The following is a 56,335-nucleotide window of genomic DNA, read 5'->3' as shown; positions in this document are numbered from 1 at the left end:
GGCGGTGCGCACACGGTCGGCGATCTGGGCAAGGGCGAGGTCCATGCCTTGCATCGTAGCTCCAGCGATGTCCGGCGCCACGCGGAGAGCGCGTGAATTTTTTGAACAGCGCGCGTGCAAATGGCTCGGGACCGCCGGGAGGGATGTCTGCGGACGTGTGCTCTGGGCGTGCGTGCCAGAACAGAATGCAGACAAGCAAGTCCCCCGCCCGGTACGAAAAAAACCCGCCGTTGCCGGCGGGTTCAACAACCAAAGGAGCGACTCGCTTGTTCTTGTTGCGACGCCACGGTGCCACCAGACACCGCGGCGCGTCGGGCGCACCGGCCTGCTTCAGCGGTTGTACGCTGTTTCGCCGTGCGAGGTGATGTCCAGGCCTTCGCGTTCGTCTTCTTCCGAGACACGCAGGCCCACCGTCAGGTCGACGATCTTGTAGGCCACGAAGGAAACCACGCCCGACCACACGATGGTCAGCAGCACGGCCTTGGTCTGGGTCCACACCTGGGCGGCGATGGAGTAGTCGGCGGAGGTCACCATGGTGGCGGTCACCCAGTCGGCCACGTAGCCGGGGCCACCCAGGCCAGGCGCATTGAACACGCCGGTCAGCAGGGCACCCACGATGCCGCCGATGCCGTGCACGCCGAACACGTCGAGCGAGTCGTCCGCGCCCAGCAGCTTCTTGAGGCCGTTCACACCCCACAGGCAGGCAAAGCCGCCCACGAGGCCGATCACCAGCGCACCGCCGATGCCGACGTTGCCGGCAGCGGGCGTGATGGCCACGAGGCCGGCCACGGCACCCGACGCGGCACCCAGCATCGACGCCTTGCCGCGCATCAGCGCTTCACCGATGGACCATGCCAGCACGGCGGCGGCGGTGGCCACCAGCGTGTTGATGAAGGCCAGGGCGGCAAAGCCGTTGGCTTCCAGGGCGGAGCCGGCGTTGAAGCCGAACCAGCCCACCCACAGCAGCGAGGCACCGACCATGGTCAGCGTCAGGCTGTGGGGCGCCATGGCTTCCTTGCCGTAGCCGATGCGCTTGCCCACCATGAACGCGCCCACCAGGCCCGCCACGGCGGCGTTGATGTGCACCACGGTACCGCCGGCGAAGTCCAGCGCGCCCCACTGCCAGATCTGGCCGGCCTTGCCGGTCATGGCGTCGGCCACTTCCTTGGAGGCGTATGCGTCAGGGCCCATCCAGAACCACACCATGTGGGCGATCGGCAGGTAGCTGAAGGTGAACCACAGCACCATGAACATCATGACGGCGCTGAACTTGATGCGCTCTGCGAACGCACCGACGATCAGGGCGCAGGTGATGCCGGCGAACGTGGCCTGGAAGGCGGCGAACACCACTTCCGGAATCACGACACCCTTGCTGAAGGTGGCGGCGTTGGCGAACGTGCCGGCGGCGTTGTCCCAGATGCCCTTCATGAACAGCCGGTCGAAGCCGCCGATGAAGGCGCCGCCCTCGGTGAAGGCCAGGCTGTAGCCGTAGATGAACCACAGCACCACGATCAGCGAGAACGTGACCATCACCTGCATCAGCACGGACAGCATGTTCTTGCTGCGCACCAGGCCGCCGTAGAACAGCGCCAGGCCGGGCAGGACCATCAGGATCACGAGGATGGTGGAGGTCATCATCCAGGCGGTGTCGCCCTTGTTGGGGACCGGAGCGGGGGCTTCGGCGGCGGCGGCCGGTGCAGCGGCGGCCGCGGGAGCAGGGGCAGCCGCAGGGGCTTCAGCGGCGGGAGCGGCCGCCGCAGCGGGCGCGGCGGCGGCCGGCTCGGAGGCGGCGGGCGCCTGGGCCAGGGACAGGTTGCCCATGGTCAGCAGGCCCAGCCCCAGAATGAAGGAAGCAAGCAGTTTTTTCATGGCGTTTCTCTTCTTGGGTGTGATGCGGCCGGGCCCTTACAGGGCTTCCTTGCCGGTTTCGCCAGTGCGGATGCGCACCACCTGCTCCAGGTGGGTCACGAAGATCTTGCCGTCGCCGATCTTGCCGGTGCGCGCGGCGCTTTCGATGGACTCGATCACGCGGTCCACCAGGTCATCCGCCACGGCGGCCTCGATCTTGACCTTGGGCAGGAAGTCGACCACGTACTCCGCGCCGCGGTACAGCTCGGTGTGGCCCTTCTGGCGGCCGAAGCCCTTGACCTCGGTCACCGTGATGCCTTGCACGCCGATGTCCGAGAGTGCTTCACGCACCTCGTCGAGCTTGAAGGGCTTGATGATGGCTGTCACCATTTTCATTTTGGTTCCTCCGACGATGGGCGCACCCGGCGCCCATCGAGACTTGCTTACAGGGTTTTGGTGAGCGTGACGATCACGCGCGACTTGTTGACGTGGCCGAAGAAGGCCTTCTTGTTGGCGCCCACCACGGCGGCGCCCAGCGACAGGCCGCTGCCGAAGTCATACGCGCCGCCCACGCTGTAGTCCATGTAGTTGGGCACGCCCAGGTCCTTGATGTCGCTGGCGAAGCGGGTGAAGCCCACCGAGGCCTTCAGGGTGACGCTGGGAGCCACTTCCTGGGCGAACGCCAGGTTCAGGTAGCCGGTGTTGCGGCCCTTCAGGCCCGAGCCGGACTTGGCGCCGGCCCAGCCGAAGTAGTCCTTGGAGATGGTGTGCGAATACTTGGCGGTGAAGGGGCCCATGGTGGCCGCGCCATACAGCTCGGTGGTGTTGCCGTTGGCATTGCCGGGGTAGATGTAGGTCAGCGCGCCCAGGTCCAGGTCGGCGCCGCCGGCCTTGAACTTGTAGCCGCCGTACAGGTCGGCTTCGAGCGAGTTGTTGGCCAGCCAGTCCACGCTGGAATTCCAGTTGCCCACGTACCAGCCGGATTCGCCGAAGGCATAGTCAAAACCGCCTTGCAGCGCGGGCTTGAGGGCCTTGGCCTTGGAGGCGTCCTGGTCCTGGCCACGGAACTTGTAGTTGGTGGTCAGGCTGACGTTGCCGGTGAGCTGGGCGCTGGCCAGCAGGGGAAGGGATGCTGCAAGGGCAACGCCCAGGGTCTTGATGATGGCGCGGGTCATGTTTCCTCCGGTTGGACAAAGTAGGGACGAGCGCTTTAAGCACGGACCGTGCCACGCGGCGCAATACATCCGCGCGCGCCGTTGCTTCGCGTTACAACGATCCCCGGTACAGTGGGCATCAGCACCGTGCCACGGCCATACGCACGCTATTGGTGCATGGCGCCAAGGGCCCGCGCGGGAACGCCATAAAACGCACCCATCTGGGGAGGAATCGCTTCATGAGTCTTGCTTTGGTGCAAAGCCGCGCCCTTCTGGGGCTGCAGGCGCCGTCCGTCACTGTCGAAGTGCACCTGGCCAACGGCCTGCCCAGCTTCACCCTGGTGGGCCTTGCCGAAGTGGAAGTGAAGGAAGCGCGCGAGCGCGTGCGGTCGGCACTGCAGAACGCGGGGCTGGAGTTCCCCCACAACAAGCGGATCACCGTCAACCTCGCCCCCGCCGACCTGCCCAAGGATTCCGGCCGGTTCGACCTGCCGATCGCGCTGGGCATCCTGGCGGCCAGCGGGCAGCTGGACGGCGCCCGCCTGCCGGGGCACGAATTCGCGGGCGAGCTGTCGCTGTCGGGCGAACTGCGGCCGGTGCGCGGCGCGCTGGCCACGAGCCTCGCGCTGCAGACGCAGCAGATCAGCGCCGTGCTGGTGCTGCCGCCCGGCAGCGCCGAAGAGGCCGCCCTCGTGCCCGCCGCGCAGGTGGTGCGCGCCCGGCACCTGCTGGACGTGGTGCGCGCCTTCCTGCCACCGGGCAGCGCCGCGGCGGGCGATGCCTCCGTGGACAACGATGGCTGGACCCGCCTGCAAGCCACGCCGATGGCGGCCGCAGCCGCCTCCCTGGACATGGCCGACGTGAAAGGCCAGGCCACGGCCAAGCGCGCGCTGGAGATCGCGGCCGCCGGAGCCCACAGTGTCCTGATGGCCGGCCCGCCGGGCTCGGGCAAGTCCATGCTGGCCCTGCGCTTTGCCGGGCTGCTGCCGGCCATGACGGTGGACGAGGCGCTGGAGAGCGCAGCGATCGCCAGCCTGGCCGGGCGGTTCCGCCCCGAACTGTGGGGGCAACGGCCCACGGGCACGCCCCACCATACGGCCAGCGCGGTGGCCCTTGTCGGAGGTGGATCGCCGCCCCGGCCGGGCGAAATCTCGCTGGCCCACCACGGCGTCCTCTTCCTCGACGAGCTGCCGGAATTTCCCCGCGCCGCCCTCGAGGCGCTGCGCGAGCCGCTGGAGACGGGCCACATCACCATCTCGCGGGCCGCGCAGCGCGCGGACTTCCCCGCGCGCTTTCAGATGATCGCGGCGATGAACCCCTGCCCGTGCGGCTTTCTCGGGTCCACGCAACGCGCGTGCCGCTGCACGCCCGACCAGATCAACCGCTACCAGGGCAAGCTCAGCGGCCCGCTGCTGGACCGCATCGACCTGCATGTGGAGGTGCCCGCCCTCCCCGCCGAGCAACTGGTGCAGGCCCCCGCGGGCGAGCCCACCGCCGCCATCCGCGGGCGGGTGGAACATGCCCGCGCCCTGGCGCTGGCGCGGCAGGGCAAGGCCAACCAGGCGTTGCAGGGCCAGGAGATCGACACGCACCTGCGGCTGGACGATGCGGCCGCCAGATTCCTGAACACCGCCGCCGCGCGGCTGGGATGGTCGGCCCGCAGCACGCACCGTGCGCTGAAGGTGGCGCGCACCATCGCCGACCTGGCGGGCTCGCCCACCACCGAGGTCATCCATGTGGCCGAGGCCGTGCAATACCGCCGCGTGCTGCGCAGCCCCGCTTGAGGCGGGTGGAGCCGCGTTTTTCGATTTCGCGATATAGCTATATTTTTAGTAGCAAAAGATGTATATAAAATAAGCAGCAGCGGCGAAAGGGAGTCAGAAAGTGGTCTTGCCCGATGCGTCGCCAAACCCGACCTTGCTCCGGCACCCATCGCCCCATGTCCAGCGCCCGCCCCTTCAGAAACCCACCGCCCCCCGCCACCGCGCTCTCCACGCCGGAGGCCGTGGACACCAGCTTCCTGCGCACGCTGGTGGGCTACAACGCGCGCCGTGCGTCGCTGGCGGTCATCGAGGTGTTCATGGAGCGCATGGCGGTGTACCGCCTGAAGGTGGTGGAGTTTTCCGTGCTGTCGCTGGTGGCCCACAACCCGGGCATCACCTCGCGCCAGCTGTGCGCCACGCTCAATGTACTGCCGCCCAACCTGGTGGGACTGATCGCCGCGCTGGAGCGGCGCGGGCTGATCGAGCGCCGCCCGCACCCCAGCGACGGGCGCGCCATGGGCGTGCACCTCACGCCCGCGGGGGTGGAGCTGACCGCGCAGGCCGAGGAGACCGCCGCCCAGCTGGAAGTGGACGCCACGGCGGGCCTGACCGCCGCCGAGCGCAAGACGCTGATCCGGTTGCTGCAGAAGGTCTATTCGCCGGACCCCGCCTCCTGAGAGCCCGCGCAGGGTTGCTCCGTTCCGTATCAGGCAGCGGACCTGGCCTTGGCGGCCATTGCCTGCGCCAGCCCGCCCCACTGGGCACGGAACAGGCCCGGGTCCATCATCTTCACATCGCGCATCAGGGGCTTGAACCCCATGTGCGCCAGCACGTCGCGTTCCAGGTCGATGCCGGGCGCGATCTCGGTCAGCTCCAGGCCTTCGGTGGTCAGACGGAACACGGCGCGCTCGGTGACGAACAGCACGTTCTGCTCGCGCTGCGCGGCGTCCAGCCCGTTGAAGGTGATCTGCTCGACCTTCTCGATGAACTTGCGCGAGCGGCCTTCCTTGACGATGGTGAGCTGGCCGTCGGCCACCTGCACCTCCAGCCCGCCCGCGGTGAAGGTGCCGCAGAACACCAGGTGCTTGGTGGACCGCGTGATGTTCACGAAGCCGCCGCAGCCCACGGGCCGGCCGTTGAACTTGCTCACGTTCACGTTGCCGTGGTTGTCGGCCTGCGCCAGGCCCAGGAAGCTCGCGTCCAGCCCGCCGCCGTCATAGAAGTCGAACTGCAGCGACTGCTCGATGATCGCGTCGGCGTTGTAGGCCGTGCCGAAGTCCCCGAGCTGCGCCGGGATGCCGCCGGTGATGCCGCTTTCCACGCTCAGCGTGAACTGGTCGGACACGCCCTCTTCCGCCGCCACCGACGGCACGCCGGCCGGGATGCCGATACCCAGGTTGGTGATGGCGCCGGGCGTGAGCTCCAGCGCCGTGCGGCGCGCGATCACCTTGCGCTCGTCCAGCGGCATGGGCGCCAGCGAGTTGAGCGGCACGCGCACATCGCCGCACAGCGCGGGGTTGAACTGCGTGGTGATGGTCTGCATGTGGTTCTCGGGCTGGCTGACCACCACGTAGTCCACCGACACGCCCGGCACCTTGACCGACTTGGGGTGCAGGCTGCCGGCCTTGACGATGCGCTCCACCTGCGCGATCACGATGCCGCCGCTGGCCTTGGCCGCGTGGGCGATATTGATCTGCTCGAGCAGCACGCCTTCCTTGTCCAGCGTGATGTTGCCGTTCTCATCGGCCAAGGTGCCGCGGATGATGGCCACATCGACCTTGGGCGCGGGGTAGAACAGCCATTCCTCGCCGTTGAATTCGACGAGCTTGACCAGGTCTTCGGTGGACTTGCTGTTGAGCTTGCCGCCTTCGATGCGGGGGTCCACGAACGTGCCCAGGCCCACCTTGGTCAGCAGCCCGGGGCTGCGGCTGGCGATGTGGCGCGTGAGGTGCGACAGGCTGCCCTGCGGGAAGTTGTACGCCTCCACCTCGCCGTCGAAGACCATCTTCATCATCTCGGCGCCGGTCTGGCCGAAGTGGCCCGCCACGGTGCGCTTGATCATGCCCGGGTGGGCAAAGTGCACCATGCCCGCGTCCTTGCTGTTGCCGATGGCGCCGCAGGCCCAGGTGGTCACGTTCTTCGGGTGTCCGGTGTCGAGAAAATTCTTCTCCACGCCCTTGAGCACTTCCTCGGGCAGGCTGGAGACGGCCAGGCCGCCCAGAAAGATGGTGGCGTTGTCTGGGATCAGGGCCCCGGCCTGGGCTGCGGTGATGATTTTCATGGTGACCTTCAATTGAACACTATTACTTCGATAGCTGCTCGCGCTTATCCCATAAGCGCTTGAGCCCTGCTTCTCTTAAATTTCAAGCATCCGGGTTCTCGATGAGCAAGGCAATGCCTTGCCCGCCGCCCACGCACGCGCCGGAGATACCGTAGCGCAGCCCGCGGCGGCGCAGCTCGCGCGCCAGCGTCACCGTCAGGCGCACGCCGGTGGCGGCCAGCGGGTGGCCCAGGGCGATGGCGCCGCCGTTCACGTTGAGCTTGTTCAGATCCAGGCCCAGTTCACGCCCCACGGCCAAGGTCTGCGCGCCTTGCGCTTCGTTGATTTCAAAAAGGCCGATGTCCGCGAGCGTGAGCCCCGTGCGCGCCAGCAGCGCACGGATGGCCGGCGCCGGGCCGATGCCCATGGTTTCAGGTGCCACGCCCACGGCCGCGGCACCCCGCAGGCGCGCCAGCGGCTTGAGACCACGCCGCTGCACATAGGCGTCGCTCGCCACGACGGCGCCCGCGGCGCCATCGACCAGGGCCGAGCTGTTGCCCGCCGTCTGCACGCCACCGGGGTACACAGTGCGCAGCCCCGCCAGGGCCTCGATGGGCGAGGGGCGCGGGTGCGTGTCGCGGTCGAGCTGCGCCACCTTGCGCGGCAGCGTGATGCCGCGCGTGGCGTAGCCTGCCAGCTCGAACTTCTCGCTCGTCACCGGCACGATCTCGCCGGCCAGAAAGCCGTCGGCCTGGGCTTGCAGCGCCCGCTCGAACGAGCGTGCCGCGTATGCGTCCACGTCTTCGCGGGTGATGCCGTATTTTTTGGCCAGGTTCTCGGCGGTCTCGATCATCGTCACCGGGCCAGCGGTGTCGATCAGCGCCTCCATCAGGAAGTCCTTGAACTCCACCGGCGCACCGAGCTTGAAGCCCGTGCGGTGCGTGTACGCGGCGATCGGGTTCCGCGTCATGGACTCGGTGCCCACCACCAGCGCCACGTCGGCATAGCCCAGCGCGATCTGGTCCGCGGCCTGGCGGAACAGCTCGAAGCCCGTGCCGCAGATGCGCTGCACCAGGATGGCCGGCACGCTCTGCGGAACGCCCGCATACAGGCCGATGTGGCGCGGCAGCACGAAGGCGTCGAAGTCGGCCTGCGCCATCGAGCCGGTGATGACCGAGTTCACGTCGGCGGCGGGCACGCCGCTTTTGTCGAGCACGGCGCGGGCGACCTTGATGCCCATGTCGGTGGGCGACACATGGCCGAGCGGGCCGCAGTAGTCGACCATGGGCGTGCGCACGCCGTCGACCAGCCAGGCGTTCAGCGGGGCGGAAAAGGAATGTTCGTTGCTGGTTGTCGTCGCAGTGGTCGTCATGGTCAGGCCTTGGGGGTGGTGCTGGTTCTGCTGTCGGTCACGCGCAGCACGGTGGCGTAGCCGGTGTCGCCCGCGGCGCAGCCGGTGAACAGGCCCACGCCGCCGCCGCGCAGCACCAGCTCTTCGATGAGTTCGATGATGGCGCGCAGGCCGGTGGGCGCCTGTGGGTGGCCCCAGATGATGGAGCTGCCGTAGTTGTTCATGCGCTCCCACGCAAAGCCGGTGTCGCGCGCCAGCGCGATGTCGTTCACCGCAAACGGGTTGTGCGTCTTGATGGCGTGCACGTCGGCGATGGACAGTCCTGCGTGCTTCAAGGCGTTGAACGCCGCTGGCGACGGCGCCATGGGCATGAAGCCCGCCTCCACGCGCGACATGCCAAAGCCCAGGATCTCGACCTCGATGCCAGGGTCGCTAGCCACGGCACGCGCCCGTTCGCGCGTGGTGACGATGACACCCGCATTGCCGTCAGCCGGGTGCGTCTGGCCGCCAAAGGTCACGGTGCCGCCTTCTTTCACCGGCTTCAGTTTGGCCAGGCCCTCGGCCGTGGTCGGGAAGATGCCTTCGTCGGTGCTCAGCGTGCCGGTCTGCTTGCGGAATTTCGAATCGGTGACGGGCACGTCGGCCATGTAGCGCTTTTGAAAGGCGCGGTCGTCGGCCAGCGCCGCCTGGTACTGCGTGTAGCGGTGCAGCTTGAGCGCGTGCTGCTCTTCGGTCGTGATGCCGTAGCGCGCCGCCACGTTCTCGCCGGTCTGCAGCATGGGGTTCTTGGCGTAGGGGTCGTGGCCCATGTTGTCGGGCACCCAGTGCTCGGTGATGCCGTAGCCGCCGGTGCCGCTCGAATCGGGGTAGTACACCACCGGGCCGTTGGACTGGCGGTCGGCCATCACCAGCAGCGCACTGGTGGCGGTGCCGCACGCCACCTCTTGCGCAGCCATCTGCAGCGCGCGCACACTGGTGGCGCAGGCCTGCTGCACCGTGGGGCCGGCCACGCGATCGATGCCCATGAGCCCCGTGACCCAGGGCAGGCCGTAGAAGCTGCCCTTTTGCGGGTTGGTGATGCCGAGGATCGCCAGGTCCACCGCCGCCAGGTCGTACCCGCGCGCGGCCAGCGCCTGCTTGCCCACCGTGGCCGCCAGCGGCAGCGCGTTGAGGTTGGCCAGCGAGCCCTGCCACTTGGCGAACGGGGACGACCAGTAAATGCCGTAGGGGATGAAGGCGTTCATGACGGTTCCTTGCTGTGAATCGGTGCCATTTTAGTTATTTATCATAATCATATGAGCACCCAGAAAAGCTAGGGAAAGCACCTAGCAAAGACCGCTTCCATGGCCTTGTTTTAGTTATTTTTGATAACCATAATTTCTCCAACTCACCTCGATGACCATGACCAAGCACTCCGACATCTCCCTCGAAATCCGCGGCGAACGCGAGGACATCGCGGTCATCCGCCTCGCCCGCCCCGCCAAGCGCAATGCCCTGAACGACGGCCTGATCCTGGCGCTGCGGGACGTGATGGACAACCTGCCCGCCACCGTGGGCGCGGCCGTGATCGATGGCGAAGGCGAGCACTTCTGCTCGGGCCTGGACCTGTCCGAATTGAAGGAGCGCGATGCGGGCCAGGGCCTGCACCACTCGCGCATGTGGCATGCGGCGCTGGACCGCGTGCAGTTCGGCCCCGTGCCCGTGGTGGCCGCGCTGCACGGCGCGGTGGTGGGCGGCGGCCTGGAGCTGGCCAGCGCCTGCCACATCCGCGTGGCCGACGAGTCCACCTTCTACGCGCTGCCCGAGGGCTCGCGCGGCATCTTCGTGGGCGGCGGCGGCGCGGTGCGCATCCCGCGCCTGATCGGCACGGCGCGCATGACCGACATGATGATGACCGGCCGCGTCTACAACGCGGTGGACGGCGAGCGCGTGGGCTTTGCGCAGTACCTCGTGCCCACAGGCACCGCGTTCGACAAGGCCTTCGAGCTGGCCCAGCGCATTGCGCAGAATGCGCCGCTGACCAACTACGCGCTGATGCACGCGCTGCCGCGCATCGCCGAGCAGCCGTCGGACCAGGGGCTGATGACCGAAGCCATGATGGCCGCCATCGCCCAGAGCGCCCCCGAGGCCAAGGCGCGCGTGCGCGCCTTCCTCGACGGCAAGGCCGCCAAGGTCCAGAAGGGCTGACCGCAGCGCCCCGGACAGGACAGATAGCACAGACAGCACGCGCCCGCGCAAGCCCACCGACACGCACCCATGACGAGCAACCCTTCCCCCCGCTACCGTCCGCTGCGCTTTGGCGTGACCGAGGTCAGCACGCGCCAGGCAGACAACGGCGTGGTCTACGTGCGGGCCACGCAAGACCTGCAGGCCTACCCGCTGCGCCTGACCGACCGGCTCGCGCACTGGGCCCAGACCGTGCCCGACCACACCTGGATGGCCCAGCGCGTGAAGAACGCCGACGGCAGCCTGGGCGAGTGGCTCCACATCACCTACGGCCAGGCCTGGCAGGCCGCGCGCAGCATTGCCCAGGCCCTGCTCGACATGCACCTGAGCGCCGAGCGCCCCGTGGCCATCCTGAGCGAAAACGACCTGGACCACGCGCTGCTGTCGCTGGGCTGCCTGGTGGCCGGCGTGCCGCAGTGCACCGTCTCCACCGCGTACTCCACCATCAGCCAGGACTTCGACAAGCTGCGCCATGTGCTGGACACGCTGACCCCCGGCCTGGTGTTCGCCAGCGACGCCGCGCGCTTTGCGCGCGCCATCGAGGCCACCGTGGCCGCCGACGTCAAGGTGGTGCTGGGCACCGGCAGCATCCCGGGCCGCAGCACCGTGGCCTTCAGCGACCTGCTGGCCACCCCTGCCACGCCGGCCGTGGATGCGGCGCACGGCGCCATCACGGCCGACAGCATCGCCAAGTTCATGTTCACCTCGGGCTCCACCAAGCTGCCCAAGGCCGTGATCGTGACGCACGGCATGTGGGCCGCCAACCTGCAGCAGATGAACCAGTCCATGCCCGTGCTGGCCGAGGAGCCCCTGGTGCTGGTGGACTGGCTGCCGTGGAACCACACCTTCGGCGGCAACCACAACTTCGGCATCGTCATCTACAACGGCGGAACGCTCTACCTGGACGAAGGCAAGCCCACGCCCAAGGGCATGGCCGAGACCATCCGCAACCTGCGCGAGATCGCGCCCACGGTGTACTTCAACGTGCCCACGGGTTTCGAGGTGATCGCGCAGACCATGAAGACCGACGCGCAGCTGCGCAAGAACCTGCTCAGCCGCGTGAAGATGTTCTTCTTTGCCGCCGCCGCGCTGTCACAGCCCATCTGGGACTCGCTGTTCGAGAGCGCCGAGCGCGAGGTGGGCGAGCGCATCGTGATGAACACGGGCCTGGGCATGACCGAGGGCTGCCCCTTCTGCGTGGCGGTGAACAGCCCCGACGTGCAGGCCGGCGACATCGGCGTGCCCACGCCGGGGCTCGAACTCAAGCTCGTGCCGGTGGACGGCAAGGTCGAGGTGCGCTACCGCGGCCCCAACATCACGCCCGGCTACTGGCGCAATGCCGAAGCCACGCGCGACGCCTTCGATGAAGAGGGCTTCTACTGCTCGGGCGATGCCGTGAAATGGATCGACGAGACCGACCCGAACAAGGGCCTGAAGTTCGACGGCCGCATTGCCGAGGACTTCAAGCTCAGTACCGGCACCTTCGTGAGCGTGGGCCCCATGCGCGCCAAGATCATCGCGGCCTGCGCGCCCTACGTGCAGGACGCGGTCATCACCGGCATCAACCTCAAGGAGATCGGCGCGCTGCTCGTGCCCACCCCCACCATCCGCACGCTCAGCGGCCTGCCAGAGAGCGCCAGCCTGCACGAGGTGCTGCACAGCGCCCCGGTGCAGCAGCACTTCCAGCAGGTGCTGGACAAGCTTGCGGCCGAGTCCACCGGCAGCGCCACCCGCGTGGCCCGCGCGCACCTGATGGCCGAACCGCCCTCGCTCGACAAGGGCGAGATCACCGACAAGGGCTCCATCAACCAGCGCGCCGTGCTGCAACACCGCGCGCATGTGGTGGACGCACTGCACGGCGGCACGCTGCCCGGCACGCTGGTGCCGCGCCGCTGAACGCCAAAGACACACCCACCATTTTTCTCAAGGACACACAGCATGGACATCCAAGGACAAGCCGCCATCGTGACCGGCGGCGCATCGGGCCTCGGTGAAGCCACCGCCCGCGAACTCGCCCGCCTGGGCGCCAAGGTCGCCGTGCTCGACCGCAATGCCGAGCTTGCCGAGAAAGTGGCTGCCGATATCGGCGGAGTGGCCTGCGCCTGCGACATCACCGACCCCGCCAGCGTCACCGCCGCGCTGGAGAAGGCCGCTGCGGCCCACGGCCCCGCGCGCATCCTGATGAACGTGGCCGGCATCGGCAGCGCCAAGCGCATCGTGCAGCGCGACGGAAGCGCCGCGCCGCTGGAGGACTTCACGCGCGTGGTCACCATCAACCTGATCGGCAGCTACAACGTGAGCCGCCTGTTCGCCGCCGCCTGCGCCAAGCTGGAGCCCCTGCCCAACGGCGAGCGCGGCGTGATGATGTTCACCGCCTCGGCCGCCGCGTTCGACGGCCAGGTGGGCCAGCAGGCCTACAGCGCCTCCAAGGGCGGCCTGGTGGGCATGACGCTGCCCATGGCGCGTGACCTGGCGCAGCACGGCATCCGCGTGTGCACCGTGGCGCCCGGCCTGTTCGCCACGCCGCTGATGAAGGAGTTGCCCGAGGCCGTGCAGCAATCGCTGGCCGCGAGCATCCCCTTCCCGCCGCGCCTGGGCAAGCCCGAGGAATTTGCCGAGCTGGCGTGCCATATCGTGACCAACGGGCACCTGAACGGCGAGGTGATCCGCCTCGATGGTGCCCTGCGCATGGCACCACGGTAATGCCCCCCTCGAGTCGCTTCGCGCCTTCCCCCTCTCCTGCGGGAGGGGGACGGCACCGGTGGCCTGGCAAAGCCAGTTCCACGGTGGCGCTGGCTTGGGCAGCGCCAGTTTCTTGCGCCCCGGGAGGCGCCGCACCGCTGATAACGAGAGGGTGTGCGAACACCCCGGTTGATTTTTGAGATGTCCGTCAGATACACACCAGGAGACAAACCATGACCACCACACGCCGTCAATTCGTTCAGGCCCTTGGCGCCAGCGCCGCATTGGGCGCCCTGCACCCCTTCGCCGCCCATGCGCAGGTGGACCAGGTCAAGGTGTATTTCGGCTTTCCGGCCGGCAGCTCGGGCGACACCGTGGCGCGGCGCGTGGCCGAAAAATGGGGTGGCTCGGCCTTCAGCAAGAACGCCGGCGTGGTGGAAAACAAGCCCGGCGCGGGCGGGCGCATTGCGCTGGAGACCCTGAAGTCGGCCCCGGCCGATGGCTCGGTGCTGGCGGTGGCGCAGGTGTCGGCCCTGGCCAACTACCCCCACATCTACAGCAAGATGAACTACACCGACAAGGACTTCGCGCCCGTGTCGATCGCGGCCATCATGCACCACGGCCTGGCCGTGGGCCCCATGGTGCCCGCCAGCGTCAAGACGGTGAAGGACTTCCTGGCCTGGGCCAAGGCCAACCCGAAGGACGCGAGCTACGGCTCGCCCGGCGCGGGCTCCACGCCCCACTTCCTGGGCGCGCTCTTGGGCATCAACAGCGGCGTGGACCTGCGCCACGTGCCCTACCGTGGCTCCATCCCCGGCGTGACGGACGTGGTGGGCGGCCAGGTGGCGGCCATGGTCACGCCACACGGCGACTTCATCGCCAACTACAAGGCGGGCAAGCTGCGCATCCTGGCCACCTCGGGCCCCAAGCGCTCGCAGTACGTTCCTGATGTGCCCACGTTTGCCGAGCAGGGCTTCCCCGAGCTGACGACCGAGGAATGGTTTGGCTTCTACGCCCCCGCCGCCACGCCCAAGCCGGTGATCGCCGCCGCCAACGCCGCCATCAACGCAGCCCTGAAGGAAAAGTCGGTCATCGACAGCCTGGCCATCGTGGGCCTGATGCCCCACGGCTCCACGCCCGAGGAGCAGGCGCGCTGGCAGAAGGCCGAGTACGACACCTGGGGTCCGCTGATCAAGAAGATCGGCTTCACCGCGGATTCCTGAGCTCCCCCTGAGCGGCTTCGCCGCTTCCCTCTGAGGGGGACGCCACCCGTGGCCTGGCAAAGCCAGCTCCACGGTGGCGCTGGCCGGGGCCGCGCCGGCATCACGGGCAGTGCGCAACGCGGCGGGAGGGCGCGCAGCCATTCCCCACCCGTTCAGGCTGAGCCTGTCGAAGCCTGGGCATGCCACCCGCGCAGCCCGTTCGACCGGATCAGGGTGAACGGGCTGCCGCTGGCTGACCAGGATTCCAAGCAAAAACAGCCGCTACCGCGCGTCCATCAAGCGCCAATAGCTATCAGAACAAGAGCAAACCATGCAAGCACGCCAGGCCCTTGCCGACATCCAGCATCTGCTGACCCATGTGCTGCAGGCGCCCAGCCGCTGGCAGGCGCTGCCCCCGTTTGCGGACACCGATGGCGAGCTGGCCGCGCAGGTGCTCGACGAAGCCGCCAAGTTTGTGGACAGCGCCATCGCCCCGCTGCAGCGCGGCGGCGACGAAGAAGGCTGCCGCTTCGACGCAGGCCAGGTGCGCACGCCCGCAGGCTTCCGCGACGCCTACCAGGCCTTCTGGCAGGCGGGCTGGCCGTCGCTGTCATGCGCGCCCGAGGACGGCGGCCAGGGCCTGCCTGCGGTGCTCGAATGTGTGCTGTTCGAATGGCTGGCCGGCGCCAACCACGGCTGGACCATGGCCCCCGGCCTGCTGCACGGCGCGTACGAATGCATCAAACACCACGCCAGCGACGAACTCAAGGCGCAATACCTGGAGAAAGTCGCCACCGGCGAATGGCTGGCCACCATGTGCCTGACCGAAGCCCACGCGGGCAGCGACCTGGGCCTGGTGCGCACACGTGGGGTGCCGCAGCCCGATGGCAGCGCGCGGGTGAACGGCAGCAAGATCTTTATCTCCGGCGGCGAGCACGACCTGACCGACAACATCGTGCACCTGGTGCTGGCGCGCCTGCCCGATGCGCCTGCGGGGCCCAAGGGCCTGTCGCTGTTCCTGGTGCCCAAGATTCTTCAAGATGGAAGCCGCAACGCCGTGGTGTGCGAGCGCATCGAAGAAAAGATGGGCCTGCACGGCAGCCCCACCTGCGTGATGCGCTTTGACGACGCCACCGGCTGGCTGGTGGGCGAGCCGAACAAGGGCCTCAACGCCATGTTCGTGATGATGAACGCGGCGCGCCTGCACGTGGGCCTGCAGGGCATCGGCCTGCTAGAGGCCGCATGGCAAAAGGCGAGTGCCTACGCGGCCGAGCGCCGCCAGATGCGCGGCCCCGGCGCCAAGGACACCAGCCTCATCCAGGACCACCCCGCCATCCGCCGCATCCTGCACACGCAGCGCGCCTGGATCGACGGCGGCCGTGTGCTGGCCTACCACACGGCCCTGCAGCTCGACGTGGCCAAGCACAGCACCGACGCTGCCGCGCGCGCCGCCGCCCAGCGCTGGTGCGCGCTGGTCACGCCCGTGCTCAAGGCCGCGCTCACCGACCAGGGCTTTCACGGCGCCAGCGCCTGCCTGCAGGTGTTTGGCGGCCACGGCTATGTGCGTGAATGGGGCATCGAGCAGATCGTGCGCGACGCGCGCGTGGCCATGATCTACGAGGGCACCAACGAGATCCAGGCCATCGACCTGCTGGTGCGCAAGGTGCTGGCCGATGGCGGCCAGGGCCTGGGCGCCCTGCTGGGCAGTCTGCCCGGCGCGGCCCCCAGCACTGCCGCCAGCGCGCGCCGCCATGCGCTGGTCGAGATCACGCAGACCCTGGCGGCCGCCGCCCAGTCCGACCCCGAGCTGCCCTACTGGGTGGCCGACGACTACCTGCGCGCCGTGGCGCTGGTGCTGCTGGAATGGGCCTGGGGCCAGATCGGCGCCGCCAGCCCCCGCGAACGCGGGAGCGAACCCACCAGCGCCACGGACCGCTGGACCGCCCCCGCCCAGGCCTTTGCCCTGTGGGTGCTGCCCGAATTCGACCTGCGCACCGGCATCCTGCGCCAGCGCATCGCGCACGCCTTGGAATTCAGGCCCCAGGAGGCCACAGGCGCTGGATCCATATGCGCCAGCAGCTCCTGATTCAGTAGCAATCCGCCTTCCGCCGATCTCCCGCCCACAGCGTGTTGAGGCCACGCTGCGGGTTTCCTTGCGCCTCAGAAAAACAGGAGACACACCATGAGCTTGAAAAAAAGAAGGACCAGAATGCACGCCCATCCCATCGCTTTGTCGGCCGTGACCACGGCCCTGCTCATGGGCTGCGGCGGCTCGTCCGATGCCGCCCTGCCCCAGCTCTCCGCCGCCACACCGGCCCCCCTGCAGTCGTGCGCCACGCTCGCCACCAGTCTGGCCCTGCCCGACACGCGCATCACCTCCGCCGAGCAGGTGCCCGAGGGGCCCCTGGCCCTGCAGGGCGTGACCACCCAGGCGCCCGCGCACTGCCTCGTCAAGGGCAAGATGAAGGAGCGCACCGGCCCCGTGGATGGCGCCAGCTACGCCATCGGTTTCGAGATGCGCCTGCCCGTGGCGTGGAACGGCCGCTTTCTGCACCAGGCCAACGGCGGACTGGACGGCAGCGTGGTCACCGCGCTGGGCTCGGTGAGCGGCGCCGCGCCGGTGGCCCCCGGCCTGGTGCAGGGCTTTGCGGTGCTCAGCTCCGACGCAGGCCATGGCGCGCCCACCCCCTTCTTCGGCGTGGACCCGCAGGCCCGGCTGGACTACGGCTACCAGGCCGTGGGCACCCTCACCCCCATGGCCAAGAACCTCATCAAGAGCGCCTACGGCAAGGCGCCCGACCGCTCGTACCTGGCCGGCTGCTCCAACGGCGGCCGCCACGCCATGGTGGGCGCATCGCGCTATGCCGACCAGTACGACGGCATCCTGGCGGGCAACCCCGGCTTTCACCTGCCCAAGGCCGCCACCACGCAGCTGTGGAAGGCCCAGCAATACGCCAAGGTATCCACCAAGGACGCCACCACCGGCCTGCCCGACCTGAACACGGCCGTGAGCCCCGCCGAGTTCAAGCTCATCGGCAGCAAGATCGTCGCCAAGTGCGACGCGCTGGACGGCGTGGCTGACGGCCAGGTCAACGACGTGGCCGCCTGCCAGGCCGCCTTCAACCTGCAGACCGACGTGCCCACCTGCACCGGCGCACGCGACGGCAGCTGCATCACCAGCGAGCAAAAGGGCGTGCTGGCCAGCATCTTTGCAGGCCCCAAGAACAGCAAGGGCGAGGCGCTGTACACCGGCACCTGGTTCGACCCCGGCATTGCAGGCGCCAACTTTGCGTCGTGGCACTTTGGCTCGCCCGCCACGCGTGACGCAGGTGCAGTGGCCTTCATCTTCACCTCGCCCCCATCCAGCGTGGCAGCGTTCACCGCCATCCCCGGCATGCAGTACGCGCTGAACTTCAGCATGGAGACGGACTACCCCAAGATGTTCGCCACCAACATCACGTACACCGAGTCGCCCTGGTCGTACATGACCCCGCCCAACGAAGCTGACCTGGGCACCCTGAAGAACCGGGGCGCCAAGATGATCGTCTTCCACGGCGTGGCCGACGGCGTGTTCTCGCCCATGGACACCGCCAACTGGATGGACCGCCTGCAGGCCAACCACAGCGGCAAGGCCGATGCCTTTGCCCGCCTGTTCCTGGTGCCCGGCATGAACCACTGCTCCGGCGGCCCCGCCACCGATCAGTTCGACATGCTGGCCCCGCTGGTCGCCTGGGTGGAACAGGGCAAGGCCCCCGACAGCGTGACCGCCAAGGCACGCGGCGCGGGGGCCAATGTGGTGAATGCCGAGCTGCCTGCCAGTTGGTCTGCCAACCGCACGCGGCCGCTGTGTGTGTACCCCAAGGTGGCGCGCTACAACGGGACGGGGGATGTGGAGAGTGCGAGCAGTTTTAGCTGCAAGTGAGGGGGGTTGAAAGTGGGAAGCCCGGCTTGTGCCGGGCTTTTTCATCGGGCGAAGGGGTGACTAGAAGCGCTGCTTCGTGCAGCCCCGGAAGTTCCAGACTTTTGGGCCCGGGGTACACACTAGTGAGAAGCGATTTGCGCAGGTTCATTGGCAGCTTTGCAGCGGTTGCTGCCGTTCGCATCTCGGTCACGAATGGGTACTATCGGCCACAAGCGGACATTGGAGTCACAAATGCCACTCGAATGGAAACACTCCACCGAGGGAGTTGATTGGGAAGAGCTTTCTGCCCTCTATCGGGCCGCCCCACTAGGCGAGAAGCCGCCGCTTCATCTGCAGAAAGTCTTCTCCAACAGCATGTTCACGTGTTTCGTCTATGAGAATGCGAAGCTTGTGGCGGTGGGGCGCGCGCTCGCTGATGGCGGAGATTGCTCGTACATATGCGACGTTGCGGTATTGCCCAGCCATCAAGGCACAGGCCTCGGCAAACAGGTTGTCAGTGACTTGGTGGAAATGTCATCCGGTCACAAGAAAATCATCTTGTATGCGGTCCCTGGCAAAGAGCCTTTCTACAGGAAATTCGGCTTCATGCGAATGAAGACGGCTATGGCCATCTTTAAGAATCAGCAGCAGCAGGTGGAGGGGGGCTACCTTAGTGAAACCTAATCCTTCAATCAGGATGATGTACACCGGCATGTCTGTTCACGGACGTCTACTACCGGGGAAACCAAAGGTCTGCAACGGGCCCAAAGGCGACGCTGACACGCCGCCAGGGGCGGGGCAGATCTTGCTACAGCTTTGCGAGGCAGCTTCTAGCGCATCGATTGGCTATCGACGAATCTGATCACCGAGTGCCGGGGCGTACGCGGTATCAAAACCCAGTCGTTCAGATAGGTAACCACCGCAGGGCAGACCGTCATCGCTCCGTAGGTTCGTCTCGCGTTCTCAGGGTCGGTGAAGTGCACGTCAATTCGTTTTCCGCGTCGGACTACAAATTTGATATTTAGGCTCGTACACCCATGGCTCTGCTTTCCGCGTGAAACGCCAACGAGAGTGAATTGACTGAAGTCGACCTTCGGTGCGCCTATGCTCTCAGCATCCCGCGGATTGGGTTCTAGTTTGCCCATCGCCCAGATCTCATCCCACTGTTGCTGGGTTCGAACTACGTACTCGGCATTTGGCCATTCGCGTGGCGACAACTTGTCAGTTTGCAGCCGTAAAAATTCAACGTGCTCAAGTATCTCCTGTGCCAATGCGAACGCCCCCGATGCCGCAAGCAGCACTCCAAAAACGACACCTCTCTGCACAAAGCTCCTGAAGGCTATAGGCAACACAACAACTCCCGATTACGCCATCGTAGCGCTGACGTGAGGGACGCTAACGGGCCCTGAGCAGGCGACCCTCAAGACACACGATGCACGGTAAAAGCGCCAATCCAAAGCGCTGCGCTACATAGGGAAACAATCAGCCCAATCTTGCAAAGTCGTTTTCCTTCTAGCTCGTAGCGGTCTGTATCTAAGCACCACAAAAGCGTCCATCCCGCGACCCTATCGATTTCATCGGCCTTCCGCAGATGTCGGACTGCGGACAACCCAAGAAACGAGTAGTAGAGGCCCAGCAGGGTTGCTAGAGCGCCAAATGCGATGGAGACAGTCTGCATAGCCATGATCTTCAGTGTCCGCTTGTGGCCGATAGTACTCATTCACGAAAGTGGAGCGTACGTCCGCAACCGGCCTGAAGCGGTCGCCCGTCTATTACTGTACTTTCGCACTGGCTCAATTCGCAAGCTCGATTGCCAGCCGGTTGACAGTGCCGAAGTCACGCCAAGCAACGACATTGGCAGGGCTGGATACAGGGTGGAGTAGGCGCACGGAGTTGGGTTGACGCAGCTATGACCATCGACAGCAATTAGCTATTGCTCCGACGCGCCCGGTGTGCGTTCAGTCGGCAATGGCGATCTGCTGGCTTCGCTCTTCGCCTTCTTCCCTTGGTCGTAATGCCACTTGATGGCGAAGAACATGCCGGTGCCGAACACGGCCACCTTGAACACAATGAAGACTATCGGGACCCAATCCATCTTTGAGATTTTCCTGGCTGTTGATTGGCAGTCACTACCGTGAAGTGCACTGACTTAAAACGCTGCGTCAGCAGCTTCATCGTGTTCAAGCCATCGTCGAACCTCACATCGACAGCACTGGGCAAATGATCTGAAAACTTGGTGCGATGCTATCGAGCCTGCTGTGCGGGCGTAAGCATCAGTTCTGCCTAAATTTTGCGTAGCAGATGAAGATCGCCGTGCAGGGCAACTGCCTGGAAAGCGGCTTTGTCATTGGGGCTGTGTGTGGCCGCGATGCGCGGGCCGTGGTGCGCGCCGAGAGTGAGCCGACGGATCGTCGGTTGCAATCAACGCCGATGCGGGCACACAAAAAAGGCCTGCATGAGGGAACCCCATGCAAGCCTTTGATTGGGGTGACAGTGCGAATGCCGGATGCTCAGAACGGCAACCCCACATAGTTCTCCGCCAGCGACCCCAGCGCCTTTTCCGATGAGAACAGATACGCTAGGTCCGTGTCCTGCAGCTTCTGGTCGTAGGCCAGCGAGTCGGGGAAGGTGTGCAGCATGGTCGTCATCCACCATGAGAAGCGCTGGGCCTTCCACACGCGGGCCAGGGCCTTTTCGGAGTATTTGTCCAGGCCGGTGCTGTCGCCATCCTTGTAGTGCGCCACCATGGCGTGGTACAGGTAGTAGATGTCCGACGCGGCGCTGTTCAGGCCCCGCGCGCCGGTGGGCGGCACGATGTGGGCGGCGTCGCCCGCCAGGAACAGGTTGCCGTAGCGCATGGGCTCGGCCACAAAGGAGCGCAGGGGGGCGATGGACTTTTCGATGGAGGGGCCGGTGATGAGCTTGGCGGCCACCTCGGCGGGCAGGCGGCGCTTGAGTTCGTCCCAAAAGGCTTCGTCGGACCAGTCTTCCACGGTGTCGGTCAGCGGCACCTGGATGTAGTAGCGGCTCAGCACCTGCGAGCGCAGCGAGCACAGCGCGAAGCCGCGCTCGTGCTTGGCGTAGATCAGCTCGGGCGAGACGGGTTGGGTGCGCGAGAGCACGCCCAGCCAGCCGAAGGGGTAGACCTTTTCATACTCCTTGAGCACGTCGCGCGGGATGGACTTGCGGCTCACGCCGTGGAAGCCGTCGGCGCCGATGACGAAGTCGCAGTCGATGCGCACCACCTCGTCGCCTTGGCGGTAAGTCACATACGGGTTGGCGCTTTTGAGGTCGTGGGGCTGCACGTCTTCGGCGTTGTGGATGACGACGCCCTTCATGCGGTCGCGCGCTTCATACAGGTCGCGCGTCAGCTCGGTCTGGCCGTACACCACCACCGAGCTACCACCGCTGTACTTGTGCAAATCGACCCGTTCCATCTTGCCGTCGTGGGCGATGATGAAGCCGTCGTGGATCTCGCCTTCGCGGTCCATGCGCTCGCCGCACTGGGCCTCGCGCATGAGTGCGGCAAAGCCGTGCTCCAGCACGCCGGCGCGGATGCGGCCCAGGACGTATTCGCGGCTTTGGCGCTCCAGCACGATGGTGGCTATGCCCTTGAGGTGCAAGAGCTGGGAGAGCATGAGGCCCGAGGGGCCTCCGCCGATGATGCAGACCTGGGTTTTCATGGTGTCTCCTGTAGTGGTTGGTGCGTTCATGACATGGGTCAAACGGACCACCCAAAGATACGTGGCACAGTCGCCGCGTTGAATGGACGGATGGAGCCAGAACATGCACTTTTCGAACATCGGAACCATCCACTCGTACAGCCTGTTCGGCGAGTCGCAACACCTGCCCGATGTATTGCACTGCGAGACGATTGCCGAGCGCTCGGTGCTGCACGACTGGGAGCTGGCGCCGCACCGGCACACGCGGCTGCACCAGGTGCTGCTGATCACCTCGGGCGGGGGCGTGGCGCACTTGGATGGCGAGCGGATTGCGCTGTTTGCGGGTGCGCTCATCAACGTGCCGCAGGGGCACGTGCATGCGTTTCGCTTCACGCAGCACACGCAGGGCTGGGTGGCCACGCTGGCCGATGAACTGATGGACGAGATTTTTGTGCGCGTGGGCGATGTGCGGCGCGACCTGGCGCGGCCCGCCGTGGCGCCTGCGCCGCCTGAACTGCACCAGGCCATGGGCCAGATCTGGCAGGAGTTCTCGGGCCGCGCCAAGGCGCGTGCGCTGGTGCTGCGGGGCCTGAGCGCCACGCTGCTGGGCTGGGTGGCCCGCGCCATGGAAGAGCACAGCCCGGGCGACACCGCGGCGCCAGAGTCCAGCCTGGTGCAGCGGCTGGAGGCGCTGATCGAGGCGCATTTTCTGGAGCACTGGCAGGTGGCGGACTATGCGCGCGCGCTGGCCGTATCGCCCACGCACCTGAGCCGGGTGGCCCGCGCCACCACCGGGGTATCGGCCCAGCGCCTCATTGAGGCGCGCCTGATGCGCGAGGCGCGGCGCAACCTGGCCTACACCCATCTGGGCGTGGCCACCATCGCCTACACGTTGGGCTATGCGGACCCGGCGTACTTCACGCGTGCCTTCACGCGCGATGCGGGCCTGTCACCCCGCGCGTTTCGTGCGCAGGTGGCTGCGTCGGCGCCCACCCCGGCGATGTGATGCCGCGTGACAGGCTGCTGACACGCCGCTGTCAGCAGCCCCCGATCACCATCAGGGCTTCTTTCTTTCACACACAAGGAGCCCCCATGAAAAACGCCGTCGCCTGGTTCGAGATCCCCACCACCCAGCTGGACCGCGCCCAGGCCTTTTATGAAGCCGTGCTGGGCCAGCCCATGCGCCGCGAGAACATGGGCCCGAGCGAAGGCGCCGTGTTTGCCTACGACGGCGCTGCTGACGGCGTGGGCGGCGCGCTGATGATGGGCCCCACGGCGCCGCAGGTTTCTGGCGGTGGCACACTGGTGTACCTCGATGCATCGCCCTCGCTCGACGCCGCGCTGGAGCGCGCGGTGGCCCAGGGCGGCCGCGTGGCCCTGCCGCGCCAGGCACTGCCGCCGGGCATGGGGTTCTTCGCGCACATCCATGACCTGGATGGCAACCGCGTGGGTCTTCACGCACTGTCTTGAAGAAAGGACAACCGCATGGAAACACAGGAACTGCACAGGGGCCGCCTCATCGACCACATCCAGCTGGTCGTGCGCGACCTGCCGGCCAGCCAGGCCTTCTACACCGCCGTGTTCAAGGCGCTCCAGGTGCCAATGGGCGGCACGGGCGAAGGGTACTTCTGGGCGGATGAGCTGTTTGTCTCCACCGCCGACAGCGCCGCTGCCCAGGGCCATCTCACGGGCCGGCACCACCTGGCCTTCCAGGCCCGGGACCGCGCCATGGTGGAGGCATTCCACCAGGCCGCCCTTGCCCATGGCGGTACGGACAATGGCGCCCCGGGCGAGCGGCCGTACCACCCCGGCTACTACGCCGCCTTTGTGCTGGACCCGGACGGCAACAACATCGAGGCGGTGTTCCACGGCGAGGCGCAGCGCAGCGCGCCGTCGGTCAAGGTGACGTTCTGATGGCCTGACGCCCCGGGCCCCGCCACTGGATCAACAACCCACCTCGGGGCGGGCCAGGCCGCGCAGCGGTATCGGCGTGGAGAACACGATGGAAGTGCGTGTTTCTCCATAGCCGTTGATGTCGCCCAGGAAACGCTCCAGATCCGGCAGGTCGCGCGCCACCACCTGCAGCACATACGAATCGTTGCCGCTGACATGGTGGCATTCCAGCACCCGCGCGGATTGGCGCAGCTTGTCGATCAGCGCCTTCTTGCCGGGCTGCGGCACGTTGATGCCCACCACCGCCCGTACGCCGTAGCCGACCTGGGCGGGGTCGATGTCGGCATGCACGCCACGCACCACCCCGGCCTCCTGCAGGCGCCGCAGGCGCTCCAGCGTGGCGGGCACCGACAGCCCGACCGTGTGCGCCAGGTCCTTGAGGGATGCACGCCCGTCGGCCTGCAGCGCGGTGATGAGCCGCCAGGCCTTGTCATCGACTTCCATGGAACGCCCTTTTGAGTAAATGCAGAAAAATAGGAAACCAGAATTGAGAAATGCCTAATTTTCAGCATTCTCCTTCGCAAGGCGCCCCCCTAGCATCGGTGCATGGACTTCGCATCACTCACCCTCTTTCTTCAAGCCGCCCTCATTGGCGTCCTCATCGCGGCCCCCGTGGGGCCCATCGGCCTGCTGACGATGCAGCGCACCCTGGAGCGGGGCCTGGCGGCCGGGCTGGCCACCGGCCTGGGCGCCGCTGCCGCGGACGCGGTGTACGGCGCCATCGGCGCCTTCAGCGTGCGCTGGCTGATCGACCTGCTGGCCAGCGCCAAGACACCGCTCGCGCTGGGCGGCGGCGCGCTGCTGCTGGTGCTCGCCTGGCGCACCTGGCATGCGCCGGTAGCCCACACCGCCGCCCCGGCGCGCGATGCGCGCGGCCTGCTGGGCCTGGCGGCGGGCACCTTTGCGCTCACGCTGGCCAACCCGACCACCATCGTGTCGTTCATCGCGGTGTTTGGGTCGCTGGGCGGCGGCCGGCAGGCCATGCCGTCACCGTTGTGGATGGTGGCGGGCGTGCTGGCTGGGTCGGCAGCGTGGTGGCTGCTGCTGACCGGCGCCATCGCGTACCAGCGGCGGCGCTTCACGCCGGCCTGGCGCCAGCGCATCAACCAGGCATCGGCGCTGCTGCTGGGCGGGTTCGCGCTGTGGCAGTGGGTGCAGCTGGTCTGACGGCTCGTGTAGCCAACGCAGGAGATGCTGCAAGGGTACTGACACTGCGGTGTCAGCAGCACGCCCGCACCATCGGTGGCTTCTTTGACCAGGAGCTTTTCTCATGACCGACGCCGTGCTGCAACACACCCTTTGGCCGGATGCCGAGCCTGTGCGAATGCCCGTATCGGCGGGAACCTCTGACGCCCCCGCGCGCCGCAACTGGATCGCCGTGGCCAGTGCCCAGCACGCCCGCCGGGGCTGCGCCGAGCCGGGCGCCGGCTACATGCAGGTGTGCCATGGCAAGGCCGCGCCGCTCAGGCGCATCCAGCCGGGAGACCGCGTGGCCTACTACGCGCCCACGGTCACCATGGGGGGCAAGGACCGGCTGCAGGCGTTTGTCTCCATCGGCATCGTGCAGCCGGGCGCGCCGTATGCGTTTGACATGGGCGGCGGGTTTGTGCCGTCGCGGCGGGACGTGGCCTATGTGCCTGCACGTGAGGCGGCGATTGCGCCGCTGCTGGACGATTTTGAATTTGTGGACGACCGCCAGCGCTGGGGCAGCAAGTTCCGCTTTGGGCTGCTCTCCGTCAGCGACCATGACATGCGCCTGATCGCGCGGGCGATGGGGGCGGATGCCACATTGCTGCACCTGGCATAGGGCGCACGCACGCCTGCCGGCGCGCCCCACCGGTCAGCACACGGCCATCAACGCGTCCACGGTTCTTCGCTGGGCAGCGGTCAGGGCGGCATAGCCTTCGCGCATCATGCGCAGCACGATCCCATGGATTTCCAGTTCGACAGCGGTCATGGTGTTCCCCTTGGAGAAAAGTCCCCCGACCGCCGCGCGGGCTGGCCGGCCCCTCTGGGTGCACGCGGCTGGCCGGCAGGCACCCGGGCCCGCCCAACCAGGGGCCGGGCCCCATGCCACTGTGCCCCCGCGGCGCACGGGCAAGGCAGGGATGTGAGGGGGAATGGCGGCGCTGTTCATCCTCCGGTGGCGGCGCCACCTACTGCACCCACGGCCCGCAGCGGGTGGCCAGCGCAGCGCGCCCGGCCTCATTCACTCATATTTTCATAGCTGCCAGCGCTTATCAATAAAGCGCCAGAGGCCAAAAACACCCTGAATCAGGGATGGGCGGGCGCCGCACGCACACGCGCCAGCGCCTCGGGCACGCCGGTCCACGCGGGCCGGCCCGGGGCATAGCGCTGGCGCATGTAGAGCGCCAGCTCGGCGATCTGCGCATCACTGAGCGCGTGGCCGAACGCGGGCATGAAGCCGATGTCGCGCGCGGCGGGTTCGCGGATGCCGTGCACGATGACCTGCAGCAGGTTGTCGGGCCGGTCGCTGTGCAGGTTGCTGTTGAGGGCCAGCGGAATGTTCACGCCCAGCAGCTTCGGCCCATCGCCGTCGTGGTGGCAGGCGGCGCAGGCGCCGTTGAACAGGCGCTGCGCGGAGCCGGGCTGGGGCGCGAGCGCGGCGGCCTGGGCCACGGCCGCCGTGGCGCGGGCCCGCGCCGCGTCGGCGGCAGGCTCCGTGGCGGCCGTGAACGAGGCGAGGTAGGTGGCCATGGCGCGGATGTCGCCGTCGGGCAGGTGCGCCAGTTCGCGCACCACGGGTGCCATGGGGCCGGAGGCGCTGCCGTGCTGCGCGCTGTGGCCGTGGCGCAGGTAGCCGTAGAGCGACTCGGCGCTCCAGGGCACGGGTGCCTTGGACAAGCCGGTGAGCGCGGGGGCCTCCCACCCGTCGATGAGCGCGCCCGACAGGAAGGCCGCCCCGCCCTGCTCCGCGCCCAGCGCATTGCGCGGCGTGTGGCAGGCGCCGCAGTGGCCCACGCCCTGTACCAGGTAGGCGCCCCGGTTCCACTCGGGCGGGCGCGCGGGGTCGGGCTTCCAGGGCGTGGCGTCGTGGAACAGCGCGTTCCATCCAGCCATGAGCGGGCGCACGCTGAAGGGGAATGCAAGTCGGGTGGCGGGCACCTCGGCGCGCACGGCGGGCTGCGCCATGAGGTAGGCGTAGACCGCCGTGAGGTCGTCGTCGCTCATCTTCGCGAACGAGGTGTACGGGAACGCCGGGTACAGGTGGCGGCCGTCGCGCGAGATGCCCTCGCGCATGGCGCGCTGGAAGGCGCTGAACGACCACCGGCCGATGCCGGTCTCGGCGTCGGGCGTGAGGTTGGTGGTGTAGACGGTGCCGAACGGCGTTTCCATGCCGCGCCCGCCCGTGTTGGGCGTGCCGCCGGGCGCAGTGTGGCAGACCACGCAGTCGCCCGCGGCGGCCAGCAGGCGGCCGCGCTCGATGGTGGCGGCGTTGTACACCGCCGCACCGCCCGCCGTCTGCACCACGGGCGCGATGGACGGGCGCCAGCCCAGCAGCGCGGCGCCCATGGCCAGGCCACCCGCGGCCAGGGCCAGTGCACGCGCCCAGGGGCTGCGCTGGCGCGGCCACGTGGCGGTGGCGGGCACGGTAGGCGCTGGCAGTTCCAGGGTGGGCAGCACGTCGGCAGGCTGCGTGGTGGCGGTGCCTGCCGTGCCCGCATCTCCCGCACCGGCGTTGCCCTGCAGCGGATTGAGCCCGGCGCGCACCACCTCGGGCGTGAAGGGCGGCGCGCGAAAGCGCACACCCGTGGCGTCGAAGATCGCGTTGGCGATGGCCGCCGTGCCGGGCACGGAGGACGACTCGCCCGCACCCAGCGGCGCCTCGTCCTGCCGGGGCATGTGCATGACCTCGATGACCGGCACCTCGCGGAAGCTCAGGATCGGGTAGCTGCCCCATTCGCGCGTGTCCACCGCCTGCGTGACGGGGTCGAAGCGCACCTGCTCCTTGAGCGCGCGGCTGGTGGTCTGCACCACGTTGCCGTGCACCTGGTGCTCCACGCCGGCCGGGTTGACCATCAGGCCCGCATCGTGTCCCACGACCACGCGGCGCACATGCACCTCGCCGGTCTTCCGGTTCACGTCCACGTCGGCCACCCAGGCCGCCCAGGCGGCGCCAAAGCCCGGCCATTTGCTGTGGATGTAGCGCGCGTAGGCAAAACCCTGGCCCTGCACCCAGTCGCCGTCCAGCCCGCGCTGCAAGGGGCCGGTGCGGCGCACCCAGCCCGCCTTTTCCGCCGTGGCCTGCACGAGCTCGGCCGCGCGCGGATCGTTCAGCAGCTGCAGGCGGAATTCGACCGGGTCCACGCCCGCCGCCGTGGCCAGCTCGTCCACATACGACTCGTGCGCGAACGAGTTGGGCAGCGCCGAGACGCCGCGCAGCCACGAGGCCCGCACGATGGGCGCCATGTCGTTCACGGCCACGCGCAGGTTCTCGTAACCGTAGGGCGGGCGCGCGGTGCGGTCGCCCATCTCGTAGGCCTGGGCCACGGGCTCGATGGTGCGCGTGAGCAGCAGGGCCAGCGTGGGCGCGCCGTTGGAGGGGTAGGAGGTCTCGAAGTCGTAGGCCGCCACCGAGCCATCGGCGTTGAGCCCGCCACGCACCTGCATGAGCTGGGCCGTGCCCTTGGGCTCCCACAGGTGCTCCTGCTCGCGCGTGAGCTGCACGCGCACGGGCGCCCCCACAGCGCGCGAGAGCAGCGCAGCATCGGCCGCCACGTCGTCGGCCCCGTTGCGGCCGTAGCAACCCGCAGCCTCCATGCGCACCAGGTCGATGTCCACGTCGGCCAGGCCCATCAGCCGGGCCAAGTCGGCGCGCAGCACATGGGGGTTCTGCGTGCCGGCCCAGACGGCCATGCGGGCACGGCCCGAGGTTTCGTCCTGGCGCCACTCGGCCACCGCGCACGAGGGGCCGATGGAGCCGTGCAGCTGGTAGGGCCACACATAGGTGCGCGGCATGGGCTGGTCGGCAGCGGCCAGCGCGGCATCCACATCGCCCTCGTCCACCAGGCGGCGCTGGGTGGCGGGGTTGGCGCGAATGGCCTGCTCCACCGCTTCAGCGCTGTCCTGGCGCGGGAAACCGGGCCAGTGCTTCCACTGCACCTTCAGCTCGCGCAGGGCTTGCTCGGCCTGCTCCTCGCGCTCGGCGACGATGCCCACGAAGTCGCGGATCACCACCACCGCGCGGATGCCCGGGATGTGGGCGATGGACGACTGGTCCACCGATTCCAGCGTGTTGCCGATGAAGTCGCCATGGTCGGCGCCCGCATACGGCGGGCGTACCACGCGCCCATGCAGCATGCCGGGCACGCGCATGTCGTGCACGAAGACCAGCTCGCCGCTGACCTTGGCGGGGATGTCCACGCGCGGCACCGGCTGCCCGACCACGGTGTAGTCGGCCGCGGGCTTGGTGGGCGTGGCCTCGGCGAGCTCCAGGGTGGTGTGCGCGCCAGCGAGCAGTTCGCCATAGGCCATCTGGCGCGCCGGTTCGGCGGCCGCCTGCACCACCCCGGCCTGCACCCGCAGGGTGTCGGCCGCCACGCCCAGGCGCGCGGCGGCGCGCGCCACCAGCCAGTGGCGCGCCTGCGCCGCAGCGATGCGCAGCGGCCTGGCGTGGATCTGGATCGAAGCGCTGGCGATGGTCGCGCCCTGGTTGGGCGCGCGCGCGGTGTCGCCCAGCACCATGTGCACCCGGGCCAGCGGCACATCGAGTTCCTCGGCCACGATCTGCGCCAGCGCCGTGCGGATGCCCGTGCCCAGGTCGACGTGGCCGTTGAGCGCGGTCACGCTGCCGTCGTCCCACACGGCAATCAGGATTTCGACCCCCTCGGCCGGATTGCCCGCCACCAGCGCGGGCTGGCCTTTGACGGGCGGCGGCGCGGGCGGCGGGTTGCGCACCACCAGCAGCACACCCTGCGCGGCATGGAAGTCGGCGCGGGTCAGGGGTGCGTGGGCGCGCAATGGCCAGGCGCCGGCGGGCGTGGTGCTCATGCCCTGGCCTCCCGCATCAGCACGGCCGCACGCAACACGGCGCGGATGATCTCCACATGGGTGCCGCAGCGGCACAGGTTGCTGGCCAGTTCGCGGCGGATGGCGGCCTCGTCGGGGTCGGCGTTGCGCTCCAGCAGGGCCACGGTCATCATCACCATGCCGCTCAGGCAATAGCCGCATTGCGCGGCCTGCTCGTCGATGAAGGCCTGCTGCACCGGGTGCAGCCCCGTGGCCTGGCCGCAGCGCGCCGGCAGCCCCTCCAGCGTGGTCACGTCGCGCCCCGCCGCGCCCCGCGCGGGGATCACACAGGCCCGCGCGGCCACGCCGTCCACCAGCACCGTGCACGCGCCGCACTGCCCCAGGCCACAGCCGTACTTGGGGCCGTTGAGCTGCAGGTCGTTGCGCAGCACGTGCAGCAGCGTGGCGCCGTCCGCACCGGTGGCGGGCAGTGCGCAGGGCTGGCCGTTGACGGTGGCCGTGGCGCTGGGGGTGGCGTGCATGGGGCGAACGGACTCCTGGCCTTCAGCGCTTCAAGGTGCCCGAGCGCGTGTACATCTCCAGGTCCACGAAGTTGGAGCCATTGTGGTTGCCCGGGCCGTATTGCAGCGGGAAGTCGCCGAGCTTGGTCGTCCCCATGTCCTCCATGGCCTTGATGAAGCCATCGCGCGTGAGGTTGCGGCCCGCGCGCTTGAGGCCTTCGACGAACACGCGCGCGGCGATGTAGCCTTCCAGCATGGTGTAGCTGTCGATCTTCTCGCCGGCGTCAGCGCGGTCCTTGCGGTAGTCCGCCACGATGGGCATGCGGCTGGACTGGGGCGACGGCACAATGCTGGCGGTCACCAGCCCTTCGATGCCGCCGTTCAGGCGCTGCGCAGATCCCGGCGCGTCGGTGATGCCGACGGAGATGGTGTACAGCGGCGCCGCGCTGCCGCTGGCACGGTAGTCGCGCAGGAACACTTCCACCATCTTGCCGGCCATGATCATCACCACGGCACCGGGCTGGGCCTTGGTGAGCGCGGCAACCTGGGGCTTGGCGTCGGTGGCGGCGATCTCCATGGGCACGGATTCCACCACCTTCACCTTCAGGCCCTGCGCGATCTGCAGGCAGGTCTCGAGGTTGGACTTGCCGAACGCGCTGTTCTGGTAGATGACGGCAATGTTGTTGATGCCCAGGGTGGCCAGGTGGCCCACGATCTTGCGCAGCTCGGTCTCGTAGCTGGCGCGCACGTGGAACAGGTGGCGGTTGTGGTTGGTGCGGAACGAGGTCGTGCCCACCAGCGGCGCGAACATGGGCACGCCCGCCTTCTCGGCGATGGGCATGGCCGCGATCAGGTTGCCCGTGGCCACGTAGCCGATCAGCGCGAACACCTTGTCCTCCTCGATGAGGCGCGTGGTGTTCTCGGCGGTCTTCTTGGGCTCATAGGCGTCGTCGTGCGAGACGAGTTCCAGCGCACGCCCGTGCACCCCGCCGGTCTTGTTGGCCTTGTCGAACGCCAGCACGATGCCGGCCTTGTAGTCCACCCCGAAATCCTTGGCCGGCCCCGTGAAAACGGCCGACTGCCCCACCTTGATGCGGGTGTCCGTCACCCCGGTCTCGGCCGCTGCCGGGCCAGCGGCTCCCAGAGCGGCGGCGGCCAGGGCCGTCAGCACCACCCGGCGGTCGATGCTCCCATCCTCCATCCCACGAAACTTCATGAAACGCTCCTTACATCAAAGGCGCAAGTTTCCCTGCAAGCGAAGCGGCTGTGCAACCATTTCCGCGAGGTGTTGTGAATCCGTCATAGCCGCCACCCCGGGCCCTGGCCGCGCCATGGGCGGGCGGGCAGCGGCCATGGTGCTATACGCTGAGGTAGGCGCGGCGAACCTCTTCGTTCGCCGCCAGCTCCGCCATCGTGGCCTGGTAGCGGATCTGCCCCTTCTCCAGCACATAGGCGCGGTCGGACACCAGTTCGGCAAAGTGCATGTTCTGCTCGGACAGCAGGATGCTCACGCCCTGTTCCTTGAGCTCCAGGATCATGTGCGCCATCTGCTCCACGATCACGGGCGCCACGCCTTCGGAGGGTTCGTCCAGCAGCACCAGGTAGGGGTTGCCCATGAGCGTGCGGGCCACGGTCAGCATCTGCTGTTCGCCGCCGCTCATGCGCCCGCCCGGGCGCTGGGGCATTTCGCCCAGGTTGGGGAACAGCTTGAAGAGACGCTCGGGTGTCCACACCGGGGCTGCCGTGCCATCGGGCCAGCTGCGGGCGGGCTGGCGCCCCACCTCCAGGTTTTCCATCACCGTGAGGTCGGTGAACACGCGGCGGTCCTCGGGCACGAAGCCCAGGCCCAGGCGCGCCGCATCGTGCGGGTCGCTCCTGGAGATGTCCTGGCCCATGAACCGGATCTGGCCCTTGCGCTTGGCGAGCATGCCCATCAGCGTCTTGAGCGTGGTGGACTTGCCCGCGCCGTTGCGGCCCATCAGGGCCACGACCTCGCCCCGGCGGACGTCCAGATCCACGTCGTACAGGATCTGCGCGGCGCCGTACCAGGCCTGCAGCCCCTGGGCCTGCAGCAGCACTTCTTTGGTTTCGTTGGTCGTCATGCTCATGCGGCCTCCGCAGCAGCGGCTGCCGTTTTCTTCTCGAAGGTCTTGCCGGTGCCGAAGTACACCTCCTGCACCTTGGGGTGGTCGCGCAGCTCCAGGGGCTTGCCCTCGGCGATGAGCCGCCCGCGCGCCAGCACGATCATGCGGTCGGCGTACGCGAACACCACGTCCATGCTGTGCTCGGTGAACAGCACGGCCATGCCGCGGTCGATCACGAGCTGCTTGGTGAGCGCCATGAGTTCGTTGCGCTCCTTGGGCGCCATGCCGGCCGTGGGCTCGTCCATGAGCAGCAGCTTGGGCGCGTTGGCCATGGCGATGGCCAGCTCCACGCGCTTCACATCGCCATAGGCCAGCACGCTGCAGGGGCGGTCGGCCTGGGACTTCATGCCCACCTGGTCCAGCAGCGCCAGGGCTTCTTCTCGCTTGTGGTCGGCCGCCTTGCGCCACATCGCGAAAAGGCGGCTGTCGTGGGAGATCAGCGCCATCTGCACGTTCTCCACCACGGTGAGGGAGGCGAAGGTTTCTGCGATCTGGAAGGTGCGGCCCACGCCCATGCGCCAGATGTCGCGCGGCTTGCGGCCCACGAGCTCCTGGCCGTGGAGCTGGATCGATCCCGCGTCCGCCGCCAGCTGGCCGTTGACCATGTTGAAGGTGGTGGACTTGCCGGCGCCGTTGGGGCCGATGAGTGCCAGCAGTTCGCCGGCGGCCAGCTCGAAATGGATGCCATCGACGGCCTTGACGCCGCCAAAGGACTTGCCCAGGCCCGTGACTTTGAGCAAGCTCATGCCTTGCCCTCCTGCTTGTTGATATCGGCTTCGCGCCGGTTGTCGAAGAGCTGCTTGATGGCCCCCGCAATGCCCTGGGGGAACAGCAGCACCAGGATCAGGATGATGGCGCCCAGCATGGCGCGCCAGTAATCGGTGTTGCGCGCCACGGTGTCGTGCAGCCAGGTGAACGTGACGGCGCCCACCACGGGGCCCGCCAGTGTCTGGATGCCGCCCAGCAGCACCATCACCAGGCCATCGACCGACCGGCCCACGTGCAGCGTCTCGGGCGAGATGCTGCCCTTGGAAAACGCGAACAGCGCGCCGCCCAGGCCCGCGAACAGCCCGGCGATCACGAAGGCCGTCCACTGCATGCGCTTGACGTCGATGCCGATGGCATCGGCGCGCAGCACCGAATCACGGCCTGCGCGCAGCGCATAGCCGAACGGCGAGAACAGGATGCGGCGCAGCAGCAGCACGCCCCCCACGACCAGTGCCAGCGTGAGGTAGTAGTAGTTGCGCTTGTCCGACAGCCAGGCCGCCGGCCACACGCCGGTGAGGCCGTTGCTGCCGCCGGTGAAGCCGTCCCACTGGTAGCAGATGGCCCAGGTGATCTGCGCGAAGGCCAGCGTGAGCATGGCCAGGTACACACCCGACAGCCGCACGCAGAACCAGCCGTAGATGAGCGCGCCCGCCGCGGCCGCGAGCGGTGCCAGCACCAGGGCCAGCTCCATGGGAATGCCCGCGGAGCGCACCAGCAGCGCCGCCGCGTAGGCACCCAGGCCAAAGTAGGCCGCATGGCCGAACGAGTGCATGCCCGCCGGGCCCATGATGAAGTGCAGGCTGGCCGCGAACAGCGCGGCGATCAAGAGGTCGATGAACAGCACGGTGAGGTACGGCGAGCCGGCCGTGAGCAGCGGCAGCAGCACCAGCACGGCCACCAGGGCCACGCCGCCGAGCTTGAACCAGCGGTCGGGCGCGCGCAGCGGTGTCTCCGGCAGGCCCGTGTTGCGGCTCACGCCCTGCGGACGGCCCATCAGTCCCCAGGGGCGCACCACCAGCACCACCGCCATCACGAGGAACTCCACCACCAGGGTGAGCTTGGAGAAGGAGACGCTGTAGCCGAGGATCTCCACCACGCCCAGCCAGATGCACACGGCCTTGATCTCCGCGATCAGCAGGGCCGCCACATAGGCGCCCGGGATGGACCCCATGCCGCCCACCACCACCACCACGAACGCGGCGCCGATGGTGTTCAGGTCCATCTCCAGCGTGGCGGGTTCGCGCGGCAGCTGCAGCGCGCCACCCAGGCCCGCCAGCAGGGCGCCGAGCGCGAACACCGCCGTGAACAGCCAGGCCTGGTTCACGCCCAGCGCGCTGACCATCTCGCGGTCCTGCGTGGCGGCGCGCACCAGCGTGCCCCAGCGGGTGCGGGTGAGCAGCAGCCACAAAAGGCCCAGCACCACCGGCCCCACCACGATCAGGAACAGGTCATACGAGGGGAATTGCCGCCCCAGGATGTCCACCGAGCCCGACAGGCCCGGCGCGCGCGGGCCGAGCAGCTCCTCGGGGCCCCAGATCCAGAGCGCGGCATCCTTGATCACCAGCACGAGCGCGAAGGTGGCCAGCAGCTGGAACAGTTCGGGCGCCTTGTAGATGCGGCGCAGCAGCACCACCTCGACCAGGGCGCCGAGCGCGCCGACCACCACGGCCGACAGCAGCAGCGCGGGCCAGAAACCCAGGCCCGTGCCCAGCTTGGCCACCAGCGAGTAGGCGACGTAGATGCCCACCATGAAGAACGAGCCATGCGCGAAATTCACGATGCGCGTGACGCCGAAGATCAGCGAGAGCCCGGCGCCCACCAGGAACAGCGAGGAAGCCCCCGCCAATCCGTTGAGCAGCTGAACGATAAAACTCGAAAAACCCATCTCAGGTCTCCACGGCGCTACCTACGCGCCGCCCACAGCCTATGAAACTGGCGCACCCCAGGCCAGGGCAGCCGAGCAAGGGCCGCCCCGCAGCGGGGGCGGCGCCCCCTTCCCGCGCACAGCACGGCAGAAGAGGGAAGACGCGAAGCGTCTCAGGGAGGGTTGCGACTCAATCCGCGGGGCGCATCTTCTTGACTTCGTCGTTGCTGGGCTGCACCTTGCTGCCGTCCACGTAGCGGTAGTTCACCATCACGCCCTTGCCGCCCTCGTTCTTGGTGCGGCCCACGTAGCCGCCCATGGTGGACTGGTTGTCTTCGGCCCGGTAGACGATGGGGCCGAAGGGTGTGGGCACCTGCAGGCCCTTGAACGCGGCCACGAGCTTTTCGGTGTCGGTGGAGCCGGCTTTCTTCATGCCCTCGGCCAGCGACTTGATGGCGCTGTAGCCCACGATGGAGCCCAGGCGCGGGTAGTCGTTGAACTTGCCCTGGTAGGCCGTCTGGAAGGCCTTGTGCTCGGGCGTCTGGATGCCGTACCAGGGGTATCCCGTGACGATCCAGCCGTTGGGCGCCTCGTCCTTGAGCGGGTCCATGTACTCCGGTTCGCCCGTCAGCAGGCTGACCACCTCACGGTCCTTGAACAGGCCCCGCGTGTTGCCTTCGCGCACGAACTTGGAGAGGTCGGCACCGAAGAGCACGTTGAAGATCGCATCGGGCTTGGCATCGGCCAGGGCCTGCACCACGCTGCCCGAGTCGACCTTGCCCAGCGGCGGCGCCTGCTCGACGACGAATTCCACATCGGGCTGGGCCGCCTTGAGCAGCTGCTTGAAGGTGGCCACGGCCGACTGGCCGTATTCATAGTTGGGGTAGACCAGCGCCCAGCGCTTCTTCTTCAGGGCGACGGCCTCGGGCACCATCATCGACACCTGCATGTACGTGGAGGGGCGCAGGCGGTAGGTGTAGCGGTTGCCGTTCTGCCACACGATCTTGTCGGTCAGCGGCTCGCCGGCCAGGAAGAAGAATTTCTTTTGCTTAGCGAAGTCCGTCAGCGCCAGCCCCACGTGCGACAGGAAGGACCCCGTGAGCACATCGACCTTCTCGCGGGACACCAGCTCCTCGGCGGCCCGGACCGCGTCGCCGGGGTTGCCGTTGTCATCGCGGATGACCAGCTGGACCTTCTTGCCCAGCACGCCGCCCGCGGCATTGATCTCGTCAACGGCCAGCTCCATGCCTTTCTTGTAGGGCTCCAGGAAGGCGGGCTGCGCCTTGTAGCTGTTGATCTCGCCAATCTTGATGACATCCTGGGCGTGCACAGGGGCCAGCGTGATGGCCAGCGCGGCCGCAGCCGTGGCACGCATGAGGTTTCGTCGCATCGTCATGGGGAAACTCCTGAAAGGTGGGTTGGGGAGACAGGGGGGGATGGTGGTGGGTGATGGTAGTGCCGGGGACCGCGCTCAGCGCAGCCCGTCCGTACCCTGGATTTCGGACGCCTTGAGGCCGCCCACGCGGGGCAGCGGCCGGCCGCTGTCCGTCACGACGACGGCGACGACGATTTCGTTGGCCCGCGGCGCGTCGGCCACGCGGGCCTCCATGGCGTCGAAATGGCTGCGCACGTAGGCCGCGTCCTTGTGGCCCAGGGGCACGTCGATGGCCGTGCCCAGGCCACCGATCTTCTTGCTCGACGGCACCAGCGCGGCGCCTTTTTCCACCGCCACGCGCAGCGGGGCGCCCAGCTTGGGGTGCAGGATGGCGGCGGCGTGCTCCAGTTCCCCCGCCTCGCCCACGATGGCGGCCTTGCCATAGCTCTGCGCCTGGCCCGGCTCGATGCCCAGCGCGGCGACGCAGCGGGCGCCCAGCAGGGCCCCCAGCTCCTCGCCGATGGCCACCAGCTCGTCGAGGTTCTCGACATAGCGGCCCGCAAAGGGGTTGTCGATCACGGCCATGGCGAGGGCCTTGCGCACGGGGGGCTGCACGTCGCGCCCCATCTCCACGCGGACTTCATCCGTCTGGACAACGATTTTCCGGATCTTGGCTGGCATGTGTTGCTCCTTGGTTTTCTTGTGGATGCGGCAGTGGGCCTGGCGCCTTCAGCGCAGGCCGTCCCATTGGCTGATGTCGGCGGCCTTGAGCCCGCCGACGCGGGCGTGGATGCGCGCGCCCGTGGTCATGGCGAGGATGAAGACGATTTCATCGGACGCGGGCGCTCCGGGAACGCGCACCTCGATGGCATCGAAGTGGCTGCGCACGTAGCTGGCGTTGATGTGGGTGAGCGGAACATCCAGCGCCGCGCCGGGGCCGCCGACCTTCTTGGTGGAAGGCACAATGGACAGGGCATTGGCGGGCTGCCCGGTCTTCTTTTCCGCCTGGCCCTTGGCATAGGCGTTGCGGTCGCCCTTCCAGCCCAGCAGCTCGCGCATGGCATAGCCGCCGGGCACGTGCCACAGCGCGCCATGCTCCAGCTCGCCGGCGGCCCCGACGATGGCGCCCTTGCCGTAGGTCGCGATGCGCTCGGCGGGCACGGCCATGGCCTTGAGCAGCCGCTGGGCCATGTCCAGCCCCACATCCTGCAGGGCGTCCATCATCGGGAGGATGTCCGGCTCATACCGGCCGGAATAGGGGTTTGTCAGCACCGCGCCGATGGCGCCGCGCAGCAGCGGCACATCGGCCACGGGCCCGAATTCATGCCGGACTTCCTCGAGATGGGTGAAAACACGTCGTATCTGGATCATTTTGGAAACCTGTGCAATTCGTTAAGCAAATACCGAACCAACTTCTGCCTGCGGCGCCATTTCCACCGGCAGCGCCATGCCATCCGCCGCTGGCTGCGCCGCCGCGGTGGCCACGAACTGGCCCTGGCAGGCGAGCAGGGCGAACCACAGCAGGCCCTGTGCCTGCAATTCTTGCGCCTTTTGCAGCCCCTGCCCCAGCGCGCGATGCACGAGCCCGGCAGGCAATGGCGGAACATCCACTGTGACAGGAATGGCACCCAGATCGCTGTCATCGTGGACCCGCCATGCCGGCATGCGCAGGATGCGTTCGTCATCCACATTGACGGCATTGGCCACGATCGTGGCCGCGGCGTCGGCCTCGGCCGCCGTGCGGGCCAGCACCGTGACGCTGTCGGCAATGCCCAGCGAGTGGCTGCGCCCGCGCCAGCCGCTGGTGGCCACGCCGCGCACGGGCATGGCGCTGTCGATGCGAATCTTTCCGTCCAGGACCAGCCCGTGGCGCCATTGCGCGGCGTCCAGCGCGGCGATGTCGGAATACACCCCCACGGTGGCCGACTGCCCGGGGGCCAGGTGCAGCGCGATGTCTCCGCCATTGTTGACCCAGGCCCGCCCAATGCCGTCCTGGGCATAGCACCCAAGGATCTCCTGCGCCACCGACCCCGCGACCGCAGCCATCGCGGTGATGAAGCCTGCGCGGTACGGCCTGCAGGCCGTCCACATGCGGCGCGCGACCACGCCGCGCAGAGGACAGGCGCCCCCCTCCACCGGCGCGCGCAGGGCGGGCAGCTCGTCCACCAGTTCCTGCAGCAGACCCTCGAAACGCGCCCAGGCACGCTCATGGGCCCGGGCCACGGCATCGGCTGCGCCCTCCGCCTGGATGACGAGATCCATGGGCCCGTGCTGGAAATGCCAGCGGCCGTCGGACAGGGGATTGCGGCAGGCTTGCATGGCGGTGCCGCTCAGCCCAGCAGGGGCGGGCGCCCCAGCGGCCAGGGGTTGGCGGACGGCAGCGTCTGCCATGCCAGCGCCTGGGGCGCGCCGTCGTTGTGCCACGCGCCGTGCTCCAGCACCTCGCGCAGGCTGCGGATCTGCCCCGCATGGCCGCCCAGTGCTTCGTAGTCGGTGCGGCGCATGCTGAATTCGATGGGCGCCACGATGGCGGGCGTGGGCACGGTGCCAAAGCTGTTGTCGGGCATGCGCAGCACATCGGCCATCACCGTGATGCCGCCACCGGGCCACACATAGGCCGGCGCGCCGCCGCAGGTCACATTGACCAGCGCATTCTTGATGGAGCGGGTGAGCAGCACGGGGTTCTCGGTGACGCCGGCACGCAAGCTGCCGCCCGCGCCGCCGAGGAAAAGCACCGAAGCCAGCGAGGGCTCGCAGTTCTCGCCGATGCGGTCCACGATGCGGCGCACTTCGGAAGGCATCTGCGCCTCCACCGGGTTCAGCTGCCCGTCCAGCACATACCAGCAGGCATGCTCGCCCGTGGTGGATGTCATGAGCAGGCGCAGGCCGGGCCATGCCACCTCGGGGTCCCAGCCTTCGATGATGGCCAGCGGGTCGGCGATGTCGGTGCCGCCCCAGCCCGTTCCCGGATTCGCCACCTGGAAATAGCGCCCCGGCGTGGACTTTCGCCCGCGCATCTGGATGCCAGAGGACTTCATGTCCAGGCAGCGCCCAGCCTGGTGCTCGGTCAACACGCCGGTGATGTGGTCGTCCACCACCACCACCTCATCCGCATGGCCGAAAAACTGGCGCGCGAAGATGCCGATGGCGGCCGAGCCGCAGCCCACGCGCATGCGCTGCTCGGCCACGCCGTTGACGATAGGCGCGCGCCCGGCCTGGATCACGAGCTGCGAGCCGCCGTCGATGGTGAACTCCACGGCCTGCTTGTTGCCCAGCAACTGCATCATCTCGGCGGTGACGCGGCCTTCCTTCTTGGTGCCGCCGGTCAGGTGGTGCACGCCGCCGAGCGACAGCATCTGCGAGCCGTATTCCGCCGTGGTCACGTGGCCGACCACCTCGCCCTTGCAGCGCACATTGGCCTGCTCGGAGCCGAGGAAGCGGTCGGTGTCGATCTTCACCTTGAAGCTGCAGTAGCTGAAGATGCCTTCGGTGACTACGGTCACCATGTCCACGCCCTGCACCTGGGAGCCCACGATGAACGGCGCGGGCTTGTAGTCAGGATAGGTGGTGGACGAACCCACGCCCGTCACGAAGACCTCTTCGCTCAGCAGCAGGTCGCCCGACCAGGGCGCGGGCGGTGTGCAAGGCGCGCTCCCCGCATCGCTTGCGGCGGCATCCGCACCGCTCTGCTGCGCGGCCTGGGCCCGCGCCGCAAACGGCACCAGCGTGGCCTCGCCGGCCTCCAGGGTCTTGCGCAGCAGCACCACCGGGTCCAGCCGCACCAGCACCCCGGCGTGGTTGGCGTAGCGGTCGCACGCCCCCGCGCGGCCCTCGGAAATCTGGCACAGCACCGGGCACGCATTGCACTCGACCTTGGCCGCGTTCATGCGCTCATTGCGGGGCCGGGCGCGCTCGAGCACTTGCGGCAGATCCGGCGCATCCATGCCCGGAAGCCCATCGGTCTTGGTGTGTTCAGTCATCGTGCGGCCCATTCATTGCATCTTTTCAAATGCTTGTACGCTCAGTGCATTTTGTGTAGCATTCACTTAACTTAAATGTTGTGATCACTACATTTATCGCGAATGTAGCGTAATCATCCATGGTCCGCAATGGTGTTTTCGCACCCCCCGAAAAGGTGCATGAGGAGCCCCAATATGACGCACGTTGTCACTGACGCATGCATTCGGTGCAAGTACACCGATTGCGTCGACGTATGCCCGGTCGACTGCTTCAAGGAAGGGCCGCAATTCCTGGTGATCGATCCCGACGAGTGCATCGATTGCGCGGTGTGCATTCCCGAATGCCCGGCCAATGCCATCTACGCGGACACGGACCTGCCGGCGGAGTTCGCTGCCTTCCTGGAATTCAACAAAAACCTGGCCCCGGGCCTGCCCACAATCACCAAAAGAAAGCCTCCACTTCCAGATGCGGAACAATGGAGGGTTGTGAGCCACAAGCTTTCCGGCCTGGATATCGCGTTCTGACGCGCTCCGGGAGCGGACTTCAGCCAGTTTTCCCCTGTTTTCTTCAACTTTCCCGACCCAAGCACCATGAGCGCCTTTCTCGAAGAACGCGTCCTGACGGTCCACCACTGGACAGACCGACTTTTCTCCTTCACCACCACGCGCGACACCGCCCTGCGCTTTTCCAACGGCCATTTCACGATGATCGGCCTGCGCGGGGAAAACGGCAAACCCCTGCTGCGCGCCTACAGCATCGTGAGCCCCAACTACGAGGAACACCTGGAGTTCCTGTCCATCAAGGTGCCCGACGGCCCGCTGACCTCGCGCCTGCAGCACATCAAGGTGGGCGACCACATCGTGGTGGGCAAGAAGCCCACCGGCACCCTGCTGATCGACTACCTCCTGCCCGCCAAGCGGCTGTACATGTTCTCCACGGGCACGGGCGTGGCGCCATTCCTGAGCCTGATCCGGGACCCCGAAACGTACGAGAAGTTCGAGGAAGTCATCCTGGTGCACGGCGTGCGCGAGGTGAAGGAGCTGGCCTATCACGACTACATCACGCAGGAACTGCCGCAGCACGAGTTCCTGGGCGAGATCGTGAGCAAGCAGCTCAAGTACTACCCCACCGTCACCCGCGAGCCATTCAAGCACCAGGGCCGCGTGACCACCGTGATCGAGAACGGCCAGCTGGCGCGCGACCTGGGCCTGCCGGCGCTGAACCCTGCGGAAGACCGCGTGATGATCTGCGGCAGCCCCGAAATGCTGCGCGACCTCAAGCACATGATGGAAGAGCGCGGCTTCAAGGAAGGCAACACCACGAAGCCCGGCGACTTCGTGATCGAACGCGCCTTCGCGGAGCAGTGACCCCCGGCCGGCCCGCGGGGCCGGCCCTTCTCACCTGGATCATCCATGTCTGCCACACCCACCAAGACCCGGACGGCGTCCACCCGCTCCCCTTCCACCCGAAAGACGGGGGTGCGCGAACTGGCGGCGCAGACCACGCGCGACAACATCCTGAAAGCAGCGACCAAGGTGTTTGCGCGCTATGGCTACGAAGGTGGCAGCGTGGAGAAGATCTCCAAGGCCGCCAAGTCGTTCGACCGGATGATCTACTACTACTTCGGCAGCAAGGAAGGCCTGTTCATCGAGGTGCTGGAGGAAACCTACCGGCGCATGAACGATGCGGAGTCCAAGCTCGACCTGGACACCGCCAAGCCGGTCGAGGCGCTGCAGGCGGTGATCCGCTTCGTGGTGGGCTACTACCGCAAGAACCCCGAGTTCATCACGCTGCTCAACACGGAAAACCTGCACAAGGGCAAGCACATCTCCAAGTCGATGCGGGCCCGCGAATACTCGTCGCCCGCCATCGAGGTGATCCGCCGCGTGCTGGAGAGCGGCCAGGCACAAGGCCTATTCCGCAAGGACGTGTCGGCGCGCGACGTGTACCTGCTGATCGCCGCCACGGGCTACTTCTACATGTCCAACCGCCACACGCTGTCGGCCTTTCTGGGCGAAGACCTGGAGACGCCCGATGCGCTGGCGCACTGGGAGTCCTTCGTCATCGACAGCGTGCTGCGCACCGTGGCGCCGGGCCCCAGCCTACCCAAGGGCAAGTGACGGCCGAAGGTCCGAAGATCTTCGGCACGCACCTCCGCAAGTAGTACGGCAAACGCAGGACGCACCGGACACAACGATTTTCTGAGCGAGGGCCGCAACGGGCCCGAACCCCCACCCACGAGGAGAATCCATGGCAGAAGCAGCAGCCGGCGGCAAGTCGGGCAAAGTGGTCATCAAGAACATCGGTCTTTTGTTGTCGGGCGACCTGGACCGCCCCATCCTGGATGCCGACACCATCGTCGTTCATGATGGCCTCATCATGGCCGTGGGCCGCGAGAAGGACTGCGACACCGAACACGCGCAGACCGTGATCGACGCGCGCAAGACCTGCGTCGCGCCCGGCCTGATCGACAGCCACGTGCACCCGGTCTTTGGCGACTGGACGCCGCGCCAGAACCAGATCGGCTGGATCGACTCCACCATGAACGGCGGCGTGACGACCATGGTCTCGGCCGGCGAAGTGCACCTGCCGGGCCGCCCCAAGGACATCGTGGGCCTGAAGGCGCTGGCCATCACCGCGCAGCGCTCGTTCGACAACTTCCGCCCCGGCGGCGTGAAGGTGATCGCGGGTGCCCCGGTCATCGAAAAAGGCATGACCGAGCAGGACTTCAAGGACCTGGCCGACGCGGGCGTGACGCTGCTGGGCGAGGTGGGCCTGGGCTCCGTCAAGGCCGGCTACGAAGCCCAGCAGATGGTGGCCTGGGCACGCAAGCACGGCATCCAGAGCACCATCCACACGGGCGGGCCGTCCATTCCGGGCTCGGGCCTCATCGACAAGGACGTGGTGCTGGAGGCCGATGCGGATGTGATCGGCCACATCAACGGCGGCCACACCTCGCTGCCCTGGAAGCATGTGTGCGAGCTGTGCGAGAAGTCCTCGCGCGCCATCGAGCTGGTGCACAACGGCAACGAGAAGATCGCCATCCAGGCCGCGCGCGCGGCCATCGAGCTCAAGTGCCCGCACCGCGTGATCCTGGGCACCGACGGCCCGGCCGGCTCGGGCGTGCAGCCGCTGGGCATGCTGCGCATGATCGCCCTGATCTCCAGCTTCGCCGACATTCCCGCCGAGCTGGTGTTCTGCTTTGCCACGGGCAACACGGCGCGCATCCGCAACCTGAACTGCGGGCTGATCGAGCCGGGCCGCGCGGCGGACTTCGTGTTCATGGACCGCGCCCAGCACACGGCGGGCGCCACGCTGCTCGAAAGCGTGCAGCTGGGCGACATCCCCGGCATCGGCATGGTGATGATCGACGGCCTGGTGCGCTGCGGCCGCAGCCGCAACACGCCGCCGGCCACCGAGATCCCCTTGGTGCTGTAGCCCACCCCCGGCCCATGAAAAAGCCCGCTGGCAGCGGGCTTTTTTTGCATTGGGAACGAGGTGGATCAATATGTGTCCGCCACGCGCACGGCGCCGGGCTGCGGGCGTGGATAGGGCTCTGCCGCCCGCGTGGCGGCACCGTCGTCCACGCGGAAGCCCTTGCCCTGCAGCACCACGGGCGTGCCCACGGCTGGGGGCTGCGCGCGCGTGAAACGCCGCACGGAGCCATCTTCCATGCGCACGGCGATCTGGTAGACCGTCTGCGTGCGCGTGCGCTCTTCGACCTTGTGGCCGACATAGCCGCCGCCCACGGCACCCAGCACGGTGGCCGCCGTGCGGCCCGAGCCCTTGCCCACCTGGTTGCCCACCACCGCCCCCAGCACCCCGCCGGCGACCGCCCCCACGCCGGTGGCGGGTGCCGCCTGCTGCACGGCCTGGACGGACTCGACACGGCCACAGGTGGCGCACACAGGTGCCTGCGCGGCGGTGCGCAGCGGTTGTTGTTGTTGCGGCTGCCGGGACGGCTCGGCATACCCCTGCGCCAAGGCCGGCGGCTGGTTGGCCACGCTGTGGATGGCAACGTTCCTGTTGCCCACGGGCGGTGGCTCCTGGTAGGACTGCGGGGGCGTGGCAGCCCCTGGCGCACCATTGGCGGGCTGCGCGGCAGCGGCCAGCGACGGCGCATCGGCCGCGGACGGCCCCGCGTTCTGCACCACCAGGGTCGTACCCAGCGCGACCACGCTCACGCCGAGCACCCCGATGGCCGCCCACAGCCACTTGAGGGAGGGCGCCGCGCCGAAGGCCCCCACGGGCGCGGCGGCCAGGGAGCGGGTGGTATTGGAAGGTGAAACGATGAGGCTCATGGCTGTTCTCCGAAAGGTCCAGATAGTTCTGGACGGGTGGCTGCCAGCGTACCCGGCAGTACCGGGAATCCGGGCGTAGCCTCTGTAAAGGACGTAAGAACCTGTTTACACATTTTTCTCTGCGCTGCAGCGGCAGGGCGGCACGTAGCCCCCTGCGAACTTCCGGCGCCAAAGGGTGGCAAGCACCCGGGTTGTGCCCGCGCAAACGGCCACCTATGCTGGCCGTCGGCCCGTGCGCCGCGCGGATGCGGAAAGAAAGGAGGCTCACGATGGCGATGGCTGCGGCACAGATCCGCATCGGGATATCTGGCTGGCGCTATCCGCCCTGGCGCGGCAGCTTCTACCCCCCGAGCCTCACCCAGGCGCGGGAGCTGGAATTCGCGTCGCGGCAGTTCCCCAGCATCGAGCTCAACGGCTCCTTCTATGCGCTGCAGCGCCCGTCCAGCTATGGGCGCTGGGCCGCCGACACCCCCGAGGGCTTCGTCTTCACGGTGAAGGCCCCGCGGTACATCACCCACGTCCTGCGGCTGCGCGACGCCCGCGCGGCCATCGCGAACTTCATGGCGTCGGGGCCGCTGGCCCTGGGCTGCAAGCTCGGGCCCATCCTGTGGCAGCTGCCGCCAAGCCTGGCTTTCGAGGAAGCACTGCTCGATGCCTTCCTGGGCCACCTGCCGCACGACACCGAGGCCGCAGCCCGCCTTGCCCATGAACGCGAGGACCGCATGCGGGGCAAGGAATGGCTGGGCCCCGTGGCCCCGATGCGGATGCGCCACGCCCTCGAGGTACGCCACGCGAGCTTCTCCCAGCCGGCGACGGTGGCGCTGCTGCGCCGCCACGGCGTGGCGCTCGTGGTGGCGGACACGGCGGGCCGCTGGCCCGAGGTGGGCGATGTGACGGCGGACTTCATGTACCTGCGCCTGCACGGCGCCCAGGAGCTGTACGCGAGCGGCTACAGCGATGCGCAGCTGGCGGCCTGGGCCGGGCGCATCCGCGCGTGGGCCGCCGGCGGCGTGCCGCCCGACGTGCGGCTGCTCTGCGCAGAAGACGCCGGCCCCACCGCCATGGCCGCGCGCAATGTGTTCTGCTTCTTCGACAACACCATGAAGACCCATGCGCCCGGGAACGCGCTGAAGCTCGCCCGCACGCTGGGCGTGGACGCCCAGCTGCACATTTCCGCCTGAGCGCGCGGGGAAGGCACCCTCGGCACCGCCGGCCTCGGGCCTTACTGCGGCACGTGCAGGCGCCCCCGCTGCGCGGGCAAGGCGCCCAGCTCCTGGAACGCCCGGGCGCAGCTCGCGGAAAACAAGAGGACGGCGGACGAGAAGTAGATCCACATCAGCAGCACCACCAGCGACCCGGCCGCGCCATAGGCCGACACCACGGCCGCGGTGGACAGGTACCAGGCCAGCAGCTGCTTGCCCACCGTGAACAGCGTGGCGCCCACCACGGCCCCGGCCATGATGCAGCGTGCGGGCGGCTTGGCCCCCGCGCCGATGCGCATCAGGCCCACGAACAACGCCACGGCAAAGCCGAAGGCGACGGCTTCGTTGACGACCTGCATGACGGGCGCGAGCGGCGCGAACGACAGGTGCGCCCCGGCCCAGCCCGCCAGCAGGTGGATCAGCGTGGACAGGGCCAGCGACACCAGCAGCAGGAACCCCAGCGCCAACACATAGGCCAGCCCCCGCAGGCGCAGCGAGGCCATGCGCCACCAGGCCGCCCGCTGCGGCACCGGCCCGCCGCCGCGCCAGAGATGCTCCAGCGCCGACTGCAGTTCCACGAACACCCCGGTGGCCCCCGACACCAGCACCACAAAACCCACCAGGGAAGCCAGCCGCCCTTCGCTGGGAGCCTGCGCGCTGGCCAGCGCCTGCCGCACCACGTCGGCCACCTGCTGGCCCATCACCGCCTGCACCTGCGCGATGAGATTGCTCTCCAGATAGCTGCGGTCCATCCACCAGCCCAGCACGCCCACCAGCAGCAGCAGCAGGGGCGCGAGGCTGAGCATGCCGTAGAAGGACATGGCCGCGCTCATGCGCAGCCCGTCGGCATCCAGCCACATCTGGGCCGCGCGCCAGAAGGGCTGCAGCAGCCGCCAAAGGGCTTGAAAAGGCAGGAGGAGGCGTTGGACTGTCGGGCGCACGTTCATCGCCACAGCCTAAGGCCGCAAGGCCGTTGCGTCCATGCGCGGATCACCGCTGTGCAGGTAGGTGCGCTCCCACAGCGGCCGCCCGGCGCCAGGCAGGCCCCTGGAACCGCATCGCCATAATGCGCCCATGCCGCCGCCCCGCCCTGCCCACACTCCCCGCGCGCCCCTGGCGCGGCCTCCCCAGGACCGGCACTTCGTGACGGCGCTGGCCCGGGGCCTGGAGGTGCTGGCCTGCTTTCGCGCGGGCGACAAGCTCCTGGGCAACCAGGAGATCGCGCAACGCTGCCGCCTGCCCAAATCCACCGTGTCGCGCCTGACCGCCACCCTCACCCGGCTGGGCTACCTCATCCACGTGGAGGCCTGCGGCAAGTACCGCCTGGGCACCGCCACGCTGTCGCTGGGCAGTTCGATGCTGGTGCGCCTGGACGTGCGCCAGGTCGCGCGCCCGCTGATGCAGGAACTGGCCGACTTCGCGGGCGCCGAGGTGTCGATGGGCACCCGGGACCGCCTGTCGATGATCTATGTCGAGAACTGCCGCAGTGCGGCCCTGCACACGCTCAGCCTGGACGTGGGCTCGCGCATCTCGCTGGCCACGTCCGCCATGGGGCGCGCCTGGCTCGCCGCCGTGCCGCCCAAGGAGCGCAGCGCGGTGCTGGCCCAGATCCAGGGCCGCGACGAAACCGCGTGGCCGCAGGTGCAGCTGGGCATCGACCAGGCGCTGCAGGACTACCGCGGCCTGTCCGTGGCAACGTCGTTCGGTGACTGGCAGAAGAACGTCAATGCGATCGCCCGCGGGTTTCAGCCGGGGGGCGGGCTGCCGCCCATGGTGATCAACTGCGGCGGGCCCGCGTTCAATGTCCCGCAGGATTTCCTGCTCGATGCGGTGAGGCCGCGGCTGATAGAGATCGTGGCCCGCATCGAGACCGCGGTCTACCGCTAAGGACCGCGCTGGCGGGCCTTCGCGGGCACGCACCGAGTTTCGCAGGTGACAGCTCGCGTTTTACATCGGGTGCGGCCCCGACTAGCATGAAGTGCAGTTGCGGGTTCCGCGCCGCGAGCGTGGTGCCCCGCACCTTTCCCCATCCCACGGCAGCGCGATGCCCGGGCGCCCTGTCGCCTTCGAGCCCGCGCGCTCCACGCACTTCCAACGAAAGCCCTTCTCATGAGCGTCAAGCAACTCTTCGATCTCACCGGCCAGGTCGCCCTGGTCACCGGCGGCTCGCGCGGCCTGGGCCTGCAGATGGCCGAGGCCCTGGGCGAGATGGGCGCCAGGCTCGCCATCACGGCCCGCAAGGCCGATGAGCTGGCCGAAGCGAAAAAGCACCTGGAAGGCCTGGGCTGCGAGGTGTTGACCGTGGTCAACGACCTGCAGAAGACCGGGGACATCCCCGGCCTGGTGGACCAGGTGGTGGAGCGCTTTGGCACCATCGACATCCTCGTCAACAACGCGGGCGCCACCTGGGGCGCCAAGGCCGAGGACCACCCCGACGCCGCCTGGCACAAGGTGATGGACCTCAATGTGAACGCGCCCTTCTTCCTCTCGCGCGAGGTGGGCAAGCGCTGCATGATTCCGCGCGGCAAGGGCAACATCATCGTGACGGCCTCGGTGGCCGGCATCAAGGGCACGCCGCCGGGCATGAACACCATTGCCTACAACACCTCCAAGGCCGCGGCGATCCACTTCGCGCGCACGCTGGCCTCCGAATGGGGGCACTATGGCATCCGCGTCAACGCCATCTGCCCCGGATTCTTCCCGAGCAAGATGGCCAGCGGCCTCATCGACAAACTGGGCCCGGCCATGATCGAGCGCACCCCGCTGCGCCGCATCGGCGGCGAAGAGGACCTCAAGGGCGCCGTGGTGTTCCTCGCCTCCGAGGCCTCGCGCCACATCACAGGCCACGCGATCGTGGTGGACGGCGGCGCCAGCCTGATCTGACACCGCGCCATTCCCTGCCCTTTGCGGAAAGCACCCCTTCATGGATTTCACCTACTCCCCCAAGGTCGTCGACCTGCAGCAGCGCCTGACGGCGTTCATGGAAGAACACATCTACCCCGCCGAACCGGTATACCACCACGAGGTGGCCGCAAACCGCAAGGCCGGCAACGCCTGGCAGCCCACCCAGGTGATGGAGGACCTCAAGGCCAAGGCCCGGGCCGCCAACCTCTGGAACCTGTTCCTGCCCGAATCCAACCTGGGCGCGGGCCTGACCAACCTGGAATACGCGCCCCTGTGCGAGATCATGGGCCGCTCGCACATCGCGCCCGAGGCCTTCAACTGCTCGGCGCCCGACACCGGCAACATGGAAACGCTGGCGCGCTATGCCACGCCCGAGCAGCAGCAGCGCTGGCTGCTGCCGCTGCTCGACGGCCGGATCCGCTCGGCCTTCGCCATGACCGAGCCCGACGTGGCCTCCTCGGACGCCACCAACATCGAAGCCCGCATCGTGCGCGACGGCGACCACTACGTCATCAACGGCCGCAAGTGGTGGACCTCGGGCGCGCCCGATCCGCGCTGCGAGATCCTGATCTTCATGGGCAAGACCGACCCCGACCATGCCAGCCGGCACCAGCAGCAGTCGATGATCCTCGTGCCCATGGACACGCCCGGCGTGACCATGGAACGCGCGCTGCCCGTGTTCGGCTACGACCATGCGCCGCACGGCCATGGCGAGGTGAGCTTCGTGAATGTGCGCGTGCCCGTGGCCAACATCCTGCTGGGCGAGGGCCGTGGCTTCGAGATCGCCCAGGGCCGCCTGGGCCCCGGGCGCATCCACCACTGCATGCGCCTCATCGGCGTGGCCGAGCGCGCGCTGGAGTTGATGTGCCAGCGCGCCCTGGGCCGCACTGCGTTTGGCCGCAAGGTGGCCGACCAGGGCGTCACGCGCGAGCGTATCGCCAACGCGCGCATCCTGATCGACCAGGCGCGCTTCCTGGTGCTCAATGCCGCGCAGATGATGGACACCGTGGGCAACAAGGTCGCCCGCAAGGAGATCGCGATGATCAAGGTGGCCGCGCCCAGCATGGCCTGCCAGGTGATCGACTGGGCCATGCAGGTGCATGGCGGCGGCGGGGTGAGCGATGATTTCCCGCTCGCGGCCGCCTATGCCCAGGCACGTACCTTGCGATTTGCCGACGGCCCCGACGAAGTGCACCGCAATGCCATCGCCAAGGACGAGCTGGCACGCCATCTGAAACGCGGCTGACCGCCCCGCCGCCGAACCACGCCTTCAGGAGCCCGCCCCGCATGTCCGACCGCCACCTTGCCCACTGGCCCCCGGGGCTGTCCCGCCACCTCACGCTGCCGCAGACCAACCTGTTCCACAACGCCGAGGTTTCGGCGGCGCGCTACCCGGACAAGCCGTTCCTGGTGTTCTACGACACGCTGGTGACCTTCCGGCAGTTCCAGCAGGAGGCCGAGCACATCGCGGGTTTCCTGCAGCAGCGGTGCGGCGTGAAGGCCGGCGACCGGGTGCTGCTGTACATGCAGAACAGCCCGCAGTGGATCCTGGCGTTCTACGGCATCCTGCGCGCCAATGCCGTGGTGGTGCCGGTGAACCCCATGAACCTCACCGACGAGCTGCGCCACTATGTGCACGACAGCGGGGCCACCGTGGCCTTCCTGCCGCAGGACCTGCATGCGCAGGCGCAGCCGCTGGTGGGCGGGGCGCAGGGTGGCGCCGGCCTGGAGCACCTGATCGTCGCGGCCTACAGCGACTACCTGCAGGTGCCCACCGACCTGCCCGTGCCCGCGTTCGTCTGCGCGCCGCGCGAGGCCATCGCCGCCCCGGGCGTGACGCTCTGGAGCGACATGCTGGCGCAGCGGCTCGCGCCCGGCCCGCTGACCGCCGGGCCCGATGACCTGTGCGTGATGCCCTACACCTCGGGCACCACCGGCCACCCCAAGGGTTGCATGCACACGCACCGCAGCGCCATGAGCACGCTGGTGGGCGGCGCGCAATGGTTCTCGCGCACGCAGGATGCGACCTATCTGGCCGTGCTGCCGCTCTTTCACGTCACGGGCATGTCGGGCAGCATGAACGGGCCGCTGTTCGTGGGCGCCACCGTGGTGGTGCTGCCGCGCTGGGACCGCGACGCCACGGCCCGGCTCATGCAGCGCTACCGCATCAGCATCTGGCAGGCCATCTCCACCATGGTGGTGGACTTCCTGGCCAACCCGCGCATCGGCGACTACGACATCTCCAGCCTGCAGGCCATCCGGGGCGGTGGCGCGGCCATGCCCAAGGCGGTGGCGCAGCGCCTCAAGGAGCTGACGGGGCTGGACTACGTGGAGGGCTACGGCATGTCCGAAACCATGGCGGCCACGCACATCAACCCGCCGCACCGGCCCAAGCCGCAATGCCTGGGCATCCCGGTGTTCGACGTGGATGCGCGCGTGGTCGACCCCGCGACGTTCGCCGAACTGCCGCCGGGCGAGACCGGCGAGATCGTGGTGCACGGACCGCAGGTCATGGTGGGCTACTGGAACAACCCGCAGGCCACGGCCGACAGCTTCATCACCCTGGAGGGCAAGCGCTTCCTGCGCACCGGCGACCTGGCGCAGGTGGACGAGGACGGCTACTTCTTCATGGTGGACCGCTTGAAGCGCATGATCAACGCATCGGGCTTCAAGGTCTGGCCCGCCGAGGTCGAGGCCATGATGTACGCCCACCCCGCCATCCAAGAGGTGTGCGTGATCGCCGCGCACGACGAACGCCGGGGCGAGACCGTGAAGGCGGTGGTCGTGCTGCGCGACGCCTTCAAGGGCCAGGTGAGCGCGCAGGACATCATCGACTGGAGCCACGACCACATGGCCGCCTACAAGAGCCCGCGCCGCGTGCAGTTCGTGGACATCCTGCCCAAGTCGGGCACGGGCAAGGTCCAGTGGCGCGAGCTGCAGGAACAGGAGCGCAGCGCACCTCCCGGGGCGGGTCCGCGCGCCTGATGCTTCACTTTTTATAGCGCCTTACGCTTGCCAGTCAAGCGCTAGCAGCCAAAAGCACTGCAAATCCAGGAGTCAGCCCGCGCCGGGGCAGCGCGCGGTGCACGGCAGGATCCCTTGCAAAAAAAGGCCTGCCCCTTCTCCGTGGCAGGCCCTGCGTGGCGTGGTGTGGTGTGGTGTGGTGTGGTGTGGTGTGGTGTGGTGTGGTGTGGCGTGGCGTGGCGTGGCGGGCCAGGGCCCGCGCCGACCTACTTGGCCAGCGCGTCCAGCCGGATCTCCTTGACCTTGCCGCCTTCCACGATGGCCACGCGGGTGTTGGCCGTGGAGCCGCCGCGCTCGTTCACGCCGTCCATCTCGTGCGGGTTGTTTTCGGTGGGCAATGACTTGAAGGCCTTGTCCAGCTGCGCGCGGATCGCGGCGGCGTCGGTGGTGCTGCCCGCGAGCTTCATCGCCAGCGCGGTGGCGTGCACGGTGGTGTAGTTGAGCGAGACCTCGGAACTCGGGTCGCGGCCGGGGTGGGTCTTGCGAAAGCGTTCCACGAAGGCCTTGGTCACCGGCGAGCTGTCCTCCACCACGGGCAGCACGCCGATCGATCCCTCAAGGGGGCCGTAGCCGCCGGTGATCTTGCCGATCTCGTCCATCTTGGCCTGGTCGATGATCACGAAGCCCCCCTTGAAGCCCAGCTCGCGCGCCTGCTTGATCACCAGGCCCGTGGGCTCGGACGCGCCGCCGATGAAGAGCACATCGGGCTTGGAGGCGAGCACCCGGCTCACGCCGCTGTAGAAGTCCGTCGCGCGGTTGTAGGACATGGGGTTCTCGGCCACCACCTTGCCGCCCGCGGCTTCCCACGCGGGCTTGAAGGCGGCTGTCCAGGCCTTGGCGTAGTCGTGGTCGGCATTGGCGATGGCCACGTTCTTGCCGTACTTGCCCATGGCGTGGTTCACGAAGGGCTTTACGTAGGACGTGAACTCGGGCGGGATGCGCAGCGTGAGCTTGTTGTTGCGCTCGGTGATCTGCGGCACGCTGGTGTACGAGAGCAGCAGGACCTTCTGCGCCTCGTTGGTGGCCATCACCGCGAAGCTGCCGCCCGAATGCGGCACCAGCACCGCGGGAGCCTTGTGCTCCTGCACCAGGCGCTGGGTATTGATGGCAGTTTCACTGGGGTTGTACTTGTCGTCCAGCGCGACGATCTCGAGCCTGACCTTCTGGCCGGCCACCTCCAGGCCCTTGGCATTGATCTCCTGCACCGCCATCTCCATGCCGCTGAGCACGTTCTTGCCGTACAGCGCGGCGCCGCCGCTCAAGGGGCCCGAGTAGCCGATCTTCACGACCTGCTGGGCGAAGGCGGTGCCGGTGGCACCCAGCAGTGCGGCCACCGCGAAGGCGCTGGCACCGAGTCGAAGGATGGTCTTGCGTTTCGTGATCATGCTGATGTCTCCTTGGGGTTTCTGAAAAAGCGGCTCTTGCGAGTCAGGGTCGTCAAACAGGTGGCACTACCGTCGCACGCGCGGCGCCGCGGGGGGCTGCTCCTCATCTCCTATGCGCCGATGTAGGCCCGGCGCACGGCCTCGTTGTTCATGAGGCTGTCGCGGTCGCCCTCCATCACGATGCGGCCGCTCTCGATGACGTAGGCGCGGTGCGCGATCTTGAGCGCCGCGAACGCGTTCTGCTCGGCCAGCAGCACCGTGGTGCCGGCCTGGTTGATGCGCTGGATGACCTCGAAGGTCTGCTTGATGACCAGCGGCGCCAGGCCCAGCGAGGGCTCGTCGAGCAGCAGCACCTTGGGCCGGCCCATCATGGCGCGGCCGATGGCCACCATCTGCTGCTGGCCGCCGCTGAGCGAGCCCGCGGGGTCGTCCTTCTTCTCGGCCAGGATCGGAAACAGCGCGAACACCTCGTCCAGCACCTTCCTGCTGCCCGCCGTGTCGCCCCGGTGCACGTAGGCGCCCAGCATCAGGTTCTTGAGCACCGACATGCCGGGGAACAGCTTGCGCCCCTCGGGGCACTGCACCACGCCGTGCTGCACGATCTGAGAGGGCTTCATGCCCGCCAGCTCCCTGTCGCCATAGCGGATGCTGCCGCCGGCGGCCTTGTGGATGCCGCTGATGGTCAGGAAGATCGAGCTCTTGCCCGCGCCGTTGGCGCCCAGCAGCACCACCAGCTCGCCCTGCCGGGCATGCAGGCTCACGCCATTGAGCGCCTGGAAGCTGCCGTATTTGAGCGAGAGGTTGTCAAGCTGCAGCATGCTCGCTCCCCAGGTAGGCGTCGATGACGGCCGGGTTGGCGCGGATCTCGGCGGGGGTGCCCTCGGCGATCTTCTCGCCGTAGTTCAGCACCATGATCTTGTCGGCCAGGCTCATGATCATGTTCATCTTGTGTTCGATCAGGCACACGGTGAGGCCATGGGCCACCATCTTGCGGATGAGCTGGGCCAGGCCTTCGGTCTCGTCGGGGTTCACGCCGCCGGCGGGCTCGTCCAGCAGCACCAGGCGCGGCCCGGTGGACAGCGCCAGCGCGAAGGCCACGCGCTTGCGCTCCTCCTGCGAGATGTCGCCCGCCATGCGGTTTTCCAGGTGCGCGAGGCCCACGAAATCGAGCGCCTCGCGCGCCTTCTCGCGGCAGATGCGCTCTTCCTCGCGCAGGCGGCTGGAATTGCACAGCACGTCGAGCAGGCCCGAGCGCGTGCGCAGGCGGTGGCCCACGATGAGGTTGTCCAGCACCGAGGCCATGTCAAAGAGCGCCGTGGTCTGGAAGGTGCGCGCCACGCCCAGGCGCGCCACCTCGTCGGTGCGCAGCGAGGTCACGTCGCGTCCCTCCAGCGTGATGGTGCCCGAGCTGGGCCGGTGCATTCCGCTGATGAGGTTGAAGAACGTCGTCTTGCCGGCACCGTTGGGGCCGATGATCGCGTTGATCCTGCCGGCCTCGATGGTGGTGCTGACGTTGTTGACGGCGGCCAGGCCGCCAAAGCGCTTGGTGAGGTGTTCGATCTTAAGCACGGTCGCCTCCTGCGGGCGGTGTGGCGGACGGCCGGGTGGCGCGGCGTGCCTTCCAGCCCAGGTAGGTGCCCACGATGCCGTGCGGCACGAAGATCACCAGCAGCACGAGGATGGGACCGAAGACAAGGAAGCGGTACTCCTGCAGGAACTGCAGGTACTGCGTGAGCCAGGGCATGGCGAGCGCGCCCAGCAACGGGCCCAGCAGCGTCCCCAGCCCCCCGATGAGCATGTACATGGTCATGTCGAAGGTGTGCTCCACCCCCGCCACGCCGGGCCCGATGAAGCGCACATAGCCCGCATACAGCCCCCCCGCGATACCCGCGTAGAACACCGACAGCATGAACGCCAGCACCTTGTTGCGCATGAGGCTGATGCCCAGCGACTCGGCCAGCTCGTCGCTGTTGCGGATGGCCATGAAGGTGCGCCCGAGCAGCGAGTTGACGATACGGCGCATGGCCCACATGCCCACCACCAGCCAGAAGAAGGCCAGGTAGTACAGCGCCAGCGGCGTGTCGAACCGCAGCCCCCCGATGGGCGACGGGGCGGGGATGCCGATGATGCCCACCGTGCCATGGGTGAGCCCTTCCCATTTCTCGATCACGAGGAACATGATGTAGCCCACGCACAGCGTGAAGATCGAGAAGTAGTGCCCCTTGAGCCGCAGCGACAGGACGCCGATGAAGAAGCCCAGCACGGTGGTGACCACGCCCGAGAGCGCGAACGCCACCCAGAACGGCACCTGGTGGTCCACCGTGAGGATGCCCACCGTGTAGGCGCCCACCGCCATGAAGCCGCTGTGCGCCAGGTTGAACTGCCCCGTGTAGCCCGTGATGAGGTTCAGGCCGATGGTGGCGATCGCAAAGATGTAGGCGGTGCCCATCACCGTGAGGTGGTAGTCATTGCCCACGAACAGGGGAAACGCCAGCCCGGCGGCCAGCAGCAGGGCCCAGCCCCATTTGCCTTCAAGGAATGCCATGTCAGCGCACCCCCTTGGTGAACAGGCCCTGCGGACGCACCGACAGGATGGCCACGAGCAGCACGAAGGCGATGATGTCCTTGTAGTCGGTGGAGATGTAGAACGCCCCGAAGCTCTCGGCAAAACCGATGATGAGCCCCCCGATGATGGCGCCGGGCACGCTGCCCATGCCCCCCAGGATGATGATCACGAAGGCCTTGGTGATCACGAGGTGCCCCATGGCCGGGTACACGAGGTTGATGGGCGCGTACAGCGTGGCGGCCACCGCGGCCAGCGCGCCCGAGATGGCGAAGGTGAGCATGGCCACGCGGTTCGCGTCGATGCCCACCAGCGACGCGCCATCGCGGTTCTGCGCCATGGCGATGATGGT

The 56,335-nt window shown here is 67.9% G+C and carries 51 protein-coding genes (2 of these 51 only partly in view); 23 read left to right on the top strand and 28 right to left on the bottom strand.

The annotated features are described in order from the left end of the window. The 4 genes from glcE to AC1RCS_RS00745 form a co-directional block, all read right to left on the bottom strand. Positions 1-54: the start of a glycolate oxidase subunit GlcE gene (gene glcE / locus AC1RCS_RS00760; RefSeq protein ID WP_492244747.1), read on the bottom strand. Its footprint begins 1,083 nt before the window's first position; only the first 54 of its 1,137 coding nucleotides appear in the window; it begins with the start codon at positions 52-54; its stop codon lies beyond the left edge, outside the window. 276 nt (positions 55-330) lie between these two features. Then, positions 331-1,869, bottom strand: a complete 1,539-nt coding sequence (gene amt, locus AC1RCS_RS00755; RefSeq protein WP_492244748.1) for an ammonium transporter — start codon at positions 1,867-1,869, stop codon at positions 331-333. 36 nt (positions 1,870-1,905) lie between these two features. Continuing rightward, positions 1,906-2,244 (bottom strand): P-II family nitrogen regulator, encoded by a 339-nt coding sequence (gene glnK / locus AC1RCS_RS00750; RefSeq protein ID WP_010466918.1) that lies wholly within the window; start codon positions 2,242-2,244, stop codon positions 1,906-1,908. Positions 2,245-2,291: 47 nt separating this feature from the next. Next, positions 2,292-3,023 carry a TorF family putative porin gene (locus AC1RCS_RS00745; RefSeq protein WP_218296613.1) on the bottom strand — a complete coding sequence of 244 codons (732 nt, stop codon included), beginning with the start codon at positions 3,021-3,023 and terminating at the stop codon, positions 2,292-2,294. 218 nt (positions 3,024-3,241) lie between these two features. Between AC1RCS_RS00745 and AC1RCS_RS00740 the strand changes: the two genes are divergently transcribed. Both AC1RCS_RS00740 and AC1RCS_RS00735 read left to right on the top strand, forming a co-directional pair. Then, the gene (locus tag AC1RCS_RS00740) at positions 3,242-4,786 is read left to right on the top strand and encodes a YifB family Mg chelatase-like AAA ATPase (protein ID WP_218296612.1); all 1,545 of its coding nucleotides are present in this window, start codon (positions 3,242-3,244) and stop codon (positions 4,784-4,786) included. 155 nt (positions 4,787-4,941) lie between these two features. After that, positions 4,942-5,442, top strand: coding sequence for a MarR family winged helix-turn-helix transcriptional regulator (locus AC1RCS_RS00735; RefSeq protein ID WP_218339159.1), 501 nt, complete (start codon positions 4,942-4,944; stop codon positions 5,440-5,442). Between the two features lie 29 nt (positions 5,443-5,471). Here AC1RCS_RS00735 and AC1RCS_RS00730 read toward each other — a convergent pair whose 3' ends face one another. From AC1RCS_RS00730 to AC1RCS_RS00720, 3 genes are all read right to left on the bottom strand, one after another. After that, entirely contained in the window at positions 5,472-7,046 is a 1,575-nt protein-coding gene (locus tag AC1RCS_RS00730) for an acyl CoA:acetate/3-ketoacid CoA transferase (RefSeq protein WP_369641101.1), read from the bottom strand. A gap of 82 nt (positions 7,047-7,128) precedes the next feature. Then, a complete protein-coding gene (locus tag AC1RCS_RS00725) occupies positions 7,129-8,397 on the bottom strand; it encodes a thiolase family protein (RefSeq protein WP_492244749.1) in 1,269 nt (422 codons plus the stop codon). A gap of 2 nt (positions 8,398-8,399) precedes the next feature. Then, positions 8,400-9,620 carry a thiolase family protein gene (locus AC1RCS_RS00720; protein WP_492244750.1) on the bottom strand — a complete coding sequence of 407 codons (1,221 nt, stop codon included), beginning with the start codon at positions 9,618-9,620 and terminating at the stop codon, positions 8,400-8,402. 157 nt (positions 9,621-9,777) lie between these two features. On the opposite strand from AC1RCS_RS00720, the gene AC1RCS_RS00715 reads away from it, so the two are divergent. The 7 genes from AC1RCS_RS00715 (at position 9,778) to AC1RCS_RS00685 (ending at position 19,071) form a co-directional block, all read left to right on the top strand. Beyond that, positions 9,778-10,563, top strand: coding sequence for a crotonase/enoyl-CoA hydratase family protein (locus AC1RCS_RS00715; protein WP_218339163.1), 786 nt, complete (start codon positions 9,778-9,780; stop codon positions 10,561-10,563). A gap of 69 nt (positions 10,564-10,632) precedes the next feature. Continuing rightward, positions 10,633-12,498, top strand: a complete 1,866-nt coding sequence (locus tag AC1RCS_RS00710; protein ID WP_492244751.1) for a feruloyl-CoA synthase — start codon at positions 10,633-10,635, stop codon at positions 12,496-12,498. 42 nt (positions 12,499-12,540) lie between these two features. After that, a complete protein-coding gene (locus tag AC1RCS_RS00705) occupies positions 12,541-13,305 on the top strand; it encodes an SDR family NAD(P)-dependent oxidoreductase (RefSeq protein WP_492244752.1) in 765 nt (254 codons plus the stop codon). Positions 13,306-13,517: 212 nt separating this feature from the next. Continuing rightward, on the top strand, positions 13,518-14,507 hold the full coding sequence (locus AC1RCS_RS00700) for a Bug family tripartite tricarboxylate transporter substrate binding protein (RefSeq protein WP_218296604.1): 990 nt from the start codon (positions 13,518-13,520) through the stop codon (positions 14,505-14,507). Between the two features lie 310 nt (positions 14,508-14,817). Further along, positions 14,818-16,572 carry an acyl-CoA dehydrogenase family protein gene (locus AC1RCS_RS00695; protein ID WP_492244753.1) on the top strand — a complete coding sequence of 585 codons (1,755 nt, stop codon included), beginning with the start codon at positions 14,818-14,820 and terminating at the stop codon, positions 16,570-16,572. A 123-nt stretch (positions 16,573-16,695) separates the two neighbouring features. Beyond that, positions 16,696-18,408, top strand: a complete 1,713-nt coding sequence (locus AC1RCS_RS00690; RefSeq protein ID WP_492244754.1) for a tannase/feruloyl esterase family alpha/beta hydrolase — start codon at positions 16,696-16,698, stop codon at positions 18,406-18,408. A gap of 231 nt (positions 18,409-18,639) precedes the next feature. After that, entirely contained in the window at positions 18,640-19,071 is a 432-nt protein-coding gene (locus AC1RCS_RS00685) for a GNAT family N-acetyltransferase (RefSeq protein ID WP_369641092.1), read from the top strand. A 1,246-nt stretch (positions 19,072-20,317) separates the two neighbouring features. On the opposite strand, the gene AC1RCS_RS00680 is transcribed toward AC1RCS_RS00685, so the two are convergent. After that, positions 20,318-20,482: a hypothetical protein gene (locus AC1RCS_RS00680; RefSeq protein ID WP_492244755.1), complete on the bottom strand. Its 165-nt coding sequence runs from the start codon at positions 20,480-20,482 to the stop codon at positions 20,318-20,320. A gap of 415 nt (positions 20,483-20,897) precedes the next feature. Further along, a complete protein-coding gene (pobA, locus tag AC1RCS_RS00675) occupies positions 20,898-22,070 on the bottom strand; it encodes a 4-hydroxybenzoate 3-monooxygenase (RefSeq protein WP_492244756.1) in 1,173 nt (390 codons plus the stop codon). Positions 22,071-22,173: 103 nt separating this feature from the next. Here pobA and AC1RCS_RS00670 point away from each other — a divergent pair, with 103 nt between their 5' ends. From AC1RCS_RS00670 to AC1RCS_RS00660, 3 genes are all read left to right on the top strand, one after another. Beyond that, entirely contained in the window at positions 22,174-23,055 is an 882-nt protein-coding gene (locus AC1RCS_RS00670) for a helix-turn-helix domain-containing protein (protein ID WP_218296598.1), read from the top strand. 86 nt (positions 23,056-23,141) lie between these two features. Further along, complete coding sequence (locus AC1RCS_RS00665; RefSeq protein WP_492244757.1) at positions 23,142-23,519, top strand: VOC family protein; 378 nt, start codon at positions 23,142-23,144, stop codon at positions 23,517-23,519. 15 nt (positions 23,520-23,534) lie between these two features. After that, positions 23,535-23,963 carry a VOC family protein gene (locus AC1RCS_RS00660; protein ID WP_218296596.1) on the top strand — a complete coding sequence of 143 codons (429 nt, stop codon included), beginning with the start codon at positions 23,535-23,537 and terminating at the stop codon, positions 23,961-23,963. 30 nt (positions 23,964-23,993) lie between these two features. On the opposite strand, the gene AC1RCS_RS00655 is transcribed toward AC1RCS_RS00660, so the two are convergent. Beyond that, positions 23,994-24,446 (bottom strand): Lrp/AsnC family transcriptional regulator, encoded by a 453-nt coding sequence (locus AC1RCS_RS00655; RefSeq protein ID WP_218296595.1) that lies wholly within the window; start codon positions 24,444-24,446, stop codon positions 23,994-23,996. Positions 24,447-24,548: 102 nt separating this feature from the next. Here AC1RCS_RS00655 and AC1RCS_RS00650 point away from each other — a divergent pair, with 102 nt between their 5' ends. After that, positions 24,549-25,169, top strand: a complete 621-nt coding sequence (locus AC1RCS_RS00650; protein ID WP_492244758.1) for a LysE family translocator — start codon at positions 24,549-24,551, stop codon at positions 25,167-25,169. A gap of 103 nt (positions 25,170-25,272) precedes the next feature. Further along, positions 25,273-25,809: an EVE domain-containing protein gene (locus AC1RCS_RS00645; protein WP_492244759.1), complete on the top strand. Its 537-nt coding sequence runs from the start codon at positions 25,273-25,275 to the stop codon at positions 25,807-25,809. Positions 25,810-26,276: 467 nt separating this feature from the next. On the opposite strand, the gene AC1RCS_RS00640 is transcribed toward AC1RCS_RS00645, so the two are convergent. From AC1RCS_RS00640 to AC1RCS_RS00590, 11 genes are all read right to left on the bottom strand, one after another. Beyond that, positions 26,277-30,014: a molybdopterin cofactor-binding domain-containing protein gene (locus AC1RCS_RS00640; RefSeq protein ID WP_492244760.1), complete on the bottom strand. Its 3,738-nt coding sequence runs from the start codon at positions 30,012-30,014 to the stop codon at positions 26,277-26,279. After that, positions 30,011-30,514, bottom strand: coding sequence for a (2Fe-2S)-binding protein (locus AC1RCS_RS00635; RefSeq protein WP_192426515.1), 504 nt, complete (start codon positions 30,512-30,514; stop codon positions 30,011-30,013). Before AC1RCS_RS00635 ends, AC1RCS_RS00640 begins: the two co-directional genes overlap by 4 nt. Before the next feature lie 22 nt (positions 30,515-30,536). Further along, the gene (locus AC1RCS_RS00630; RefSeq protein WP_492244761.1) at positions 30,537-31,709 is read right to left on the bottom strand and encodes an ABC transporter substrate-binding protein; all 1,173 of its coding nucleotides are present in this window, start codon (positions 31,707-31,709) and stop codon (positions 30,537-30,539) included. 142 nt (positions 31,710-31,851) lie between these two features. Continuing rightward, a complete protein-coding gene (locus AC1RCS_RS00625; RefSeq protein ID WP_218296588.1) occupies positions 31,852-32,601 on the bottom strand; it encodes an ABC transporter ATP-binding protein in 750 nt (249 codons plus the stop codon). Then, positions 32,598-33,383 carry an ABC transporter ATP-binding protein gene (locus AC1RCS_RS00620; protein WP_218296587.1) on the bottom strand — a complete coding sequence of 262 codons (786 nt, stop codon included), beginning with the start codon at positions 33,381-33,383 and terminating at the stop codon, positions 32,598-32,600. Before AC1RCS_RS00620 ends, AC1RCS_RS00625 begins: the two co-directional genes overlap by 4 nt. Beyond that, on the bottom strand, positions 33,380-35,290 hold the full coding sequence (locus tag AC1RCS_RS00615) for an ABC transporter permease (RefSeq protein ID WP_218296586.1): 1,911 nt from the start codon (positions 35,288-35,290) through the stop codon (positions 33,380-33,382). Before AC1RCS_RS00615 ends, AC1RCS_RS00620 begins: the two co-directional genes overlap by 4 nt. Before the next feature lie 169 nt (positions 35,291-35,459). After that, positions 35,460-36,665: an ABC transporter substrate-binding protein gene (locus AC1RCS_RS00610; protein ID WP_218339177.1), complete on the bottom strand. Its 1,206-nt coding sequence runs from the start codon at positions 36,663-36,665 to the stop codon at positions 35,460-35,462. Positions 36,666-36,740: 75 nt separating this feature from the next. After that, positions 36,741-37,325, bottom strand: coding sequence for an amino acid synthesis family protein (locus AC1RCS_RS00605; RefSeq protein ID WP_492244762.1), 585 nt, complete (start codon positions 37,323-37,325; stop codon positions 36,741-36,743). 48 nt (positions 37,326-37,373) lie between these two features. Further along, the gene (locus AC1RCS_RS00600) at positions 37,374-38,015 is read right to left on the bottom strand and encodes an amino acid synthesis family protein (RefSeq protein WP_218296583.1); all 642 of its coding nucleotides are present in this window, start codon (positions 38,013-38,015) and stop codon (positions 37,374-37,376) included. A 21-nt stretch (positions 38,016-38,036) separates the two neighbouring features. Further along, complete coding sequence (locus AC1RCS_RS00595; RefSeq protein ID WP_492244763.1) at positions 38,037-38,963, bottom strand: UPF0280 family protein; 927 nt, start codon at positions 38,961-38,963, stop codon at positions 38,037-38,039. A gap of 11 nt (positions 38,964-38,974) precedes the next feature. After that, entirely contained in the window at positions 38,975-40,624 is a 1,650-nt protein-coding gene (locus AC1RCS_RS00590; RefSeq protein ID WP_492244764.1) for a 6-hydroxynicotinate reductase, read from the bottom strand. A gap of 174 nt (positions 40,625-40,798) precedes the next feature. Here AC1RCS_RS00590 and fdxA point away from each other — a divergent pair, with 174 nt between their 5' ends. The 4 genes from fdxA to AC1RCS_RS00570 all read left to right on the top strand — a co-directional run bounded on the left by fdxA (position 40,799) and on the right by AC1RCS_RS00570 (position 44,042). Beyond that, entirely contained in the window at positions 40,799-41,128 is a 330-nt protein-coding gene (fdxA, locus tag AC1RCS_RS00585; RefSeq protein WP_218296580.1) for a ferredoxin FdxA, read from the top strand. A gap of 66 nt (positions 41,129-41,194) precedes the next feature. After that, positions 41,195-41,971, top strand: a complete 777-nt coding sequence (locus AC1RCS_RS00580) for a ferredoxin--NADP reductase (RefSeq protein ID WP_218296579.1) — start codon at positions 41,195-41,197, stop codon at positions 41,969-41,971. Between the two features lie 45 nt (positions 41,972-42,016). Next, positions 42,017-42,724: a TetR/AcrR family transcriptional regulator gene (locus AC1RCS_RS00575; protein WP_492244765.1), complete on the top strand. Its 708-nt coding sequence runs from the start codon at positions 42,017-42,019 to the stop codon at positions 42,722-42,724. Positions 42,725-42,854: 130 nt separating this feature from the next. Next, positions 42,855-44,042 carry an amidohydrolase family protein gene (locus AC1RCS_RS00570; RefSeq protein ID WP_492244766.1) on the top strand — a complete coding sequence of 396 codons (1,188 nt, stop codon included), beginning with the start codon at positions 42,855-42,857 and terminating at the stop codon, positions 44,040-44,042. A gap of 65 nt (positions 44,043-44,107) precedes the next feature. On the opposite strand, the gene AC1RCS_RS00565 is transcribed toward AC1RCS_RS00570, so the two are convergent. Then, complete coding sequence (locus AC1RCS_RS00565) at positions 44,108-44,905, bottom strand: outer membrane lipoprotein (protein ID WP_492244767.1); 798 nt, start codon at positions 44,903-44,905, stop codon at positions 44,108-44,110. 269 nt (positions 44,906-45,174) lie between these two features. Between AC1RCS_RS00565 and AC1RCS_RS00560 the strand changes: the two genes are divergently transcribed. After that, complete coding sequence (locus tag AC1RCS_RS00560) at positions 45,175-46,086, top strand: DUF72 domain-containing protein (RefSeq protein ID WP_492244768.1); 912 nt, start codon at positions 45,175-45,177, stop codon at positions 46,084-46,086. A 41-nt stretch (positions 46,087-46,127) separates the two neighbouring features. Here AC1RCS_RS00560 and AC1RCS_RS00555 read toward each other — a convergent pair whose 3' ends face one another. After that, a complete protein-coding gene (locus AC1RCS_RS00555) occupies positions 46,128-47,054 on the bottom strand; it encodes a YihY/virulence factor BrkB family protein (protein ID WP_218296575.1) in 927 nt (308 codons plus the stop codon). Between the two features lie 127 nt (positions 47,055-47,181). Between AC1RCS_RS00555 and AC1RCS_RS00550 the strand changes: the two genes are divergently transcribed. The 4 genes from AC1RCS_RS00550 (at position 47,182) to AC1RCS_RS00535 (ending at position 51,996) form a co-directional block, all read left to right on the top strand. Next, positions 47,182-47,994: an IclR family transcriptional regulator gene (locus tag AC1RCS_RS00550; RefSeq protein ID WP_218339184.1), complete on the top strand. Its 813-nt coding sequence runs from the start codon at positions 47,182-47,184 to the stop codon at positions 47,992-47,994. Positions 47,995-48,216: 222 nt separating this feature from the next. Continuing rightward, a complete protein-coding gene (locus AC1RCS_RS00545; protein WP_218296573.1) occupies positions 48,217-48,990 on the top strand; it encodes an SDR family oxidoreductase in 774 nt (257 codons plus the stop codon). Between the two features lie 40 nt (positions 48,991-49,030). Beyond that, positions 49,031-50,257, top strand: coding sequence for an acyl-CoA dehydrogenase family protein (locus tag AC1RCS_RS00540; RefSeq protein ID WP_218296572.1), 1,227 nt, complete (start codon positions 49,031-49,033; stop codon positions 50,255-50,257). Positions 50,258-50,298: 41 nt separating this feature from the next. Beyond that, complete coding sequence (locus AC1RCS_RS00535; RefSeq protein ID WP_492244769.1) at positions 50,299-51,996, top strand: long-chain fatty acid--CoA ligase; 1,698 nt, start codon at positions 50,299-50,301, stop codon at positions 51,994-51,996. A gap of 245 nt (positions 51,997-52,241) precedes the next feature. Here AC1RCS_RS00535 and AC1RCS_RS00530 read toward each other — a convergent pair whose 3' ends face one another. The 5 genes from AC1RCS_RS00530 to AC1RCS_RS00510 all read right to left on the bottom strand — a co-directional run. Continuing rightward, positions 52,242-53,420, bottom strand: a complete 1,179-nt coding sequence (locus AC1RCS_RS00530) for an ABC transporter substrate-binding protein (RefSeq protein WP_218296570.1) — start codon at positions 53,418-53,420, stop codon at positions 52,242-52,244. Between the two features lie 110 nt (positions 53,421-53,530). Beyond that, complete coding sequence (locus AC1RCS_RS00525) at positions 53,531-54,238, bottom strand: ABC transporter ATP-binding protein (protein ID WP_218296569.1); 708 nt, start codon at positions 54,236-54,238, stop codon at positions 53,531-53,533. Next, entirely contained in the window at positions 54,225-54,989 is a 765-nt protein-coding gene (locus AC1RCS_RS00520) for an ABC transporter ATP-binding protein (RefSeq protein ID WP_218296568.1), read from the bottom strand. The genes AC1RCS_RS00525 and AC1RCS_RS00520 overlap by 14 nt, the downstream gene beginning before the upstream one ends. Beyond that, positions 54,982-55,965, bottom strand: coding sequence for a branched-chain amino acid ABC transporter permease (locus AC1RCS_RS00515; RefSeq protein WP_218296567.1), 984 nt, complete (start codon positions 55,963-55,965; stop codon positions 54,982-54,984). The genes AC1RCS_RS00520 and AC1RCS_RS00515 overlap by 8 nt, the downstream gene beginning before the upstream one ends. A gap of 1 nt (position 55,966) precedes the next feature. Further along, a protein-coding gene (locus AC1RCS_RS00510; protein ID WP_218296566.1) for a branched-chain amino acid ABC transporter permease crosses the window boundary here: on the bottom strand, positions 55,967-56,335 show its 3' end. The gene runs 495 nt beyond the window's last position; the window shows 369 of its 864 coding nt (coding positions 496-864); its start codon lies beyond the right edge, outside the window; the stop codon is at positions 55,967-55,969.

Source organism: Acidovorax sp. GW823-FHT01C06, assembly GCF_058798375.1.
The sequence above is the reverse complement of the archived record's forward strand: the minus strand, read 5'-3'. Positions and strand labels throughout refer to the sequence as shown.

Bases quoted from the DNA above. Each gene is read 5' to 3' on its own strand.
- AC1RCS_RS00660 (WP_218296596.1), top strand. From the start codon at position 23,535: ATGGAAACACAGGAACTGCACAGGGGCCGCCTCATCGACCACATCCAG.
- AC1RCS_RS00700 (WP_218296604.1), top strand. From the start codon at position 13,518: ATGACCACCACACGCCGTCAATTCGTTCAGGCCCTTGGCGCCAGCGCC.
- AC1RCS_RS00550 (WP_218339184.1), top strand. From the start codon at position 47,182: ATGCCGCCGCCCCGCCCTGCCCACACTCCCCGCGCGCCCCTGGCGCGG.
- AC1RCS_RS00560 (WP_492244768.1), top strand. From the start codon at position 45,175: ATGGCGATGGCTGCGGCACAGATCCGCATCGGGATATCTGGCTGGCGC.
- AC1RCS_RS00715 (WP_218339163.1), top strand. From the start codon at position 9,778: ATGACCAAGCACTCCGACATCTCCCTCGAAATCCGCGGCGAACGCGAG.
- AC1RCS_RS00720 (WP_492244750.1), bottom strand. From the start codon at position 9,620: ATGAACGCCTTCATCCCCTACGGCATTTACTGGTCGTCCCCGTTCGCC.
- AC1RCS_RS00525 (WP_218296569.1), bottom strand. From the start codon at position 54,238: ATGCTGCAGCTTGACAACCTCTCGCTCAAATACGGCAGCTTCCAGGCG.
- AC1RCS_RS00745 (WP_218296613.1), bottom strand. From the start codon at position 3,023: ATGACCCGCGCCATCATCAAGACCCTGGGCGTTGCCCTTGCAGCATCC.
- AC1RCS_RS00655 (WP_218296595.1), bottom strand. From the start codon at position 24,446: ATGGAAGTCGATGACAAGGCCTGGCGGCTCATCACCGCGCTGCAGGCC.
- AC1RCS_RS00595 (WP_492244763.1), bottom strand. From the start codon at position 38,963: ATGCAAGCCTGCCGCAATCCCCTGTCCGACGGCCGCTGGCATTTCCAG.
- AC1RCS_RS00575 (WP_492244765.1), top strand. From the start codon at position 42,017: ATGTCTGCCACACCCACCAAGACCCGGACGGCGTCCACCCGCTCCCCT.
- AC1RCS_RS00590 (WP_492244764.1), bottom strand. From the start codon at position 40,624: ATGACTGAACACACCAAGACCGATGGGCTTCCGGGCATGGATGCGCCG.
- glnK (WP_010466918.1), bottom strand. From the start codon at position 2,244: ATGAAAATGGTGACAGCCATCATCAAGCCCTTCAAGCTCGACGAGGTG.
- AC1RCS_RS00600 (WP_218296583.1), bottom strand. From the start codon at position 38,015: ATGATCCAGATACGACGTGTTTTCACCCATCTCGAGGAAGTCCGGCAT.
- pobA (WP_492244756.1), bottom strand. From the start codon at position 22,070: ATGAAAACCCAGGTCTGCATCATCGGCGGAGGCCCCTCGGGCCTCATG.
- AC1RCS_RS00615 (WP_218296586.1), bottom strand. From the start codon at position 35,290: ATGGGTTTTTCGAGTTTTATCGTTCAGCTGCTCAACGGATTGGCGGGG.
- AC1RCS_RS00705 (WP_492244752.1), top strand. From the start codon at position 12,541: ATGGACATCCAAGGACAAGCCGCCATCGTGACCGGCGGCGCATCGGGC.
- AC1RCS_RS00640 (WP_492244760.1), bottom strand. From the start codon at position 30,014: ATGAGCACCACGCCCGCCGGCGCCTGGCCATTGCGCGCCCACGCACCC.
- AC1RCS_RS00630 (WP_492244761.1), bottom strand. From the start codon at position 31,709: ATGAAGTTTCGTGGGATGGAGGATGGGAGCATCGACCGCCGGGTGGTG.
- AC1RCS_RS00740 (WP_218296612.1), top strand. From the start codon at position 3,242: ATGAGTCTTGCTTTGGTGCAAAGCCGCGCCCTTCTGGGGCTGCAGGCG.
- AC1RCS_RS00540 (WP_218296572.1), top strand. From the start codon at position 49,031: ATGGATTTCACCTACTCCCCCAAGGTCGTCGACCTGCAGCAGCGCCTG.
- AC1RCS_RS00610 (WP_218339177.1), bottom strand. From the start codon at position 36,665: ATGACGATGCGACGAAACCTCATGCGTGCCACGGCTGCGGCCGCGCTG.
- AC1RCS_RS00580 (WP_218296579.1), top strand. From the start codon at position 41,195: ATGAGCGCCTTTCTCGAAGAACGCGTCCTGACGGTCCACCACTGGACA.
- AC1RCS_RS00735 (WP_218339159.1), top strand. From the start codon at position 4,942: ATGTCCAGCGCCCGCCCCTTCAGAAACCCACCGCCCCCCGCCACCGCG.
- AC1RCS_RS00665 (WP_492244757.1), top strand. From the start codon at position 23,142: ATGAAAAACGCCGTCGCCTGGTTCGAGATCCCCACCACCCAGCTGGAC.
- AC1RCS_RS00515 (WP_218296567.1), bottom strand. From the start codon at position 55,965: ATGGCATTCCTTGAAGGCAAATGGGGCTGGGCCCTGCTGCTGGCCGCC.
- AC1RCS_RS00620 (WP_218296587.1), bottom strand. From the start codon at position 33,383: ATGAGCTTGCTCAAAGTCACGGGCCTGGGCAAGTCCTTTGGCGGCGTC.
- AC1RCS_RS00570 (WP_492244766.1), top strand. From the start codon at position 42,855: ATGGCAGAAGCAGCAGCCGGCGGCAAGTCGGGCAAAGTGGTCATCAAG.
- AC1RCS_RS00565 (WP_492244767.1), bottom strand. From the start codon at position 44,905: ATGAGCCTCATCGTTTCACCTTCCAATACCACCCGCTCCCTGGCCGCC.
- AC1RCS_RS00530 (WP_218296570.1), bottom strand. From the start codon at position 53,420: ATGATCACGAAACGCAAGACCATCCTTCGACTCGGTGCCAGCGCCTTC.
- AC1RCS_RS00680 (WP_492244755.1), bottom strand. From the start codon at position 20,482: ATGGATTGGGTCCCGATAGTCTTCATTGTGTTCAAGGTGGCCGTGTTC.
- amt (WP_492244748.1), bottom strand. From the start codon at position 1,869: ATGAAAAAACTGCTTGCTTCCTTCATTCTGGGGCTGGGCCTGCTGACC.
- AC1RCS_RS00730 (WP_369641101.1), bottom strand. From the start codon at position 7,046: ATGAAAATCATCACCGCAGCCCAGGCCGGGGCCCTGATCCCAGACAAC.
- AC1RCS_RS00605 (WP_492244762.1), bottom strand. From the start codon at position 37,325: ATGCCAGCCAAGATCCGGAAAATCGTTGTCCAGACGGATGAAGTCCGC.
- AC1RCS_RS00695 (WP_492244753.1), top strand. From the start codon at position 14,818: ATGCAAGCACGCCAGGCCCTTGCCGACATCCAGCATCTGCTGACCCAT.
- AC1RCS_RS00670 (WP_218296598.1), top strand. From the start codon at position 22,174: ATGCACTTTTCGAACATCGGAACCATCCACTCGTACAGCCTGTTCGGC.
- AC1RCS_RS00635 (WP_192426515.1), bottom strand. From the start codon at position 30,514: ATGCACGCCACCCCCAGCGCCACGGCCACCGTCAACGGCCAGCCCTGC.
- AC1RCS_RS00650 (WP_492244758.1), top strand. From the start codon at position 24,549: ATGGACTTCGCATCACTCACCCTCTTTCTTCAAGCCGCCCTCATTGGC.
- AC1RCS_RS00545 (WP_218296573.1), top strand. From the start codon at position 48,217: ATGAGCGTCAAGCAACTCTTCGATCTCACCGGCCAGGTCGCCCTGGTC.
- AC1RCS_RS00710 (WP_492244751.1), top strand. From the start codon at position 10,633: ATGACGAGCAACCCTTCCCCCCGCTACCGTCCGCTGCGCTTTGGCGTG.
- AC1RCS_RS00555 (WP_218296575.1), bottom strand. From the start codon at position 47,054: ATGAACGTGCGCCCGACAGTCCAACGCCTCCTCCTGCCTTTTCAAGCC.
- AC1RCS_RS00535 (WP_492244769.1), top strand. From the start codon at position 50,299: ATGTCCGACCGCCACCTTGCCCACTGGCCCCCGGGGCTGTCCCGCCAC.
- AC1RCS_RS00685 (WP_369641092.1), top strand. From the start codon at position 18,640: ATGCCACTCGAATGGAAACACTCCACCGAGGGAGTTGATTGGGAAGAG.
- AC1RCS_RS00725 (WP_492244749.1), bottom strand. From the start codon at position 8,397: ATGACGACCACTGCGACGACAACCAGCAACGAACATTCCTTTTCCGCC.
- AC1RCS_RS00690 (WP_492244754.1), top strand. From the start codon at position 16,696: ATGCACGCCCATCCCATCGCTTTGTCGGCCGTGACCACGGCCCTGCTC.
- AC1RCS_RS00645 (WP_492244759.1), top strand. From the start codon at position 25,273: ATGACCGACGCCGTGCTGCAACACACCCTTTGGCCGGATGCCGAGCCT.
- fdxA (WP_218296580.1), top strand. From the start codon at position 40,799: ATGACGCACGTTGTCACTGACGCATGCATTCGGTGCAAGTACACCGAT.
- AC1RCS_RS00625 (WP_218296588.1), bottom strand. From the start codon at position 32,601: ATGAGCATGACGACCAACGAAACCAAAGAAGTGCTGCTGCAGGCCCAG.